Genomic DNA, 46,519 nt, shown 5'->3' on the forward strand with positions numbered 1-46,519 from the left:
GTCGACGAGGCGGCGGGGCTGGAATGGTTGCCCTGGTTGCGCGAGCTGCTGGTGCAGATGGTCGAACTGGCCTCGGGGCTGGCGCGCAGTGCGCCGCTGCTGTCATCCGACCCGCAGCCGGCGCTGCTGCTCGACGCCGAGGCGCGTCTGCTGGAGAGCAACGCGGCGTTGCAGGGGCTGCTTGGTGAACGCGCCCTGACGCAGGTGGGCGAGCTGCTGCCGGTGAACCATTTGCCGCTGGTGCGCGCCTGCCTGGAGCAGTCGCGGGCTGTGGAGTCGGTGGAAGCGCAGGATGGCGAGCGCATCCTGATCTGGAGTTTCATTCCCGATGGCGCCGAGCGCCGCGTGCTGGCGCGCTGCCGCGAGGCCACCCGCGAGGTTCGTGAGCAGCGTGAGGCCGCGCGGGCGCGGCGCTTGTATCGGCTGATCACCGAGAACACCACCGACCTGATTTCCCGGCACACGCCGGAGGGCGTGTTCCTCGACGCTACGCCTGCCAGCTGGACGTTGCTCGGCTACTGGCCGGAAGAACTGCGCGGCATGGCCGTCGACAGCCTGCTGCATCCGCAGGACCAACTGCAGCAGGCCAAGCAGGCGCGCGAGGCGCTGGAGCAGGATGGCTACCACACCATGACCTACCGCATCCGCCACCGCGACGGCCACTACCTGTGGTTCGAGACCGCCAGCCGCGCCATTCGCGAGACCTACACCGGTGCGGTGGTCGAGGTGGTCAGCGTGTCGCGCGACATCACCGCGCGCATCCAGGCCGAGGAGAACAAGCGCCGCCTGGAGGACGAGCTGGCGCACACCACGCGGCTGATCACCCTGGGCGAACTGGCCTCGGGTATCGCCCACGAGATCAACCAGCCGCTGGCGGCGGTGGTCAACTACGCCAGCGCCAGCCAGCGCTATCTGCAGGGCATCGGCGGCGATCAGGCCGGTGTGGACAAGGTGGGCCAGGGCCTGGCGCGCATCACTGAGCACGCCAACCACGCCTCGGCAGTGATCAAGCGCCTGCGCGCCTTCCTGCGCAAGGGCCAGCGGCGCATGCAGGCGCTGGATCTGGCCGAGGTGGCGCGCGAAGCGGTGCGCCTGTGCAACTGGGAGGCCGGTACAGCGCAGGTGGCGGTGAGCGACGTCTTGCCGGACAATCTGCCACCGGTATTCGCCGACCGCGTCCTGCTCGAACAGGTACTGCTCAACCTGCTGCGCAATGCCATCGATGCCAACCGCGAACGTCACCCCGGCGCGCCTTCGCAGGTGCGTCTGGAGGCTGGAGAAGCTGACGGCTGCCTGGCCATCCGGGTAATCGATCAGGGGCCGGGCGTCAGCGACGAGCAGATGGCCAAGCTGTTCACCCCCTTCTACACCAGCAAGGCCGACGGACTGGGGCTCGGCCTGTCCATGAGCCGCAGCATCATCGAAGGCTTCGGCGGTGCGCTGGAGGCCTCCCCGGCCGAGGGTGGTGGGCTGTGTCTGGAATGTCGTTTGCCGTTGGGCAGGGACGACGTATAACAACAAGAGGAGCTGCACGCAGATGCAACAACGGGTTTATGTAGTCGATGACGACCAGGGCATGCTCGACTCGACGCTCTGGCTGCTGGAGTCGGTTGGCCTGACAGGCGTGCCCTTCACCAGCGGTCGGGCCTTTCTCGACGCTTGCGATCCGACTGCCAATGCCTGCGTGCTGCTCGATGTGCGCATGCCCGGCATGGGTGGGCTGAACGTGCAGGAGGAGATGCGCGCGCGTGGTATCGACCTGCCGGTGATCTTCGTCAGCGGTCATGCCGACGTGCCCATCGTGGTGCGCGCGTTCAAGGCCGGCGCGGTGGATTTCATCGAGAAGCCCTACAACGAGCAACTGTTGCTCGACAGCGTGCAGCAGGCGCTGGATCGCCGCCCGGCCCGGCCAAAGCGCGACGCGCGTCTGGCCGAGGTGCAGACGCGGCTCGATCAGCTCACCCCGCGTGAGCGTGACGTGCTGCTGCCCTTGGTGCGCGGCTACACCAACCGCGAAGTGGCCGAGCAGCTCGATATCAGCGTGAAGACCGTCGACCTGTATCGCTCGCGGGTGATGAAGCGCATGCAGGCCGAGACGCTGCCGGAGCTGGTGGGCATGGCCATCGCCGCCGGGCTGGTGGATGCGCTGGCGATTCGTTCAGAGATTTGAGCGCACAGGGGGCGTAGGGTGCGCCGTGCGCACCAAGGTGCTTGATGCGCGCAGGGAGCTTATGTCAGCGGCCGCTTCGGTGCGCACGGCGCACCCTACGCTTTCGTACGCCGCGCGTATCAACGTCAATCGGCCCAGCCGCGGTAGACGTGGGTCATCGGCCGCGGGCCCTTGAGATAGCCGGTGCTCATCTCGCGGATATGAAAGCCGCCGGCTTCGATCAGGGCGGGGATATCGCGGTCCAGGTGGCAGCCGCCGGCCAGCGGTTTCCACAGCGGCGTCAGGCGCTTTTGCCAGCGCACCACCGGCAGGTCCGGCGCCAGGCCGTGTTCGCAGAACAGCAGGCGGCCGCCGGGTTTCAGCACGCGGCGCATTTCGCCCAGGACGGCGATGGCATCGGGGATGGTGCACAGGGTGAAGGTGCAGACGATATCGTCGAAGCTGGCGTCCGCCGCCTGAATCTGCCCCAGTTCCAGGGCGATCATCTCCACCGGTACCTGGCAGCGTGCGGCGCGTTCGCGGGCCAGGGCCTGCATCTCCGCGGAGGGGTCGACGCCGACCACCACCTCGACCCGCTGCGCATCGTAGAAGCCCAGGTTCAGACCGCTGCCGATGCCGATTTCCAGCACGCGTCCGCGCGCCAGCGGCACGATCTGCGAGCGCGCCTTCATCACCGCCCCCATGCCGCAGGCGAAATCGATCAGATGCGGCAGGATATGGCGGTCGTAAAGGCCCATGGCTCAGGCTTCGTCTTGCCCGTCGTCGTCATCGTTGTCGCCACGATAGGCGGCGAAACACTTGAGGGAATGGCTGACCTCGTTGCCTTCGATCAGCCAGCTGTCGTCCTCCTCGAGGTGGCGCGCGGCCTTGACCGCAGCGAGGGAGAACTTCCACAGGCGGCGCTCGCGGCCGTCGATGCAGTGCACCTGCAGCAGCGGCTTGGCCGCGCTGTCGGCGCTGTCGGTTCCGGCGCTGACCTGGGCCAGCAGCTCGGTGTCCAGATCGAACTGCCAGGCATGCAGGCCATCGATCTCCAGCATGTCGGCGTCTTGCAGGGCTTCGATCAGGCTTGTCGGTTTCATCGGCTTGTCCACGGCATCAGCGCCCCAGGCGGCGCAGGTCGGAGGACTCTATCACGCGCACGCCGTCTTCTTCCTCCAGCGCCAGGCGCCACAGCGCGCGGGCCAGGGCGCAGGCGTCGATGCCGCGGTATTTGCCCGGCAGCCAGCGCAGCAGCGGCGCCGCCAGGCGCTCGCCAAGACGAAACTCCTGGCGCGCACCGAGCAGCAGCGAGGGGCGGGCGATGGTCAGTTGCGGCCAGTCCATGGCCTTCAGCGCTTGCTCGGTCTCGCCCTTGACGCGGTTGTAGAACACCGAGGAGTTGGGATTGGCGCCCAGGGCGCTGATCACCACCAGATGCCGTGCGCCCAGCTCGCGAGCGCGACGGGCGAAGGCCAGCACCAGGTCGTGGTCGACGGCGCGGAAGGCCTCCTGCGAGCCGGCCTGCTTGATGGTGCTGCCCAGGCAGCAGAAGGCGGTGTCGACCTGGCCGGAAAGCTGCGGCAGCAGGGCCTGCAGATCACCGACCGGGTTTTCCAGATGGGCATGGGCGGCCAGCGGGCGTCGCGTCGGCGCCAGCACGCGGGCGACCGTCGGCTCGCTGAGCAGACGATCGAGCAGATGTTCGCCGGTAAGGCCGGTGGCGCCAGCGAGCAGGATATGTTGCGGGGTCAGGTGCATGCAGTTGTCTCTAGTCCGTTACAGCTGAGCTTAGTCGTTGCCGCTACTGCTGGCCACGGCCCCCAGGGCTCGCTCAGCCTGATTCTGGCGCAGGCTGCGCCAATGCTGGAGTACGCCGCGTGGCGCCCAGATCTGCGGTTCGGAAGGTTCGAAACCGTCGCTCTGCTCGCGCTCGGCGACGCGTTCCCTGGCCAGTTCGAAGGCCCGTTCCAGGTTGTCGGTTTCGCCCAGCGCCTCGGCGAACAGGGCGCGGCCGAAATAGGTGAAGTCGTTCTCTTCGCTGCAGCCGAAGGACACCCGGTCGGCGCGTGCGGCGGTCATCACCAGGGTCTTGTCGTCTTTCAGCGGCGGGATGAAACCGCCGGAGTAGCAGGCCGATATCACCACCACCTTGTTGCGCTGCTTGAGCGGGGCGAGCAGGGCAGCCAGTTCGCTGGCCGGCAGGTCGGCCAGCTGCAGGCGCGGCTGGTCGAGATTGAGTTCGTGGCGGCGCGAGCCATGGCTGGTCAGATAGATAAAGATCAGGTCTTCCTCGCCGCTGCGTTCGGCCAGGGCCTGGACCACACGGGTGAGATTCTCGCGGGTGGCCAGCGGGCGGTCGGCGAGATGGTCGCGATGGTTGATCAGGCTGATGCTGCCATGGGCGCCGAAGCGTTCACGCATCAGGCGGCTGACGTAGTCCGCCTCGCGCATGAACACGCTCTGCTTGCCATCGCCGGCCAGGGTCAGGGCATAGAGTTCGCGCGCCTCTGTCGAGGCCGGAATCGCGGCGATGGCTTCGTCGAGCAGCTGGCCTTGTTGCAGCAGGCCCAGTTCGAGGCTGTCGGGCAGCACCTGGCCCTGATCGTCACGCACCAGTCTGCCGTCTTGCCAGGTGCCGGATTGGCGGCTGCCGTCGGCCAGGGTCAGGGTGCCCTGACCGCTGTATTCGCCGCCGGAGAAACGCCCCCGGTAAGCGCTGCCATCGGGCAGGGTGAGCAGGCCTTCGCCTTCGTACTGCCAGTCGGCAAACTCGCCGAGGTAGCGGGTGCCGTCGCCATCGTTGTATTCACCAGGGCCCTGCATCATGCCCTCGACGAACTCGCCGGCCCAGACTTCACCGTTGGCGCTCTGGTAACGGCCCTTGCCGTGAAACTCGTCGTTCTGGAATCCGCCGCTGTAGTTGTCGCCATCGGCGTTGCGATAGCTGCCCTGGCCGCTGAGCAGGCCCTGGGCGAACAGACCGCTGAACTGATTGCCGTAGGCATCGCTGCGCACGCCCTGGCCCTCGGGCTGGCCATTGACGAACTGGCCCTGGAAGCTGCTGCCGTCAGCCATTTCCAGTTTGCCCAGGCCATGGAAGCGGTCGTTGAGAAACTCGCCCTGATAACGCTGGCCACCCTGCTCCAGCAGGCCCTCGCCATTGAAACGGTTGCGCTCGAAACCGCCCTGATAGCGGCTGCCATCGGCGTAGGTCAGGGTGCCATGGCCATGGAACATGCCCTGGTGAAAGTCGCCCAGGTAATGCTCGCCGCCGGGGCCCTGCCATTCGCCGGGCCCCTCGAACATGCCGTCCTTGAACTGGCCGACGAACCAGCTGCCGTTGCGGTAGTCCAGGCGTCCGGGGCCTTGCAGCAGACCGTCGACGATCTCGCCGCGATACTCGGCGCCGTCGGGCAGGATGGCGTTGGCCGGCAGCAGCGGGCGCGCCTCGTCGCAACCGGCGAGCAGCAGGGACAGGCAAAGGGGGAGCAGGCGCAGGGCAAGGGGGTTCATGACGGACATCCAGGTCGGTGCTGTGGCCCGCAGTATGCCGCAAGCCTGGACGCTTGCGCTGCCGAGTCTCACGCTTTGCAGACGCGAGTGCGTTCCCGCTCCGGCGCGGAGCGCCGAAAACGGGAACGACCGGATGGCCGGGTCAGACGAAGCAGAGGGTCAGCGGTTCGGCGATATAGGCCGGCTTCTCCTGGCCTTCGATCTCCAGCACGGCGCGGGCCTTGAGCAGCCACTGGCCGGGGTTCTTTTCGTTGGCGTCGGTCAGGGTCACCGTCAGGCGCACCTTGGAGTCGACCTTCACCGGCTGGATGAAGCGCACGCTGTCGAGGCCATAGTTCACCGCCATCTTCAGGCCCTGCGGCATGATCATGATGCCTTCCATCAGCATCGGTACCAGCGACAGCGACAGAAAACCGTGCGCGATGGTGGTGCCGAAGGGGGTCAGCTTGGCCTTTTCCGGGTCGACGTGGATGAACTGATGGTCGCCGGTGCATTCGGCGAACTGGTTGATGCGCTGCTGGTCGATGGTCAGCCACTCGGACTTGCCGAGTTCCTTGCCAACATAGTCCTTGAGCTCTGCTACGGGTACGAACGGCATAGTTCCTCCTTGAGGACGCGGGTGTTTTTCTTGTGTGCGTGGAACCGTTGCGGCCTAGATCATCACGGGGCCGGCAACGGGTCAAGCCTGCCTTGATCCACTGAATGGCGGGGCATAGGCCATACGGACGAGGCAATACAGAGGCCAGCGCCGGGTCATCGCGCCTATAATGGCCGGCATGCCCTCAAGATTGCCCGGATACCCCTGCTAGCGCGGTGGTACTGGGCATCGCTCGTTTCGGAGATTGCCCATGCTGCTTCGCGGCCTTTCCTGGCTGGTGCTCTGCCAGTTGCTCGGTACCGTCCTCAACGTTTTGCTGCTGCCCATGTTGCCGGGGCCGATCATCGGCATGCTGCTGCTGTTCGTGTTCCTCATGCTGCGCGGCGAGGTGGGCGAGCCGCTCAGCCTCGCCTCCAGCAGCCTGCTCAAGTACCTGCCGCTGATCCTGGTGCCGCCGGCCGTCGGGGTGATGGCCTATGCCGGCGCCATCGCCGCCGACTTCTGGGCGGTGGTCGGTGCATTGCTGCTGTCGCTGTTGCTGTCGGTGGCGTTCGCCGGCTGGCTGATGCAGAAGCTGATCGAGCGCCAGCAGCGTCGGGAGGAAGCATGAGTCCGGACTGGCAGGGCGCCTGGCAGGCGCTGATTCATCACCCGCTGTTCGGTGTCGGCATCACCCTGGGCGCCTATCAGCTGGCCGTTGCCGCCTATGAGCGTACCCGCTGGGTATTCCTGCAGCCGGTGCTGGTATCGATGCTCACGGTGATCGGCATTCTGCTGCTGTGCGGTTTGAGCTTCGCCGAATACCGCAGCAGCGTTTCGCTGCTGACCCTGCTGCTCGGCCCGGCCACGGTGGCGCTGGCGGTGCCGCTGTATCTCAACCTGCGGCGAATCCGCCAGTTGTTCTGGCCGATCATCCTCACCCTGTCGATCGCCGGCACCTTGGCTACGCTGTTGGGAGCCGGGCTGGCCTGGCTGTTCGGCGCCGAGCGGCTGATGCTGATGAGCATGGCGCCGAAGTCCGTGACCTCGCCGATCGCCATGCTGGTGGCCGAGCAGATCGGCGGCATCGCCGCGCTGGCGGCGGTGTTCGTGATGATCACCGGGGTCATCGGCGCCATGGTCGGGCCTTCGCTGCTGCGTCTGTGCGGCGTGCGTCATCCGGCGGCGCTGGGCATGGCGCTGGGCATCACCGCCCATGCCGTAGGCACGGCGCGGGCGCTGCAGGAGAGCGACGAGTGCGGCGCCTTCGCCGCCCTGGCCATGAGCCTGATGGGCGTGATCACCGCGGTGCTGTTGCCGCTGGCGATTGTCCTGTTCTTATGAGGTGACGATGAACCTGCCGCTGTTCCCCCTCAATACCGTGCTGTTCCCCGGCTGCATGCTCGATCTGCAGATATTCGAGGCGCGCTATCTGGACATGATCAGCCGCTGCATGAAACAGGGCAGCGGCTTCGGCGTGGTGTGCATCGTCGACGGCGCGGAGGTGGGCGAGGCCGCCAGCAGCTTCGCCGCCATCGGCTGCGAGGCGCTGGTGCGCGACTTCCAGCAGCGCCCCAACGGCCTGCTGGGCATCCGGGTCGAGGGCGGACGGCGTTTCAGGGTACGCGAGGCTCGCGTACTGCCGGATCAACTGACGCTGGCGGAGGTGGACTGGCTGCCGGAGCAGGAGGATCGACCGCTGCTCGGCGAGCATGCCGACCTGGCCGCCTTGCTAGCCGCCCTGGCCGAGCATCCGCTGGTTTCGGGGCTGGGCATGGCCGGAGTGGTCGGCGCTCAGCAGCAGCTGGCGAATCAGCTGGCCTATCTGCTGCCGCTGGAGCCGACGCAGAAACTGCAGCTGTTGCAGCAGGACGATCCCGCGCAGCGCCTGGAACAGCTGCAGGTCATGGTGGATCAGCTGCAGGGCGATGCCTGAAGCCTGGGCTCAGTAGGCGTAGCGCAGCAGCGCGGCCGACAGTTGCCAGGCCGCCATGCCGCCGAGTACCGCCAGGCAGGCTGGCAGCACGATCCACCACAGGCGTGCCGGCAATGCCGGCAGCACCTCGCGGCGCTGGCACAGGGTCAGGCTCAGGCCGCATACGGCCGATGCCAGCAGTGCCCCGGCGATCACGTCGCTGGGCCAGTGCACGCCCAGATAGACGCGCGACAGGGCAATGGCCAGCGCCGGCAGACAGGCCACCACCAGCCAGGCCAGGCGCAGACGCACGCCCTGACCTCGACCGGCAAGTACCCCGAGCACCAGGAAGAAGGCGAACGAGGCCGAACTGTGACCGCTGGGGAAGCTGAAGCTGGTCAGCGGCTCGCTCAGAATATCGGGACGCACGCGGGCGAAACCGTGCTTGAGCGTGGTGTTGCCCAGCGCGGTGAGCAGCAGCGTGGAACCGGCGAACAGCAGATGACGCCATTGCCGGGCGAGCAGCAGCAGGCTGCACAGCACCACGGCCGCCACCAGTTGCGTGCGCAGATCGCCGAGCCGCGTCAGGGTGACGATCCAGCGATCCAGGTGCGCCCGGCGCTGCTCCTGGACCAGGGTCAGCAGGCCCTGGTCCAGCGCATCCAGGTGTGGCCAGCCGATCATGATCGCCAGCAACAGCAGCAGGCTGAGCCCGCCGGCGAGCAGGCTGGCGCGTTGTTTTCCCGCCAGGCTGGCCTGCACCGTCAGCAGCAGGATCAGGCCGATGCCGGCCAGCAGAACGGCCGCCTCCGTCCAGAACCCCTCGGCCATCGGCAGGCGCAGCGCGGCGCCGGTGGCCCAGCCGGGCAGCAGGTAGGCCACCGACCAACCGGCTGCCGCCACCAGACTCACCAGAATGAAGCGCAGTAGCGGCATGTTCAGCATGCCGGCGACTAGCGGCAGCAGAGGGCGCAGGGGGCCGATGAAGCGCCCCACCAGCAGGCTGGCCACGCCGTAATGGCGGAAGTACAGCTCGGCGCGCATCACCCACTGCGGATGACGGCGCAGGATCGGCAGGCGCGGAATGTTGTGCTTGAAGCGTCGCCCCAGGGTGTAGGACAGCAGGTCGCCGCAGAAGCCACCGGCATAGGCCAGCGCCAGCGTTTCCCACAGGCTGAGTACGCCGCTGCCGGCCAGCAGGGCGACGCTGAACAGCAGCACCACGCCTGGCAGGAGGATGCCCACCAGGGCCAGGCATTCGAACAGGGCGATAAGGAAGATCGCCAGCCCCAGCCATTGCGGGTTGGCGCTCAGCCAGGTGGTCAGGTTGTCCAGCCAGACGCTCAAAGGTCACCTCCTGCGACGCTCAGCAACTGGTAATCATGTCCTTCGACCTGACCACGGCGCAGTGGGTTGCGTGTGCAGTAGCGCGCGTAGCCGGCGTCGACGAAACGGTAAGGCAGATGCTCGTCGCGCCCCTTGGGAATACCCAGGCGCGCGCACTGGATGATGGTCTGCGGGCGCTCGCCGACGTCCTCGACGAACAGCCGCTGCAGGTCGAAACGGCGCGCGTCCCAGTCCGGCACTTTCAGGGCGAGGGCCTTGCACAGCAGCGTCTGGCCGGCGCACAGGCGCTCGGGCGCGCGCGGCATGCCGAGGCTGTCCGGATTGTTGCGCTGCATGGCGGCTAGCGAGTCGGCGCCGCTGATGGCGTCGACCCAGGGATGCGCGGACTTGATCAGCACCGCATTGCCCGGGCCATGGACGCTGAAGTTCAGCGAATCGCCGCCGCGCGCGTAGTACATGTAGATGTGCCCGCCGTCGGCGAACAGCGCCTTGCGTTTCTCGGTGTAGCCGAGCGAGGCATGGCTGCCCTTTTCCGCCAGGTAATAGGCTTCGGTCTCGATGATCCGCGCGCTCAGCCAGAGCGCGCCGACGCGGTGGCGAATCACCTTGCCGAGCAGCTCGCGCGCCAGCAGTTGCGCGTCACGGTCGAAGAAGGCATCGGCCAGGGGGCGGGCCTGCGGCCAGGGCAAACTAAGGGTGGGTTCGGCTGGCATCATCTGTTGCATGAAGTCGCATGGGCATAGTCTGGGGCGGCGAGCATAACAACAAGAACCTTAAAGATGCCTGAACGTTCCCGCAGCAGCAGTGCCCATATCAGCCCTTCGGCGCATTACACCGGTTACGTCTGGTATCGCCACCAGCTCGCCGAGTCGGCGTTCGTCACCGCCTTCGGCCGCTTCGTGCACAAGCTGCTGTGGCCGCTGACCTGGGGCGCACGCGCAGGCTTCGGCCTGGATATCGAGGCCCTGCTGCTGCAGCGTCATCTGCAGATCGATGCGCTGCTGACCGAAGCCATCGAGCAGGGCGGGGTGCGGCAGGTGGTGGAGATCGCCTGCGGCCTGTCGCCTCGCGGCCGGCGCTTCTGCGCGCGTTATCCACAGCTTCGGTATCTGGAAGCGGACCTGCCCGCCATGGCCGCACGCAAGCGCCTGCTGCTGCATGGTGAAGGCTGGCTGGACGGGCGGCACCAGGTGCGCGCGGTCGATATCCTCGCCGAGCGCGGCAATCAGCGGCTGGGTGCACTGTTCGCGGATCTGGAGCGCAGTGAGCCGGTGGTGGTGATCACCGAGGGGCTGGTCAACTACTTTCCGTTGACGCTGATCGAGGGCTTCTGGAGCCGGCTCGCCAACGAACTTGGCGAGTTCCCCGCTGCTACCTACCTGACCGAGCTTTATCCGGACCTGCGTGAACATCCGCGCTACCGCCAGCTGCGCTGGGGCGTCGATCTGATCGGCCGCTTGACTCGCGGCAGTTACCCGCTGCATTACCGTAATCATGACGAGATCGTCGCGGGCTTCCGGCGTTGCGGCTTCGCTCAGGTGCAGGTGCTTGATCCCAGTGCCGATGCGTCCCGTCTGGGGCTCGCGCCTTCACGCTTGCCCGGACTGGTGCGGGTGATTCAGGCGCGGACCTAGGAAGCGCTGCGCTCCGCGGCTGTGCCGGCTTGCTACCGATCTAGGCGCAGGCCGCTGCCGGCAGCGGCGCCGGATGGATGCGCGCGGCCAGCGCCAGGCTGGCATTGGCATCGGTATGCGGGAAGACGAAGGCCAGGCCCCTGTCTTCGTGGCGCAGCGGTAGCAGCGGCTGGCTGGGCAGATCCGCATAACTCAGCTGCCAGCCCCGCCCAGGCAGATCCCGCGGCAGGTCGCCTTGCAGCAGCCCGCCGAAGAAGCCCAGCTCGCTCAGCTCCACCGTCCATTGCCGGCCTTCGGCATGCTGCAGCAGTGCCTGACGCTGGCGGGGCGCCAGGCGCGGCTCGCAGCGTTTCTCCAGCTTCAGGAGCTGCTCGGCTTGCAGGCGCGTGCTGCCCGGGCTGCGTGCCGGCAGCGGTCGCCCATCGAGGAAGGGGCGGTACAGCGCGGCGCAGGCTTCACGTCGTTCGAACTGGGCAAGATGATCGGCCTGGTGGATCAGGGCGCAATCGGCCTGGGCGCAGGCCGCGGCGAACTGGGCGTGTTCCCAGGGCTGGGTGAAATGATCGTGCTCGCCGGCCAGCACCAGGGTCGGGCATAGCGGGTGGCGCTCGAAGCCGGCGAAGGCCAGCAGGCGCCGGCTGTTCTGCCGGTAACGCTCCACCTCGGTCGGCGACAGGCGCTGGATCTGCCGCAGCAGCGCCTTGCGAAACACCGGTGAAACGCCCGTGTCCTGCAGATGCAGCGGGTTGAGCAGGCCGGTCAGGGCACCCTGGGCGAACTCGCCGATGCGCCCCTCATCGAGCAGGGCAAGGCCCTCCTCCAGCAGCCGCCGCGCGCCGGGGCGGCCGAAGGCGGTGACCCCGGCCAGCAGCAAGCGCGCGCAGCGTTGCGGGTGACGGGCGGCGAACAGGGCCGCCAGCGCCGAGCCATAGGACAGGCCGATGGGCATCAGTGCCGGCAGCTGCAGCTGTTCGGCGAAGGCGGCGATCAGGTCGGCCAGTTGCTCCAGGCCGAGCTCCGGCGCCAGTTGCATATTGCCGCCCTGGCTGGGCAGGTCGAGCAGAATCACCGGATGGCTCGGCAGCAGCTCCTCCACCTCGGCGGCGAAGGAGCGAAAGCTCTGGAACGCACCGCCAAGCAGCAGCACCGGCGGGCGCGGGTCGTGCTGGCGGGTGGAGTAAGCCTGGTAATGCAGACGCCAGCCGGCGATCTCCAGGACCTCGGGCGGGCTGACGAGCAGGGCGGCGCTGTAGTCGGTGCGGTAATGCATGATGGAGGCACTCCGGCTTTTTCTTGTCGTTATCCACGGGGCGGCACACGGCGCCGGGGCGGTCTTGTCTGACAAAGCTTGATCGCAAGGTAAACATCGCGCTGTCTTTTGTTTACCCAACCTTCGGGCGGCCCCATGGCCTGGGTGTCACCGTTGCGCTGGCGGCGGCTCTGCCGTGGGGCGGGCGGCGTTACCGCGGGCCCCTGGCGAACGCCTTGTCTACCTGGCGCGGGCTCTTGTCAGAGAGGCTCTGGGGGCTTCTGCGATGATGGGTCGGCAGGCATGGCGCCGCGGCTAGAACCCCGCCCGCCAGCATCACCCCGACCGCTTGCCAGACGCCGCTGGGCGTGGCCTTGCGAGCTCGCTATAATCAGCCCCTTTTTCCAACTGCCAGACCTCCGCCGCCATGACCGAGTCCGTGCACGCTTACATGACCCGCCTGGGCCAGGCCGCCCGCCAGGCTTCGCGGGTGCTTGCCCGCGCCAGCACCGCGCAGAAGAATCGCGCGCTGCAGGCCGCGGCCAATGCCCTCGACGCCGCTCGCGCCGAACTGACTGCCGCCAATGAACTGGACCTGGCCGCGGCTCGCGCCAGTGGTCTGGAACCGGCCATGGTCGACCGTCTGGCCCTGACGCCAGCGGTGGTCGACGGCATGATCGAAGGGCTGCGCCAGGTGGCGACCCTGCCGGACCCGATCGGCGAGATCCAGGGCATGCGCTATCTGCCCTCCGGCATCCAGGTCGGCAAGATGCGCGTGCCGCTGGGTGTGATCGGCATCATCTACGAGTCGCGGCCGAACGTGACCATCGATGCCGCCAGCCTGTGCCTGAAGTCCGGCAATGCCACCATCCTGCGCGGCGGCTCCGAGGCCATCCACTCCAACCAGGCGATTGCCCGCTGCATCCAGCTGGGCCTGGCCGAGGCCGGTTTGCCGGCGGCCTGCGTGCAGGTGGTGGAAACCACCGACCGCGCCGCGGTGGGTGAGCTGATCACCATGCCGGAGTTCGTCGACGTGATCGTGCCGCGCGGCGGCAAGGGCCTGATCGAACGCATCAGCCGCGATGCCAAGGTGCCGGTGATCAAGCACCTGGACGGCGTGTGCCACGTCTATGTCGACATCGCCGCCGATCTCGACAAGGCCATTCGCGTCTGTGACAACGCCAAGACCCAGCGCTACTCGCCGTGCAACACCATGGAAACCCTGCTGGTGCACCAGGCCATCGCCGAACGCGTGCTGCCGCCGCTGGCTGCCATCTACCGCGACAAGGGCGTGGAGCTGCGCGGCGATGCCGCCACCCGCGCACTGCTCGGCAGCGATGTGCTGGAAGCGAGCGAGGACGACTGGTTCGCCGAGTACAACGCGCCGATCCTGGCGATCCGCATCGTCGACTCGCTGGATGCGGCCATCGAGCACATCAACCATTACGGTTCGCACCATACCGATTCGATCATCACCGAGCACTTCAGTGATGCGCGACGTTTCCTTACCGAAGTGGATTCCGCCTCGGTCATGGTCAACGCCTCGACCCGTTTCGCCGATGGTTTCGAGTATGGCCTGGGCGCCGAGATCGGTATTTCCACCGACAAGCTGCACGCCCGTGGCCCGGTCGGCCTGGAAGGCCTGACCAGCGAGAAGTACGTGGTCTTCGGCGACGGACACATTCGCACATAAATGAACGGTATTGGCGCCCGACGTATCGGCCTGCTCGGCGGTACCTTCAACCCGGTGCACAACGGGCATCTGCGTGCGGCGCTGGAAGTGGCCGAGTTCATGGCGCTGGACGAGCTACGGCTGATCCCCAGCGCGCGGCCGCCGCACCGCGACGCGCCACAGGCGAGCGCCGAGCAGCGCTTGGCCATGGTTCGCCTGGCGGTGGCCGGCGAACCGCGGCTGACGGTCGATGACCGTGAGCTCCAGCGCGACAAGCCGTCGTACACGGTGGACACTCTGGAGTCGGTGCGCGCCGAGCTGGCGGCGGACGATCAGCTGTTTCTGCTGCTTGGCTGGGATGCCTTCTGCGGGTTGCCGAGCTGGCACCGCTGGCAGGAGTTGCTCGATCACTGTCACCTGCTGGTGCTGCAGCGGCCGGATGCCGACAGCGAGGCGCCGGAGGCGCTGCGCGATCTGCTGGCGGCGCGCAGTGTCAGCGACCCGCTGAGCCTGGCCGGGCCGGGCGGGCAAATCAGTTTCATCTGGCAGACTCCGCTGGCGATATCCGCCACGCAGATTCGCCACTTACTGGCAACCGGCCGCTCGGCGCGCTTTCTGCTGCCCGATGCGGTACTGGCCTATATCCAGGCGCACGATCTTTACCGTGCGCCCAATGCTTGAGGCGTCGCGCCTGCGCTGACGTCCATTACACGAGGCAAACGAGTCATTTATGAGCAAGCAGAACATGCCCAGCGAAGAGCTGGTCAAGATCGCCGTGGCGGCGCTGGAAGAGATCAAGGCGACCGACATCACCGTGATCGACGTCAAGGACAAGACCAGCATCACCGATTTCATGGTGATCGCCAGCGGTAGCTCCAGCCGCCAGGTCAAGTCGCTGGTGGAAAACGTGCTGGAAAAGGTCAAGGAGCAGGGCGTGCGCCCGATCGGCAGCGAAGGTCTGGACAGCGGCGAATGGGCCCTGCTCGACCTGGGCGACATCGTCGTGCACGTGATGCTGCCGACCGCGCGCCAGTTCTATGATCTGGAGCGCCTGTGGCAGGGCGCCGAGCAGAGCCGCGCCCAGCATTCCGCTGAATAAGGCGGCGCGATGCGCATCAAGCTGATCGCCGTCGGTTCGCGCATGCCGCGCTGGGTCGAGGAGGGCTGGCAGGAGTACGTCAAGCGTCTGCCCGCCGAACTCCCGCTGGAGCTGGTGGAGATTCCTCTCAATACCCGCGGCAAGAACGCCGACGTCGCCCGCCTGATCCGTCAGGAGGGCGAGGCCATGCTGAGCAAGGTGCAGCCGGGCGAACGTATCGTTACCCTGGAGGTCCATGGCAAGCCCTGGAGCACCGAACAGCTGGCAGCGGAGCTGGAGCGCTGGCGCCTGGATGCGCGCAACGTCAACCTCATGGTCGGCGGCCCGGAAGGGCTGGCGCCGGAGGTCTGCGCGCGTAGCGAACAGCGCTGGTCGCTGTCGCCGCTGACGCTGCCACACCCGCTGGTCAGGATTCTGCTCGGCGAACAGATCTACCGTGCCTGGACCGTGCTGTCCGGCCACCCGTACCACAAGTAGTCATCGATGCCGCAGCCGATTCGTCTCAAGGATCATGAAAAGGACGCCCGCCTGGTCAAGCGCCGGGTGGTGTTCTGTGCTGTGGCAATCATCGTGCTCACCTGCCTGCTGATCATGCGCATGTACTACCTGCAGGTGGTTCAGTACGAGTATCACTCCACGCTGGCCGAGAACAACCGCATCCACGTGCAGCCGATTCCGCCGACGCGCGGGCTGATCTTCGACCGCAACGGGGTGATCATCGCCGACAACCGACCGAGCTTCAGCCTGACCGTTACCCGCGAGCGTGCCGGCGACTGGCTGAGCGTGCTCGATACCGTGGTCGAGGTACTGGAGCTTTCCGCGGACGAGCGCGCGCTGTTCGAGCGCCGCGTGCGCCAGGGGCGGCGGCCCTTCGAGCCGGTGCCGATCCTGTTCGAGCTGTCCGAGGAGCAGATCGCCCGCATCGCGGTCAACCAGTTCCGCCTGCCCGGCGTCGAGGTGGCGGCGCAGCTGGTGCGGCATTATCCGCAGCAGGAGCACTTCGCTCATTCGGTCGGCTATGTCGGTCGCATCAACGAGCAGGAACTCAAGCGTCTCGATCCGACCGACTACGCCGGCACCCACCATATCGGCAAGACCGGCATCGAGCGCTTCTACGAAGACGAGCTGCACGGCGAAGTGGGTTACGAAGAAGTCGAGACCAACGCCCGTGGCCGCGTACTGCGGGTGCTCAATCGCATCGACCCGAAGCCGGGCAAGGACATCGTCCTGAGCCTCGACGTGCACCTGCAGGAGGCCGCCGAGAACGCCCTGGGCGGCCGCCGCGGTGCGGTGGTGGCGATCGACCCGAACAACGGCGAGGTGCTGGCGATGGTCAGTCAGCCCAGCTTCGATCCCAACCCCTTCGTCACCGGCATCAGCTTCAAGGCCTATGGCGAGCTGCGCGACTCAATCGACCAGCCGCTGTACAACCGCGTGCTGCGCGGCCTCTATCCGCCGGGCTCGACCATCAAGCCGATGGTCGCCGTGGCCGGCCTCGATGCCGGCGTGGTCACGCCCACCTCGCGGGTGTTCGACCCAGGCTTCTATCAGTTGCCCAATCACAGCCACAAGTACCGTAACTGGAACCGTACCGGTGACGGCTGGGTCGATCTCAACCTGGCCATCGCCCGTTCCAATGACACCTACTTCTACGATCTGGCGCACAAGATGGGCGTCGATCGCATGCACGACTACATGAGCCGCTTCGGCCTCGGGCAGCGCGTGGCGCTGGACATGTTCGAGGAAACCGCGGGCCTGATGCCCTCGCGCGACTGGAAGCGGGCGCGTTATCGCCAGCCCTGGTACCCCGGCGAAACCCTGATTCTCGGTATTGGCCAGGGCTACATGCAGACCACGCCGCTGCAGCTGGCGCAGGCTACCGCGCTGATGGCCACCCGCGGCAAGTGGATACGTCCGCACCTGGCCAAGAGTGTCGATGGCCGCCTGCCCGTGGACCCGAATCCTATGCCGGATATCGTGCTGCGCGATCCGAAGTTCTGGGAATACGGCATCCGCGGCATGGAGGACGTGCTGCACGGTGCCCGCGGCACCGCGCGCAAGGTCGGCGAGAGTTCGGTCTATCGCATCGCCGGCAAGAGCGGTACCGCGCAGGTGGTGGCGATCAAGCAGGGCGAGAAGTACGACCGCAACAAGGTCCAGGAGCGCCACCGCGACCACGCGCTGTTCGTCGCCTTCGCCCCGGTGGAGAACCCGCAGATCGCCGTGGCGGTGATGGTGGAGAACGGTGAATCCGGCTCTGGCGTCGCCGCGCCGGTGGTCAAGCAGGTGATGGACGCCTGGTTGCTGGATCAGCAGACGGGCCAGCTCAAGGCCGAGTTCGCGCAGCCGAAGAACGCCGAGGTCAGTCAGCGATGAAGAGCAATTTCGACCGCACCCTGTCCGATGAGGACGTGCTGCGCCGCCGCGCCACGCTGCTGCAGCGCATGCACCTGGACGGCTGGCTGTTGCTGCTGCTGCTGGTACTGGGCGCCGGCAGCCTGTTCATCCTCTATTCGGCCAGTGGCAAGAACGTCGACCTGTTGATCCGGCAGGCCACCTCGTTCGGCATCGGCATGCTGGGCGTGGTGCTGATCGCCCAGTTCGACCCGCGCTTCATGGCGCGTTGGGTGCCGCTGGCCTATGTGGCGGGCGTCGGCCTGCTGCTGGTGGTCGAGCTGATGGGACATACCGCGATGGGGGCCACCCGCTGGATCAACATCCCCGGGGTGATTCGCTTCCAGCCGTCGGAGCTGATGAAGATCATCATGCCGATGACCATCGCCTGGTACCTGGCGCGGCACAACCTGCCGCCGCGTTTCAAGCATCTGGTCGTCAGCCTGGCGATGATCGGTGTACCCGTGGTGCTGATCGCCAAGCAGCCGGACCTCGGCACCTCGCTGCTGATCCTGGCCTCGGGGGCCTTCGTGGTGTTCATGGCCGGCCTGCAGTGGCGATGGATCCTCGGCGCTGCCGCTGCCGTGGTGCCGATTGCGGTGGGCATGTGGTATTTCGTCATGCACGACTACCAGAAGCGCCGCGTGCTGACTTTCCTCAACCCGGAGAGCGATCCGCTGGGGGCGGGCTGGAACATCATCCAGTCCAAGGCGGCCATCGGTTCGGGCGGCGTTCTGGGCAAGGGCTGGCTGCTGGGCACTCAGTCGCACCTGGATTTTTTGCCGGAAAGCCATACGGACTTTATCATTGCCGTGCTTGCCGAAGAGTTCGGCCTGGTTGGCGTCTGCCTCCTGTTGCTGCTGTATCTGCTGCTGCTGGCGCGCGGCCTGGTGATCACCGCCCAGGCACAGACGCTGTTCGGCAAGCTGCTGGCCGGGGCGCTGACCATGACCTTCTTCGTTTATGTTTTCGTCAACATTGGTATGGTCAGCGGGCTGTTGCCGGTGGTTGGGGTGCCGCTGCCCTTCATTAGCTACGGCGGAACCCATCTGGTGACGCTGTTGTCAGGCTTCGGGATATTGATGGCGATCCACACCCACAGAAAGTGGATCGCTCAGGTTTGATTGGGGGTTGGGACTTAATGCATTCACTGCGCAGTTGGGCTGCTCGGACGGTCATCGGGGTCGGCATGGCCGGCCTGCTCGGCACAGGTGCCCAGGCGCTGGCGGCTGATTACGACGGCTCGCCGCAGGTGGCCGAGTTCGTCGAGGAAATGACCCGCGACTACGGTTTCGCCAGCGAGCAGCTGGTTGCCCTGTTCGCCGAGGTGGAGCGCAAGCAGGCCATTCTCGACGCCATTTCGCGTCCGGCGGAGAAGGTCAAGCCATGGAAGGAGTACCGCCCGATCTTCATCACCGACGCCCGCATCGCGCGTGGTGTGGACTTCTGGCGTCAGCACCAGGCGGCGCTGGAGAAGGCCGAAGCCGAGTACGGCGTGCCGCCGCAATTCATCGTCGCGATCATCGGCGTGGAGACCTTCTACGGCGGCAACACCGGCAGCTGGCGGGTGATGGACGCGCTGTCCACCCTGGCCTTCGACTACCCGCCGCGCGCGCCGTTCTTCCGCAAGGAACTGCGCGAGTTCCTCATGCTGACTCGCGAGGAGCAGGTCGATCCGCTTTCGCTGAAGGGCTCCTACGCCGGTGCCATGGGCCTGCCGCAGTTCATGCCGAGCAGCTTCCGCGCTTACGCCGTGGACTTCGACGGTGACGGCCACATCAACATCTGGAGCAACCCGACCGATGCCATCGGCAGTGTTGCCAGCTATTTCAAGCGTCACGGCTGGCAGACCGGCGGCCAGGTCGCCAGTCGCGTCCAGGTCAGCGGTGCGCGGGTCGACGAAGGCCTGACCCAGGGCCTGGACCCGGTGAAGAACGTCGCCGAGCTGCGTGCGCTGGGCTGGAAGAGCAAGGACAAGCTGGCCGAGGATCTGCCGGTCACCGCCTTCCGCCTGGAGGGCGCGCAGGGCGACGAATACTGGTTCGGCCTGCCCAACTTCTACACCATCACCCGCTACAATCGCAGCGTGATGTACGCCATGGCGGTCAACCAACTGTCTGAACTGCTGGTCGAAGCACGGGGTAATCGATGAGTGCGTCCAAACTGCTGCCGCTGGCGGCCTGCGTCACCGCGGCGCTGCTGCTGACCAGCTGCTCTTCCAATCGTGCACCGCAGCCGGTGGTGACGCCTGGTCAATCCAGCGGCATTTCCGGGCCGGGCGATTTCAACCGTCCGCACAAGGATGGCGCGCCCTGGTGGGACGTGGACGTGTCGAAGATCCCCGATGCCATCCCCATGCCGCACTACGGGCCGGTCAAGGCCAGCCCCTACGTAGTGTTCGGCAAGCAGTACTACCCGATTCAGGACGCCCGTCGCTATCAGGCGGTGGGGCCGGCTTCCTGGTACGGCACCAAGTTCCATGGTCAGGCCACCGCCAACGGCGAGACCTACGACCTGTACGGCATGACCGCGGCGCACAAGACGCTGCCGCTGCCCAGCTACGTGCGGGTGACCAACCTGGAGAACGGCAAGAGCGTGATCCTGCGCGTCAACGACCGCGGACCGTTCTATTCCGATCGCATCATCGACCTGTCCTTCGCCGCGGCGAAGAAGCTCGACTATGCCGAGAAGGGCACCGCGCGGGTCAAGGTCGAGGGTATCGACCCCCACGAGTGGTGGGCGCAGCAGGGCCGACCGGTACCGCTGGTGCTGGCCAACAATCAGCCGGCCAAGGCCGCTGTGGCCAAGCCTGCCGCGCAGCCGGTGGCACAGGTCGTCGAGCAGTACTCGCCACCGCCGACGCAGCACGCGGCGGCCGTGGTGCCCGTGCAGATCGACTCAAAAAAAAACGATTCACTCGCAGCCTCTGGCCTGTATCTCCAGGTGGGAGCCTTCGCCAATCCGGACGCTGCGGAGCTGCTCAAGGCCAAGCTGACTCAGACCACCAGTGTCCCGGTGTTCATCAGCTCAGTGGTACGCGACCAGCAGATCCTGCACCGGGTCAGGTTGGGGCCGATCAGCAACCAGGGCGAGGCTGAGCAGCTGCAGAGCAGCGTACGCCTGGCCAACCTGGGGCAGCCCACGCTGGTGCGTGCCGACTGAGGGCACTTCCCCGGCAATTGCCGGACTAACACCCGTGGCTCGCTCGTGGCGAGCCGCCAGATGATCCTTCGGGGTCGCGTTTACAACCCAAGCAACACATTTTCGAGAGACGGATGAACATCACCAGCTTCGCGCAACGTGCCTTCCTCTTCCTGGGCCTGCTGACCGCACCGCTCGCCTGGTCCAGCCAGCAAGTGGTTCCCGCTCCCCCGCAACTGGCCGCGACTTCCTACGTGCTGATGGATGCCGCCAGCGGCCAGGTCCTGGTGGAGAGCAACGGTGACCAGCGCCTGCCGCCGGCCAGCCTGACCAAGCTGATGACCGCCTATATCGCCACCCTGGAGATCAACCGCGGCCAGATCAAGGAAAGCGACATGGTCCGCGTCAGCGAGAAGGCCTGGCGCAAGGGCGGCTCGAAGATGTTCATCGAGGTGGGCAAGGAAGTCTCGGTGGACGATCTGCTGCACGGCATCATCATCCAGTCGGGCAACGACGCCAGCATCGCCATCGCCGAGCACATCGCCGGTAGCGAGGACGCCTTCGCCGACATGATGAACACCCATGCCCAGCGTCTCGGCATGAGCAACACCCACTTCATGAACTCCACCGGCTGGCCGGACCCGGAGCATTACTCCTCGGCGCACGACATGGCCAAGCTGGCCCGCGCGATCATCTACGAGGACCCGGCTCACTACGATATCTACAAGCAGAAGGAATTCCTCTGGAACGGCATCAAGCAGCCGAACCGCAACCTGCTGCTGTGGCGTGACAGTACGGTCGATGGCCTCAAGACCGGCCACACCGAAGAAGCCGGTTACTGCCTGGTGGCCTCTGCCGTGCGTGACGGCCAGCGCCTGATCGCCGCCGTGTTCGGCACCGTCAGCGAGCAGGCCCGCGCCGCCGAGGTACAGAAGCTCCTGACCTACGGCTTCCGCTTCTTCGAAAGCCGCACCTTCTACAAGAAGGGCACCGAGCTGGCGCAGGCTACTGTCTGGAAGGGCACCACGCATCAGGTCAAGGCCGGCCTGGCCGAGGACCTGACCATGACCCTGCCCAAGGGCCAGCTGGAGAAGCTGCAGGCGAGCATGAGCCTCAATCCGCGTCTGATCGCGCCGATCCAGCAGGGCGACGTGATCGGCAAGGTCGAGGTCAAGCTGGGCGAGGAGGTGGTGCGCAGCACCGACCTGGTGGCCCTCGAGGCGGTCGAAGAGGGCGGTCTGCTGCGCCGTCTGTGGGACAGCATCCGACTGTTCTTCTTCGGCCTGTTCAACTGATCAAACCTGGCCGCTCCAACCCGGGGCGGCCCTCTTCTGGACGGGCTTTGAGCCCGCTGATGCCATGACCGATAGCGACGTCCAACCGCCCAAAATCGAATTTCCCTGCGAGCGTTACCCGATCAAGGTGATCGGCACCGCTGGCGAAGGTTTCTCCGACCTGGTGATCGAAGTGATCCAGCGTCACGCGCCGGACCTGGATGCCTCGACCCTGGTGATGCGTGACAGCCGCAACGGCAACTTCCTCTCGGTGCAGGTGCTGATCACCGCCACCAGCGTCGAGCAGTTGCAGGCCATTCACGTCGATCTGCGTGCCACCGGCCGCGTGCACATGGTGCTGTGATAGCCGTGCCCGAGCTCGTTGTCCGCCATCTGGGGCTGGTCGAGTATCAGCCCACCCTGGAAAGCATGCGCCAGTTGACGCGCGAGCGTGACGAGCGGACGGCGGACGAGATCTGGCTGCTGCAGCATCCCAAGGTGTTCACCCAGGGCCAGGCCGGCAAGGCCGAACACCTGCTGGCGCCGGGCGACATTCCGGTGGTGCAGGTCGAGCGCGGCGGCCAGGTGACCTATCACGGTCCCGGCCAGCTGGTGGCCTACCTGATGCTCGATCTGCGCCGCCTCGATCTCGGCGTGCGCGAACTGGTCACCGCCATGGAGCAGAGTCTGGTCGACCTGCTTGCCAGCTATGGCATCGAGGCGGCGCCCAAGGCCGACGCGCCAGGGGTGTACGTGGCAGGCGACAAGATCGCCTCGCTGGGCCTGCGTGTCAGCCGTGGCTGCTCCTTCCATGGCCTGGCGCTGAACGTCGATATGGACATGTCGCCTTTCCAGCGCATCAATCCCTGCGGCTACGCGGGGCTGAAGATGGTGCAGATGCGCGATCTGCTGCCATCGCCGCCAGCGTTCGACGAGGTGTCGCAACGGCTGGAGCAGGCGCTGCGCGCCCGTCTGGGCTACGCATAGGGGCGGGCCGCCCAGGGATATCAGCGATTTCGCGGTGCGCACGGCGCACCCTACGGACGGTGATCCGCCATGCGTAGGGTGCGCTGCGCGCACCAATGAGGCTACCGAGTTTAGTGTTGTCAGAAACGAAAAAGGGACGCCTCGGCGTCCCTTTTTCGTTTGTCGTGAAGAGCAGGCTCAGTTCAGGTTCAGCGCCGGAATCAGGCTGGCGTCGACCTCCTGGCCGGGCACTGGAACCGGGGCGGCCAGGCCCAGGTTGTTCTTCTCGAACACGCGGTCGGCGCGGTAGCTGGAACGGACCAGCGGGCCGGCGGCGACTTCCATGAAGCCCTTCTCCAGGCCGATGTCACGCAGGCGGTTAAACTCTTCGGGGCTGACCCAGCGCTGTACCTTCAGGTGGTTGCGCGTGGGTTGCAGGTACTGGCCGAGGGTGAGGATGTCCACGCCGATGGCACGCAGGTCATCCATGGTTTCCAGGATTTCCTCATCGGTTTCGCCCAGGCCGAGCATCAGGCTGGTCTTGGTCAGCACCTGCGGACGGTGCTTCTTGGCGTGCTCGAGCACCTTGAGGGTCTTCTCGTAGCCGGCGCGCGGGTCGCGTACCACATGGGTCAGACGCTTGACCGTCTCGACGTTCTGCGCGAACACCTCCAAGCCCGAGTCCACCACGCGTTCGATGGCCTGATGGTCGCCATCGAAATCCGGGGTCAGGGCTTCGACCACCACCTGCGGGGTGTTCTCCTTGATCGCCCGCACGCAGGCTGCGTAGTGGCTGGCGCCGCCGTCTTCCAGGTCGTCGCGGTCCACCGAGGTCAGCACGATATAACGCAGGGCCATCAGTTCCACCGACTTGGCGGTGTTCTGCGGCTCTTCCAGATCCAGCCAGCCATTGGGGTTGCCGGTGTCCACCGCGCAGAAGCGGCAGGCGCGGGTGCACACCGAGCCCATCAGCATGATGGTCGCGGTGCCGTTGGACCAGCACTCGCCCATGTTCGGGCAATGCGATTCCTGGCACACGGTGCTCAGGCGGTGCTCGCCGACGTTGCGCTTGACCGCCTCGAAACGGCTGCCGCCCGGTGCCTTGACCCGCAGCCATTTGGGCTTGGGCTCGAAGACCTGGGGCTCGGCCGAGGCACGGCGCTTCTGACCATCCTTGATCGCGGTGATGCCTTGGGCGGTGCGGAATTTTTCGCCGCTGGCGACGGGTTTGGGCGAGGAGGTATCGGACATCGGAAATCTGGGCTCCGGTAGAGGCTCCGTGGGCAGGTGGCTTTTGGCCGCCCGCCAGTCTACCACAGAAGGTGTATGCAGACGCCGGGGCCGCTTGTCGACAAGTAGCTTGGCGAGAGGCTGGTGGCCGCCTGCCGGGGCGGCCACGCCAGCGGCGTTGGCGTCAGCGGCCGCGCAGCTGTTGCAGCAGTTGCGTGTTGGGATAGCCGTCGGCCGGCCAGTTCAGCTGCAGCTGCAGGGCGCGGATGGCCTTGCGTGTATTGGCGCCGATGATGCCGTCGGCCGGGCCGGGGTCGAAACCCTTCTGTGCCAGCAGCTCCTGCAGTTCGATGCGTTCGCTGCGGCCCAGCTGACGTTCGTCACGCGGCCATTGGCCCTGCACCTCGCTGGGGCGCAGCAGGTTGTCGGCGAGCAGACCGATGGCCAGCGCATAGGAGGTGGAGTTGTTGTACTTGAGGATGCTGCGGAAGTTGTCCAGCAGCAGGAAGGCCGGACCGCGATGGCCGGCAGGCAACTGCAGGCTGGCTCGGGAGCTTGCCGCCGCCCCTGTCGGTGCCAGTGGCCGTACGCCGAGCTCGGCCCATTCGGCCAATGTGCGGCGCTGCTCGGGGTCGGCCAGGGCGTAGTCGAAACCGTTCGGCAGACGAACCTCGAAGCCCCAGGGCTGGCCGCGCTGCCAGCCGGACGCCTGCAGATAATGGGCGGCCGAGGCCAGGGCATCGCTCGAGGAGTTCCACAGGTCGCGCTTGCCGTCGCCATCGAAATCCACGGCGTGCTGGTTGTAGGTGGTGGGCATGAACTGGGTCTGGCCCATGGCTCCGGCCCAGGAGCCGATCATGCGCTCGCTGCTGATGTCGCCGTTCTGCAGTATCTGCAGGGCGGCCAGCAACTGGGTGCGCCAGAAGGCCTGGCGGCGGCCTTCGAAGGCCAGGGTGGACAGCGAGCGAATCACGCTGTGGCCGCCGATGTTGTTGCCGAAGTTGCTCTCCAGACCCCAGATCGCCACCAGTACCGGCGCCTCGACGCCGTAGCGCTGCTCAATGCGCTGCAGCACTGCATTGTGCTGGGCCAGCAGCACGCGTCCACGGCCTATTCGGCTGGCCGAGACGGCGCCATCGAGGTACTCCCATACCGGGCGAGTAAATTCCGGTTGGCTGCTGTCGGCCTTGATGACGCTCGGGTCAGGCGTGATGCCGGCGAAGACGCGGTCGAACAGGGCGGCATCGATTCCGGCAGCCACTGCCTCGCTGCGCAGCGCCTGGCGCCAATCGGCAAAGCTGGGGGCAGGTTTCTCGGCGGTGACCTGCGGTGCGGCAACCGGTGCGGCTGGCGGAAGACTTTCTGCTGGGGCTTGGGCGCAGGCTGCCAACAGCAATAGAGGAAGCAGGGCCAGGGTGCGACGTGGAAACTGGGGTGGCATGTCTATCTCAGGGCGTTTAAGCAGGCTGCTACCTTAGCATGACCGGGCTGCAGGCAGGGCCATCAGTGCGCCGACATACCCCATAAAGCAAGAAGCCTCCCAGTTGTGGGAGGCTTCGCGGCGGTAGCTGCCTTTGCCTTTCTGCGGTCGTTCCTGGCGGGAACGAAACAGTGGCTGGGCGATGATGGATTTGGCCTTGTTCGGCCGCTTTGCGGCTTTCTTGCTCATGCGGGGTTCCTCGGTAGGGCCTGTTTCCAGCGCAGGCGCGCGGACTATGCGCCGCTGTACGGAAAATGTCCAGATTGTGGAGGCTGCGGTGCGTACCGGGATTACCGCCATTGGCTGCGCACGACCTGGGCGGCCCCGCGGCGCCCTACGCGAGGCGCAGGCGTTGACCGGCCAGTTGCAGGGTCAGCAGTGCCAGATCGCTCCAGGGATCACCGGGCGCCTGGCCCTTGATCTGCGCGTCAATCAGCTGCGCCTGCTGCAGCAACTGGCCCCAGCGTTTGCTGCTGTGGCGTTGCAGGGCTTTGGAAACCAGCGGGCGGCGTTTGTCCCAGACGGGAGGGCGGGCGCTGGCGAAGGCCTTGTCCAGCGGGATGCCCTGGCTCTGCTGGTGGGCGATGCCAGCCAGCAGACGAATCTCGCGCGCCAGAGCCCAGAGGATCACCGGCGTTTCCACGCCCTCGCCGCGCAGCCCTTCGAGGACGCGCAGGGCATGCGCCGCGTCGCCGGCCAGGGCGCAGTCGATCAGGCCGAACACGTCGAAGCGGGCGCTGTCGGCCACGGCGGCTTGCACGGTCTCCGCATCCACCTGGTTGCCTTCGGCGAGCAGCTTGAGCTTTTCCACTTCCTGGGCGGCGGCCAGCAGGTTGCCTTCGACGCGTGCGGCGATCATTTCCACCGCATCGGCGCTGGCGCTCAGGCCGGCCTGGGCCAGGCGCTGGCGAATCCATTGCGGCAGCTGGTTGGCGTCCACCGGCCAGATCTGGATGAACTGGCTCACCTGGCCGTCGATCAGGGCCTTGGCCCATTTGGATTTCTGCGTGCTGCCGTCGAGCTTGGGCAGGCTGAGCAGCAGAACGGTGTCCTCGGGCGGCCGGCCCAGGTATTCGAGCAGGGCAGCCGTGCCCTTGTCGCCCGGCTTGCCGGAGGGCAGGCGCAGTTCCAGCAGGCGTTTTTCGGCGAACAGCGAAAGGCTGGCGCCGGCCTGCAGCAGGTTGCCCCAGTCGAAGTTGGCTTCGGCGTTAAACACCTGACGTTCGCTGAAGCCCTGCTGGCGGCAGGCGTTGCGAACGGCGTCGGCGGCTTCCTGGCAGAGCAGTGGCTCGTCCCCGCTGATGGCGTAGACAGGGGCAAGCGCGCCTTGCAGGTGTTTGCCGAGTTGCGCGGGGGCAAGCTTCATCGAGGTGAGGTCATCTGGACGGAGGCGTCGGGCCGCGGCTGCGGCCCTTGGACTTTTAGCGGGACGGCAGTTCGATCGGCGACTGCTGCGGAGCGACCTGAGCTTCGCGGGCGCTGCGGGCAGCCTCCAGCGCTTCGGCTTCTGCCCTGGCGCGGGCTTCGGCGGTCTGCTGCAACTGGTCCAGCTGTGCAGGCGTGATCTGCTGCAGGCGCAGTGCCAGTTGCTGGATCAGCTCGCGGCGTAGCTCGTTGCGCAGCTGAGCGGCTTCCTGATCCGAGCCGGTCAGGTTGTTGTCATCCTGCTGGTAGTAGTTCTGGACCTCGACGCGGTCGTTGGTCAGCAGCAGGTCGCGTGCACCACGGAGTTCGTAGTCCAGAGCCATGTTCAGCTCGTACTCGGCGGTACGGGCGCCGCTGTTGTAACTCGCGCTGCGACGATTCTCCGACTCGTTGCTCAGCACCAGCTTGTAGGGGGCGCCGGCGTGAACGCGAACGCCGTTGTTTTCCAGCACGTCACGCAGTTCCTTCACGGTTTCGCCATAGGCGTTACGCGCGCTGACATCGAGCTCCTTGAGGGCGAACTGTACGTCGCCGGTGCCACGCAGCTGGAAACCACAGGCGCTGAGCAGGGCGGCCAGGCCGATGACCAGCAGATTCCGTTTCATCATTCTCATATCCCCTTGGCGGATCGCGGCGCCACGTCGCGGTGGCGCCGAGCTTAATCAGTTGGCGACTATGTTGACCAGCTTGCCTGGCACCACAATGACCTTGCGAATGCTCAGGCCCTCGGTGAAGCGCAGCACGTTCTCGTTGGCGCGGGCGGCGGCTTCGACATCCTCGCGGGAGGCGCTGGCCGGAACTTCGATCTGCCCGCGCAGCTTGCCGTTGACCTGTACCACCAGGGTCAGGCTGTCCTGCACCAGGGCGGATTCATCGACCTGCGGCCACTGCGCATCGATCACCGCATCGGCGTGACCCAGGCGCTGCCACAGCTCGTGACTGATGTGCGGGGTGATCGGTGCCAGCAGCAGGGTGACGATCTCCAGACCTTCGTGCACCAGTGCGCGGTCCTGTTCGGTTGCGGTGGCGGCCTTTTCCAGCACGTTCATCAGCGTCATCACCTGGGCGACGGCGGTGTTGAATTTGTGATGCTGGCCGATATCGTTGCTGGCCTGCTTGATCGCCAGGTGAATGGCGCGGCGCACGGCCTTCTGCTCGTCGCTGAGGCTGGTGATGTCCAGCTTGCCAGGCAGACCGGCGCTGACATGGCCGTGGGCCAGGCGCCAGACGCGACGCAGGAAGCGGTTGGCGCCCTCGACGCCGGCATCCGACCATTCGCAGCTCTGATCGGGCGGCGAGGCGAACATCATGAACAGGCGGCAGGTGTCGGCGCCGTACGCATCGATCATGTCCTGCGGGTCGACGCCGTTGTTCTTCGACTTGGACATCTTCTCGGTGCCGCCGATTTCCACCGGCAGGCCGTCGCTCTTGAGCTTGGCGCCGATGACCTTGGCCTTGGCGTCACGCTCGACTTCCACGTCGGCTGGGTTGAACCAGTCCTTGCCGCCGTTTTCCAGGGTGCGGTAGTAGGTCTCGGCGACCACCATGCCCTGGGTCAGCAGGTTCTTGAACGGCTCATTCGAAGACACCAGGCCCTCGTCGCGCATCAGCTTGTGGAAGAAGCGCGCGTAGAGCAGGTGGAGGATGGCGTGCTCGATGCCGCCGATGTACTGATCCACCGGCAGCCAGTGGTTGGCCGCTTGCGGGTCGACCATGCCGCCTTCGTAGTTCGGGCTGGCGTAGCGGGCGAAGTACCAGGACGACTCCACGAAGGTGTCCATGGTGTCGGTTTCGCGCTTGGCCGGGGCGCCGCATTTCGGGCAGCTGCACTCGTAGAACTCGGGCATCTTCGCCAGCGGGCTGCCTGCGCCATCCGGCACCACGTCTTCGGGCAGCACCACCGGCAGCTGGTCTTCCGGCACCGGTACATCGCCGCAGCTGTCGCAGTGGATGATGGGGATCGGGCAGCCCCAGTAACGCTGGCGGCTGATGCCCCAGTCGCGCAGACGGAACTGGGTCTTGCGCGCGCCGTGCGCACTGGCTTCCAGATCACCGACGATGGCGTCGAAGGCGGCGCTGAAATCCAGACCGTCGTACTTGCCGGAGTTGATGGTGGTCAGGCCGGCCTTGTCTCCGTACCAGTCCTGCCAGGTGCTGGCGTCATAGTCCTTGCCTTCGCCGGTGTAGACCTGCTTGATCGGCAGGTCGTACTTGCCCGCGAACTCGAAGTCGCGCTCGTCATGCGCTGGCACGGCCATCACCGCGCCTTCACCGTAGCCCCACAGCACGTAGTTGGCGACGAATACCGGCAGCTTGTCCCCGGTCAGCGGATGAATGACGAACTGGCCGGTGGCCAGGCCCTTCTTCTCCATGGTGGCCATGTCGGCCTCGGCCACGGAGCCGGCCTTGCACTCGGCGATAAAGGCGGCGATGGCCGGATTGGATTCGGCAGCGCGCTGGGCCAGCGGGTGTTCGGCGGCCACGGCGACGTAGGTGGCGCCCATCAGAGTGTCGGGGCGAGTGGAGTAGACCTTCAGCTGACCATCGATGCCGATGCTGGCGACGTCGTAGTCGAACACGATGTCGGCACCGAAGCTCTTGCCGATCCAGTTGCGCTGCATGGTCTTGACCTGCTCGGGCCAGCCATCCAGCTCGTCCAGGCTGCTCAGCAGCTCATCGGCGTAAGCGGTGATCTTGAAGTAGTACATCGGGATTTCGCGCTTCTCGATCAGCGCACCCGAACGCCAGCCGCGGCCGTCGATGACCTGCTCGTTGGCCAGTACGGTCTGGTCCACCGGATCCCAGTTGACGGTGCCGTTCTTGCGGTAGATCACGCCCTTCTCGAACAGGCGGGTGAACAGCCACTGTTCCCAGCGGTAGTAGTCCGGCTTGCAGGTGGTGACTTCGCGCGTCCAGTCGATGGCCAGGCCCAGCGATTTGAGCTGGGACTTCATGTAGGCGATGTTCTCGTAGGTCCACTTGGCCGGCGCCACCTGGTTCTTCATCGCGGCGTTTTCCGCCGGCATGCCGAAAGCGTCCCAGCCCATCGGCTGCAGCACGTTCTTGCCCTGCATGCGCTGGTAGCGCGCGATCACGTCACCGATGGTGTAGTTGCGCACGTGCCCCATGTGTAGCTTGCCGCTGGGGTAGGGGAACATCGACAGGCAGTAGAAGGTGTCCTTGCCGGGCTGTTCGCTGACGACGAAGGATTTCTGCGCGTCCCAGTGGGACTGCGCGGCGGCTTCTATTTCACGGGGCGAGTACTGTTCGTGCATGGCTCTGGCGCTGAAGGAATGGGGCTTGCGGAAAACGTCGTAGCATACATGAGCGCCGTCTGCCGAGGGAAACCCAGATTGCGGCGCGCACGCCGTTTGTCGCGGCATCCGGCTGCTTGCGGGGCCTTCGCTAAGCTTTACTCAAGGGCCGCGAATCTCGGGCCTTGCGAGGTGTTGGATGGCTGATGCGCGGCAATTGGAACGAGGCGGGGGGCTGTACGAGCGGCTGCTGCAGCGGCTCGCCCTGGCGCTCGAGGAAGCCGACACGGCCAGCCGGCTGCATGCCGAGCCCTTGCGCGAGCTGGAGCTGGACGGCCTGAGTCCGGCCGAGCTGGAGCTGATCCGCGCTTACCTCAACCGTGACCTGCACTGGCTGCGTGGCTGGCATGCGGCGGCCGAGGAGCTGGCGCTGATCCAGCGTCAGCCCGTGCGCGTGGGCAAGGGCGCCGCTGCCCGCCCCGTGGCCAAGGCCAAGCCCTTGCTCAAGCGGCGCCAGGCATTGTGCTGCGCCCTGTGCGGCACGCCGGTGACCTGGCAACGGGGCCAGAATGCCCAGGCCTGTCAGGCCTGTGGTTCCAAGTTGTTCCGTAGCGGCAATCCTCGTTAGGCTTGGGCGCCCTGGAGGTGCCCATGCCGATTCGCTTCATCCTCAAACAGCTGCTGATGCCGCCCGGCTTGTTTCTGCTGCTCATCCTGTTCGCCTGGTGGCTGCGCCGGCGCTTTCCCTGTCTGGCGACCGCCTGCTTCGTGGCGGGGGTGGGCGGCCTGTGGCTGATGAGCCTTCCGGCCGTGGTGGAGTGGAGCGCGCGGCAGCTGGAGCGCGAGCCGGCGCTGGCCGAAGCGCAGTGGCCGAGTCTGGCGCAGCGCGCCGATGCCATCGTGATTCTGGGCGCGGGGCGCGAGCAGGGTGATCCGGGCTGGGGCCTTGTCGATCAGCCGGGCCTGATGGCGCTGGAGCGTCTGCGTTACGCCGCGCGACTGGCGCGAGCTTCCGGTTTGCCGCTGGCTGCCACGGGCGGCCTGCACTACGGTCAGCCGCCCAGCGAGGCGGCGCTGATGGCCGATGTGATGCAGCGCGACTACGGCCTGGAGATCCGCTGGCGGGAGGAGCAGAGCCGCACCACCTGGGAAAATGCCCAACTGAGCGCCGAGCTGCTGCAGGCGCAGGGGGTGCGGCGCGTGGTACTGGTGACCCAGGCCTGGCATATGCCGCGGGCTCGCTGGTGTTTCGAACAGGCCGGCTTCGAGGTGATCACGGCGCCCATGGGCTTTCTCAGCAAGGGCTACGAGCGTCCGCTGGGAGGCTGGCTACCGGAGTCTCGGGCCATCTGGCAGAACAGCCAGCTGCTCAACGAGGCGCTGGGCCTGTGGTTTTATCCTCTGGTCTATGGGCAGCGTTAAGCGATAAGCCACAAGCTGTAAGAAGGAGCCGCGGCGATCCGTGCGGCAGGAAGTAGGGCGCGCCGTGCGCACCAGCGCTCCAGGCCAATCCACACCCTGAAACGAAAGTGCGTTCCTCCGGTGCGCACGGCGCGCCCTACGAACTGCAGGCGGCGTAGCGGCTAAAGCGTCTTGGCCATGCGGCTGGCCAGCAGCGCCCAGCCCAGCAGCAGGGCGCAGAGAATCGCCAGCGGCCAGATGCGCCATTGCAGGTAGGGCGTGAGCCCCTGCATCGGCAGCACTTCGCCATAGAGCACGCCTTGCTCGAACTGCGGCAGCGCAGCCTGGATCCTGCCCTGCGGATCGATCACCACGGTCATGCCGTTGTTGGTGGCGCGGATCATCCAGCGACCCGCCTCCAGCGCACGCATCTGCGCCATCTGCAGATGCTGCAGTGGGCCGATGGAGGTGCCGAACCAGGCGTCGTTGCTCACCGTCAGGAGGATGTCGCTGTCTGCCGCCAGCGCCGCGGCAAACTCCGGATAGACCACCTCGTAGCAGATGAACGGCGCCACCCGGTAACCCTTGGCCAGCAGCGGCGGCTGATCGGCCGGACCGCGGGCGAAGTCGGACATCGGCAGGTCGAAGAAGGCGATCAGCCCGCGCAGCACCTCCTGCAGCGGCACGTATTCGCCGAAGGGCACCAGCTTCTGCTTGAGGTAGGTGCCCTGGCCTTCGCCGAAGCTGGTGATGGCGTTGTAGTAACGCAGTTCGCCACGCTCGTTGGACTGCCGCACCGGCACGCCGGTGATCAGCGCGCTGTTGCGGTCACGGGCGAAGCGGTCCATCACGCCGATATAGCCTTGGGCCAGATCCTTGAGCACCGGAATGGCGGTCTCCGGCCAGACCAGCAGGTCGACCCGCTCGGCACTGAAGCTGAGGTCGCGATACAGCGCCAGCTGGGCATTGAGCTGGGCCGGGTCCCATTTCAGGTTCTGCTCGACGTTGCCCTGCACCAGGGCCACCTTCAGGCTGTCGCCTGCCGGGCGCGTCCAGCTCTGGCCCTGCAGCGCCAGGCCGGCGAGCCAGGGCGCCAGCAGCAGAAGCAGGGCGCACAGGTAGCGCGGCTTGTGCGGGCGCAGGCGCTCGAGATTGACGATCAGCGCGGCCGACAGGGCGATCAGGAAGGACGCCAGCCATACGCCACCGATGGGTACCAGGCCGCTCAGCGGGCCTTGCAGCTGGCTGTAGCCGGTGTAGAGCCAGGGAAAACCGGTGAGGAACCAACCGCGAAACACTTCCTGGGCGACCCACAGCGCGGCGAACGCCAGGGCGTCGGCCAGCGGCGCTTCGCTGCGGCGTATCCAGCGCGCCCACAGCGCTGCGGTCAGGGCGAAGAACAGGCCAAGGCCGGCGACGAAGCCCAGGGTGAGCAAGCCGGCCAGCGCCGGCGAGGCCGCGCCATAGTCGTGAATGCTCACATAGACCCAGCTGGTGCCCGCGGCGAACAGGCCGAAGCCGTAGCTCCAGCCACGCAGCGCCGCATGGCCCGGGCGCAGTTCGCGCAGGCCGAGATAGAACAGGGCGATGGACAGCACTGCCAGCGGCCACAGGTCGAAGGGGGCGAGCGCCAGGGTAGTCAGGGCGCCGGCGGCGCAGGCGAGCAGATGGCCGGGCCAGCCCGGGCGGGTCATCCATTGCAGCATGGGCAAATCCTTGGGATCGGGGTGGCGCAAGGGTAGGGGCAGGCAGTGGCAGGCGGCAAGTCGTAGCCCGGATGCAATCCGGGGAGGCACTTCAGCCCTCCCCGGATGCCGGCCGTCAGCGGCTGACCGGGGTCAGGCGCAGCAGGTGGATGCGGCGGCTGTCGGCGTTGAGCACGCGGAAGCGGAACTCGCCGATCTCGGTGACCTCGTTGCGCTTGGGCAGATGGCCGAAGGCGTTCATCACCAGGCCGCCGACGGTGTCGTACTCGTCGTCGGAGAATTCGCTGTCGAAGGTCTCGTTGAAACTGTCGATGGGCGTCAGTGCCTTGATCAGGTAGTCGCCGGACGGCAGCGGCTTGATATAGCCGTCTTCCTCGACGTCGTGCTCGTCCTCGATGTCGCCGACGATCTGTTCGAGCACGTCCTCAATGGTCACCAGTCCGGCGACGCCGCCGTACTCGTCGATCACCACGGCCATGTGATTGTGGTTGGCGCGGAACTCGCGCAGCAGCACGTTGAGACGCTTGGACTCGGGCACAAAGGTGGCCGGGCGCAGCAGGTCCTTGATGTTGAAGCTGGCCTGCTCGCCCTGCAGGATCAGCGGCAGCAGATCCTTGGCCAGGAGGATGCCGATCACGTCGTCGAGGCTTTCGCCGATCACCGGATAGCGCGAGTGGGCGGCGTCGATGATGGCGGGCAGGAACTCGCGCGGGCTCTGGCTGGCCTTGATGCTGATCATCTGCGAGCGCGGCACCATGATGTCGCGTACCTGCAGGTCGGCGACCTGGATGGCACCCTCGACGATGGCCAGCGCCTCGCTGTCGAGCAGCTTGTTCTGGTGGGCTTCGCGCAGGACTTCCAGCAGTTCCTGGCGGTTTCTCGGCTCATGAGCAAAAGCCTGGGTCAGTTTGTTGAACCAGGACTTCTGCTCGTTGCTCGATCGGTCTTCGCTCATGGCGTTTTACTCGGGGTCCTTATCAGGAGAATCATTCGTCGCCCGCATACGGGTCGGGGTGACCCAGTTCGGCGAGCAATTGTCGTTCCAGTTCTTCCATCTCGAGGGCTTCGTCTTCCTCGATATGGTCATAGCCAAGCAGGTGCAGGCAGCCGTGAATCACCAGGTGCGCCCAGTGCGCCTCCAGGGTCTTGCCCTGCTCGGCCGCTTCGCGCTCGAGCACCGGCACGCAGATCACCAGATCGCCCAGTAATGGGATATCGAGAATTCCATCGGGAATTTCGGCAGGGAAGGACAGGACGTTGGTGGCGTAGTCCTTGTGCCGCCAGGTGCGGTTCAGCTCGCGGCCTTCTTCCTCGTCGACCAGGCGGATGGTCAGCTCGGAATCGGCCGTGCGCTGGCGCAGGGCCAGTTCGCACCAGCGGCGCAGTTGTGCCTCGTCCGGGTGCTGGCCATCGCTGGCCAGCTGCAGGTCCAGCTCAAGCATTGCCGTCCTCGACCTTGCCGTGCAGGCGTGCATCGTGGCGCTCGTAGGCTTCGACGATGCGCTGCACCAGCGGGTGGCGCACCACGTCCTTGGGCTTGAAGTGGGTGAAGCTGATGCCCGGCACCTCGCGCAGCACGTCGATCACGTGGGTCAGGCCGCTCTTGGTGCCGCGCGGCAGGTCGACCTGGGTAATGTCGCCGGTGATCACCGCGGTGGAGCCGAAACCGATACGGGTGAGGAACATCTTCATCTGCTCGACGGTGGTGTTCTGACTCTCGTCGAGAATGATGAAGCTGTTGTTAAGGGTGCGGCCACGCATATAGGCCAGCGGCGCAACCTCGATCACCTGCTTCTCGATCAGCTTGGCCACGTAATCGAAGCCGAGCATTTCGTAGAGCGCGTCGTACAGCGGGCGCAGGTAGGGGTCGATCTTCTGCGCCAGATCGCCGGGCAGGAAGCCCAGCTTTTCGCCGGCTTCCACCGCCGGGCGTACCAGCAGGATGCGTCTTACCTGCTCGCGCTCCAGCGCGTCCACCGCGCAGGCCACCGCCAGGTAGGTCTTGCCGGTGCCGGCCGGGCCGATGCCGAAGTTGATGTCGTTGTCGAGGATGGCCTTGACGTAGCGCTGCTGATTGGGACCGCGCGGCTTGATCACCCCCTTCTTGGTGCGCAGCGTCACCTGCGGCGCATTGCTGGGGTTGGCCAGCTCTTCGACGCCGGATTCCTGCAGGTACAGGTGCACTAGGTCGGGTGACAGCTCGGTGGCTTTGGTTTCGCGGTACAGCTTGCGCAGCAGGGACTCGGCGGCGATGGCCTTGTCGCTGGCGCCGACCAGTTCGAACTGGTTGCCACGGTTGCGGATTTCCAGACCGAGACGTTCTTCGATCAGGCGCAGGTGCTCGTCGAACTGGCCGCAGAGGTTGGCGAAACGGCGGGCCTCGAAAGGTTCGAGGGTGAAGCGATGGGGTTCTAGGGGAGCGTTCAAGGTTGTGTTGTGGCCGTCACTTGGCTGAGGGATAACTGGAGCATAACGCCGGCCGCCCACAACGCAAAGCGTGAGCGGCCGTGGCTTTAGTTGAGGGTGCTGGCATCGAGCAGGGTGCCGCGCAGCGAATGGGGCAGGGCGTCGTCGATGTGCACATCGACGAACTGGCCGATCAGGCGCGGATTGTCGCAGCGGAAATTGACGATGCGGTTCTGCTCGGTGCGGCCCTGGAGCATGCCCGGGTCCTTCTTCGAGTAGTCGCTGACCAGGATGCGCTGCACCGTGCCGACCATGCGTCGGCTGTTCTCGAAACCGTACTGGTTGATGCGGTGCTGGAGGATGGCCAGGCGCTGCTTCTTCACTTCATCCGGGGTGTCGTCGACCAGGTCGGCGGCCGGCGTGCCGGGGCGCGAGCTGTAGATGAAGGAGAAGGAAAAGTCGAAGCCGACGTCCTCGATCAGCTTCATGGTCTGCTCGAAGTCCTTCTCGGTCTCGCCGGGGAAGCCGACGATGAAGTCCGAGCTGATCAGAATGTCCGGCACGGCGGCGCGCAGCTTGCGGATGCGCGACTTGTATTCCAGGGCGGTGTGGTTGCGCTTCATCGCCGCGAGGATGCGATCCGAGCCGGATTGCACCGGCAGGTGCAGGTACTTCACCAGCTGCGGGATCTCGGCGTGGGCGGCGATGATGGCGTCGGAGAACTCCAGCGGGTGGCTGGTGGTGTAGCGGATGCGCTCGATGCCGTCGAGGGCCGCCACCGCATGCAGCAGCTCGGCGAAGTCGGCGATGCGACCGTCCGGCGTCGCACCGCGATAGCCGTTGACGTTCTGTCCGAGCAGGGTGACTTCCTTGACGCCCTTGTCGGTGAGTTGGGTGATTTCCAGCAGTACGTCGGCCAGCGGGCGGCTGACTTCCTCGCCACGGGTGTAGGGCACCACGCAGAAGGTGCAGTACTTGCTGCAGCCTTCCATTACCGAGACGAAGGCGCTGGGACCATCGACGCGCGGCTCGGGCAGGCGGTCGAATTTCTCGATCTCGGGGAAGCTGATGTCCACCTGGGCGGTCTTGGTGGTGCGTGCGGCGTCGATCATCTCCGGCAGGCGGTGCAGGGTCTGCGGGCCGAATACCACGTCGACATAGGGCGCGCGGTCGCGAATCGCCGCGCCTTCCTGGCTGGCCACGCAGCCACCGACGCCGATCACCAGATCCGGGTTGGCCTGCTTCAGCTCGCGCCAGCGGCCGAGCTGGGAGAACACCTTATCCTGGGCCTTTTCGCGGATCGAGCAGGTATTGAGCAGGATCACGTCGGCTTCTTCGGGTTTTTCCGTGACCTCCAGAGCCTGATGCTCGCCCAGCAGGTCGACCATGCGCGAGCTGTCGTACTCGTTCATCTGGCAACCGTGGGTTTCGATATAGAGCTTCTTGGTCATGGCACTGTCTGAGGTGGTTAAAAAATGACCGCGCATTATAGGGGAGCGTCGAGCATCAAGCTACCGGCACAGGTGCGAGCCTGGCGCGATATCTGCGGGTGTCACGGGCTTTCGCCACGCGCGCAGGGCATTCCGATCCGCCTGCTGTGCTATCCTGCGCGCCCCGTTTTTCCTGACTTCGAGTCTTCATGAGCAAGCGTGACCCCATCTACAAGGTGATTTTCCAGAACCAGGGCCAGGTGTACGAGATGTATGCCAAGCAGATCTACCAGAGCGATCTGTGGGGCTTTCTGGAGGTGGAGGAGTTCGTCTTCGGCGAGCGCAACCAGCTGGTGGTCGACCCCAGCGAGGAGAAGCTCAAGGCGCAGTTCGAGGGCGTGGTACGCAGCTTCGTGCCGATGCACGCGATCATCCGCATCGACGAGGTGGAGCGCCTGGGCACGGCGAAGATCAGCGAGGCCAAGGGCGGCGGCAACGTCATGCCGTTCCCCATGCCGATGCCGGACAAGTGAGCGCAGAATCGTAGGGTGCGCCGCGCGCACCAGCTTTTCCACGTCAGTGGTGCGCACGGCGCACCCTACGGGTCAGGGCAAGGGCGAGAAGGGTGAACGACCTTCGACGGTCTGCAGCTCCAGCAGGTAGCTGCGGAAGATCTGCCCCAGCACCTGGCTGGCGATTTCCAGTTCATCGCGACGCATCTGCGCCGACACCAGGTCGGCGCTGTCCATGGCTTCGTCCGAGCCATTGACCGATGCCATCTTCAAGACGATATAGGCCTGCACGTTGTTGGCCGGTACGCCTTCGCCCCGAAAGAACATGGTGCCCAGGCGCAGTTGCGCTTCGGCGTGCCCCTGCAGCGAGGCGCGCTCGAACCAGGTCAGCGCCTGCTTGAGGTCGCGCGGGGTGCGTTTGCCGTCGTAGTAGTACTCGCCGAGTTCGAAGGCCGCCTGGACGTTGCCGCCGCGGGCCATTTCCTGGCAGGTGGCCAAGGCGTCGGGCATGTCTTCGGGGGTGCCCGTCAGGGCGCAGCTGCCGGTTGCGGGAATCAGCAGGGAATTGCCGCCTGCCAGTGCAAACAGCGGGAGGAAAAGCAACAGGCAGCCCAGGGAGAGGGTGCGGCCGGTGCGGTTCATCTGGATAACGGGACCTCGGCGGTTCGGAGCGGGTGGCATGCCCGGCCGGCGCAAAATCGTGCCGGCCGTCGCATTATGGAGTAAACCGCCCGCTTCTTACAAAACCTTTACCCGGCCTGCTCGCCTGGACTCCCCGGCAGATGCAGCAGCAGCCAGGCCAGCAGCGGATAGGCCGGCGTCAGCAGGCCGTGAAACAGGTCGATGCGCCTGAGCGGGCCGATGAACCCCTGGGTGCCGACCGCCATCCCGGCTGCCAGAAACAGGCCGACCACTGCGCCGGCCACCAGCAGCGGTGCGCGCCGTGGCCACTGCACGGCACCGGCGTAGAGAATCAGCGCCAGGCTGGCCAGGTTCAGCGCCAGGCGGTAATCCTCCAGATAGCCCATCTGCCGGAACAGCTCGAAGAAGGCGCACAGGCCGAGGACGATGCGCCCCCAGTTCGGCCGGCTCCAGACCCAGCCGCGACCCAGCGCCAACGCCGCGGCGCCGAGCAGCGGCAGGCCGAGAAAGCTGCTGGCCTGGGAGAGCCACAGGTGCGCGGCCTGCCAGCTCGGGTCGAAGCCGTAACGAATCACGCCGACGCCGGCCGCCGCAGCCGGCAGCAGGAAGCCGAGCAGGGCGCAGAACAGCGCCGGCTGATCGCCCTCGCCGTAGCGCCCGCGCGCCCGGCCGATCCATACGACGCAGACGGCGCAGGCCAGGGCCAGCAATGCATCACTGAAGGCGGTGCTGTATTGCATCAGGCTTTTTTCAGCTCGGCGAAGGCGCGCTCGGCTGCGGCGAAGGTGATCTCCAGCTCCTTGTCGCCATGGGCGATGGAGGTGAAGCCCGCTTCGAAGGCGCTCGGCGCCAGGTACACGCCACCTTCCAGCATCAGGTGGAAGAAGCGGTTGAAGCGCGCGCTGTCGCTGGCCATCACGTCGGCGAAGGTGACGATGTCGTCGGCGCCGCTGAAATACAGGCCGAACATGGCGCCCGCCTGGGTGGTGACGAAGGGGATGCCGGCGGCATCGGCGCGCTGCTGCAGACCGTCGAGCATGCGCGTGGTGTAGTCGCTCAGCTCGGTGTGGAAGCCCGGACGGCTGATCAGCTTCAGCGTGGTCAGGCCGGCGGCCATGGCCAGCGGGTTACCCGACAGGGTACCGGCCTGGTACACCGGGCCGAGCGGGGCGATGCACTCCATGATCGCGCGCTTGCCGCCGAAGCAGCCCACCGGCATGCCGCCGCCGATGATCTTGCCAAAGGTGGTCAGGTCCGGAGTGACGCCGTAGTGCGCTTGGGCGCCGCCAAGGGCGACGCGAAAACCGGTCATCACTTCGTCGAAGATAAGCACCACGCCGTGCTTGTCGCACTGCTCGCGCAGGCCTTCGAGGAAGCCCGGCGCCGGCGGCACGCAGTTCATGTTGCCGGCTACCGGCTCGACGATGATGCAGGCGACTTCCTTACCCACCTGCGCCAGGCATTCTGCCACGGCGTCGATGTCGTTGAACGGCAGGGTCAGGGTGTGCTTGGCGAAGGCTGCCGGCACGCCCGCGGAGTTCGGCACGCCCTGGGTCAGGGCACCGGAGCCGGCCTTGACCAGCAGGCTGTCGGAGTGGCCGTGGTAGCAGCCCTCGAACTTGATGATGCTGTCGCGGCCGGTGTAGCCGCGGGCCAGGCGGATGGCGCTCATGGTCGCCTCGGTGCCGGAGCTGACCATGCGCACCATCTCCATCGACGGCACCAGGCTGCATACCAATTCGGCCATCTCGGTTTCCAGCGCGGTCGGCGCGCCGTAGGACAGGCCGTGCTGCAGCTGGCGCCGCACCGAGTCGAGCACGTCCGGGTGGCTATGGCCAAGGATCATCGGGCCCCAGGAACCGACGTAGTCGACGTAGCGCTTGTCGTCTTCATCCACCACGTAGGCGCCTTCGGCGTGCTTGAAGAACAGCGGCGTGCCGCCGACGCTGCGGAAGGCGCGCACCGGCGAGTTGACGCCGCCGGGGATGTGCTTCTGGGCATTGGCGAAGAGGATTTCGGAGCGGGACATGGCAGGTTCTCTCTGAAAAGGGTCAATCGAACAGCGCGGCGAAGGCGCGGGCGCGGTCTTGCACCTCGAGGGCGGAGTCCGCGGCAAACAGGGCGTGGATCACGGCCACCATGCTGGCGCCGCGGGCGATCAGGCCGGGGGCGTTGTCCAGGGTCACGCCGCCGATGGCGACGATGGGCTGGGCAAAGCGCGCGCGCGCCTGATCCAGCAGCTCCACGGTGGCGGCCGGGGCGCCGGGCTTGGTGTTGGAGTTGAAGAAGCGGCCGAAGGCGATATAGCTGGCGCCTTCGGCGACGGCGCACTCGGCCAGCTCCAGCTGGGCGTGGCAGGTACCGCCGATCACGACTTCTGCGCCGAGGCGAGCGCGAGCGGCGGCCAGCGAGCCGTCGGTCTGGCCCAGGTGCAGGCCGACGCCCAAGTGCGCGGCCAGCTCCAGATCATCGTTGATGATCAGCGTGGCGCCATGGCGCTGGCACAGTTCGGCCAGTGCCTGGGCTTCATCGAGGCGACGCACGGCATCGCCCGACTTGTCGCGGTACTGCAGCAGGCGCGCGCCACCGATCAGCGCCGCTTCGGCATAGGGCAGCAGCTTGCCGTCGGCCAGCAGGGGAGTGTCGGTGATGGCGTAAAGGCCGCGCAGCGCCGCAGTCATTGGGCGAAGTCCAGCGGCAGACGGCGCGGCACGTACTGGCCGTGGCCGGGTTGCTCGGCGTCGCGCAGGGTGCGCCAGGTGTAGTCCAAGGCACTTTTCACGGCGCTGACCAGTTCCTCGCCCAGGGCCAGGCGACCGGCCAGGGTGCTGGCCAAGGTGCAGCCGGAGCCGTGGTAGCTGCCGGGCAGGCGCGCGCAGGTGAAGGTGTGGCGGCTGCCGTCACGGCAGTACAGGCGGTTGTGCACTTCGGCTTCGTCACCGTGGCCGCCGGTGATCAGCAGGTGTTCTATAAAAGGCAGCAGCTTCTCGGCGCACTCGTCGGCGCTGCCTTGCGGCAGTTCGGCGAGGATGCGCGCTTCCGGCAGGTTCGGCGTGGCGATGGTGGACACGGCGAACAGGCGCTCGCGCATGGCATAGCCGACGTCGTCCTTGCCCAGCGAGCCGCCGCCACCGGCGCGCAGTACCGGGTCGCAGACCAGCGGTACGCCCGGCAGCTGGCTCATCACCTCGAGCACGGTCTCGACCATCTCCACCGAGCCGAGCATGCCCAGCTTGACGGCGGCCACCGGCATGTCGGCGATCACGGCGCGGGCCTGGGCCAGCACCCAGTCGCGGTCGAGCACGCGGAAGTCGGAGACGTTGACGGTGTCCTGCACGGTCAGCGCGGTTACCGTCGGGGCGGCGTGACAGCCCTGCGCCAGCAGGGCTTCGATATCGGCCTGCAGGCCGGCACCACCGCTGGGGTCGTGACCGGACATGCACAGCACTACGGGGCGGGAGTTTGGCGTTTTCATGGTGCGCGAGCTTATCACTAACCGCCTGTCGGCCGCTGCATGTCATGCAGGCTGCTAGCCGTTCTGATTCTCGTCCGTATTGGCATTTGCGGGCTTGTCGATGGCATCATGCGCGGCCCTGCCGCCTTGCCCGACTGCCTCCGATGACGCTGCGTACCTGCCTGATCATGATGACCGCTCTGGCGGTGATCACCGACAACCTGATCATTCCCTTCTATCCGCAGTACTTCGCCGAGCGCTTCGACAATCCGCCGGAGCAGCACGTCGGCCTGTATCTGGCGGTGGTCAGCTTCGTGGTGATGGCGGTGTTCCCGCTCTGGGCGCGTCTGGCCAAGCGCGTGCACCCGGTGCGCATCCTGATCAGCGCGCAGCTGATGGCCGGTAGCCTCACCGCTGCCTGCTATTTCATCGATTCGCTGCCGCTGTTCTGGGTGGTGTCGCTGCTGATGGTGGTGTTCAAGGGCAGCTACCTGCTGATGTATCCCTACGTGATGAGCCTGCAGCAGCAGGACAACCACACCCAGACCATCGGCACGCTGTCGGTGGTGGTGCACTTCGGCGCCATTCTCGGCGCCGCGCTGGGCGGGCTGATCCTGCAGGTGATGAACATCGGCGACGTGTTCCTGGTGATGGCCGCCGGCGACTTCATCCAGATGGCCATCTGCATGCATCTGGTGCGCGGCTACCTGCCGGCGCCGGGTGAGCAGCCGGCCAGCGACGAGGCGCCGGTGAAGAACGAGGCGCGCAGCCTGCCGGCCATCTACCGCCTGTGCCTGGTAATGCTGCTGTTCTACTTCGTCGGTTACGTGACGCGGCCGTTCTTCGCGGTGTACTGGCAGCAGGTGGCGCACTGGAACAGCGAGATGGCCGCCGGCTTCGTCTATGCGCTGCCCGGCGCGGTGGCCGTGGTGGCGCTGTGGTGGGGGCGCCGCGCGACCAGGCAGGGCAACACCCGTGACGGCATTCTCGCCGGATTGCTGCTGGGCGCGGCGGCCACCTTCATCCAGGGCTTCGGCGATCAGTGGCTGATCCTGCTTGGCCGCGTGCTGTTCGGCTGGGCGCTGTATCAGGTCACCGTGCGTCTCGACGCGCTGCTGTTCGAGCTCAGTTCGCCTGAGCACTACGCAGTGGACTTCAGCAAGATCAATATCTTCCAGTGCCTGGGCAACATGGGCTCGGCCTACGGCGCGGGCCTGCTGGTCAGTCATTACGGCCAGGCCATGCCGTTCTGGGTCGGCGCTGCCGGCCTGCTGGCGACGGCCGCGCTGTTCCCGCTACTGGTGCGCAAACCGCGCACGGCCTGAGTCTTGAATGGCGAATGATAATTTGATGCAGATGCGTTTCGGTGATTAAATTCGCCCTCCGCACTGCCGCCGTCGTCCGGGTTCGCCGCGATGCAAGACCTCCACCATCTGCTCGATGTCATTTCCCGCAGCCTGCCCGGGCTGCAGGGACGGATCGGTGCAGCCGGCGCTGACCTGCTGGTGTGCGGCAGCGAGGGCAATGCCCAGCGTATCGCCACGCTCTATCAGCACTGGCGTCAGGCGCATCCCGAGGCCGGGCCGCATTACTGGACGGTGCGCAGCTGGACCTATCTGGTCTGGCAACCCATCTACCTGACACTGCTCGGCGTGCACCTGGCGCAGCGTGCGCCCTGCCTGTCGAGCCTCGGGCAGTGCGTTGAGGGCGGTGTGGTATCGGGTTTCTGCCTGGCCGAGCACTCCGTGCAACAGGCGGCGCAAGACCAGCTGATCGGCCTGGCCGCGCGCCAGCTGGACGATTGGCTGCGGCGCCAGCACGCCGAGTTCTGCCAGGTGCAGAACATTCACGGCAAGCTGGCCCAGCGCCTGGCGGCCGACTACGTGCTGGCAGCCCTGCTGCTGGTGCAGCGTCAACAGAACCTGGGCAACCAGCAGCTGCGCACCCTGGCCGCGCACTGGCTGGACGCGTTGGGCCTGCGCGGCGCCAGTGAGCTGCTCGAAGTGCGGCTGGACGATGGTCGCGACTGCCTGACCCTGGAGCGCAAGGCCTGCTGTCAGCACTTTCGCCGCGGCGACGGCGAGCTGTGCAGCACCTGCCCGAAGCTGCGGCGTGACGAGCGCCTGCTGCGCCTGCGCGAGGAGCTGGCCCTGGCATGCTGACGCTGCGCGATATCGAAGTGCGCCGCGGCGAGCGGGTGACGCTGGCGCTGGACGAGCTGCAGCTGCAGGGCGATCGCTTCACCGTGATCCTCGGCCACAACGGCTCGGGCAAGTCGACCCTGATGAACCTGCTGGCGCGGCAGCTGCAGCCGACGCGCGGCACGCTGGCGCTGGACGAGCAGCCGCTGGCGCGCTTCTCCGCGCGTGACTTCGCCCGCCGCGTGGCCTTTCTGCCGCAGCATCTGCCCGACGTGGCCGGCCTGACCGTGCGTGAGCTGGTGCGTCTGGGGCGTTTTCCCTGGCGCGGGCTGCTTGGTCGCTGGCGTGCCGACGACCACGCCGCCGTCGATCAGGCGCTGGCGCAGACCGATGTAGCCCATTACGCCGATCATCTGGCCGACAGCCTGTCCGGCGGCGAGCGTCAGCGCGCCTGGATCGCCATGCTGCTGGCCCAGCAATCGCCGCTGCTGCTGCTCGACGAGCCGACCTCGGCGCTGGATCTGGCGCACCAGTACGAGCTGATGGGCCTGCTGCGCCAGCTCAACCGCGACAGCGGGCGCGGTATCGTTGCCATCCTGCATGACATCAACCTCACCGCGCGACATGCCGACCGGGTGATTGCCCTCAAGCAGGGGCGCATCTTCTTCGATGGCAGCCCGGACGAACTGCTCAGCGGGCCGCTGCTCAGCCAGCTTTACGACATCGACATCCAGCTGATCGAGCAGCCCGGCAGCGCGCGCAAGATCGCCGTGGTGGCCTGAGCATGGCGGCAGTTTCGGCGCCGTCACGCCATGTCCTGACGCTGCTTGCGTTGCTGCCCCTGGCGCTGCTGCACCTGTGGCTGGCGGCCGACCTCGACCCGTTCGAACTCGGGACCATGCTCGGCGCTGCGGAGCAGAGTTTCGAGCGCCTGCAACTGCAGCTGTCGGCGTTGCCGCGACTGAGCATGGCCTTGCTGGTGGGCGCTGCACTGGGGCTGTCCGGCAGCCTGTTGCAGCAGATCACGCAGAATCGCCTGGTTTCCCCCATGACCATTGGCGCCTCGTCCGGGGCCTGGCTCGGCCTGGTCCTGGCCACCTTGCTGATGCCGGCCTTCGCCGCCAGCCATGGTCAGTGGGCGGCGCTCGGCGGAGCGCTGCTGGCGGTCGGCCTGGTACTGCTGATCGCCGGGCGCAGCGGCATCGGCGGCCTGCCGCTGGTGCTCGGCGGCATGGCCATGAACCTGCTGCTCGGCGCGCTGGCTGCCGGGTTGGTGCTGATCAACAACCAGTACACCCAGGGCTTGTTCGTCTGGGGCGCGGGGGACCTGGCGCAGATCGACTGGCACTGGGTGCAGTGGCTGTGGCCCAAGCTGCTGCTGGCCGTGCCGCTGCTGATCCTCGCGCCGCGGCCGTTGAGCCTGCTGCAGCTGGGTAGCGACGCCGCTCAGGGCCGCGGCCTGGCGCTGTGGCCGGTGATGCTGGTGCTGTTTCTGGCGGCGCTGTGGCTGTGCGCGGTGTCGATCACCGCGGTTGGCCTGATCGGCTTCATCGGCCTGCTCACGCCCAATCTGGCGAAGATGCTGGGCGCCCGCACGGCACGCGACGAGCTGAGTTACAGCGTGCTGCTCGGCGCCTTGCTGCTGCTGGCCACCGATGCCCTGGCGCTGCTGGCCAACCAGCTCAGCGGCCAGCTGGTGCCCAGCGGCGCGGCGGCTGCGCTGATCGGCGCACCGGTGCTGTTGTGGCTGGCGCGTCGGCACCTGGCGGCAGAGGATCCGCACGGCCTGCGCTTGCCGGCCGGCGCCGAACGTTTTGGCTGGCGCGGCGCCTTGTGGCTCGGGCTGCTGGCTGTGCTGGCCCCGGTGCTCGCCCTGTGCCTGGCGCGCGGCCTCGATGGCTGGCGTCTGCAATGGCCTTCGGCGCTGGTCTGGTCGCTGCGCTGGCCGCGCGTGCTCACCGCCGCTTCGGCGGGCGCCGGGTTGGCGATTTCCGGTCTGCTGCTGCAGCGCCTGCTGCGCAACCCCCTGGCTAGCCCGGACATCCTCGGCCTGTCGGCCGGCGCCACGCTGGCGGTGATGCTGGCGCTGACCTGGTTCGGTGGCGCCTTGCTCGGTGCCGTCGCGCCGCTGGCGGCCTTCGTCGGCTGTCTCGCCGTTCTGGCGCTGTTGATGCTGCTGGGCCGCCGTCACCATTATTCGCCGGCGCTGATGGCGCTGCTGGGCATTTCCCTCGGCGCGCTGCTCAACGCCGCCTTGCAGTTCGTGCTGGCCAAGGGCACGGGCGATTCGTTCGCGCTGCTGGGCTGGCTGGCCGGCTCCACCTACCGCGCCACGCCGGCGCAGGCGCTATGGCTGACGCTGGGCGTGCTGCTGCTCGGCGCGCTGGCGCTGCTGTTCCAGCGCGCGCTGACCTTGATCGGCATCGGCGATGGCGTGGCCGCCAGCCGCGGCCTCGACGTGCCGCGACTGCGCCTGGCGCTGCTGGTGCTGGTGGCGCTGCTCTG

General features: G+C 66.5%; 47 protein-coding genes and 1 pseudogene. 24 read left to right on the top strand and 24 right to left on the bottom strand.

Translation table 11 applies throughout. The annotated features are described in order from the left end of the window. Positions 1-1,515: ATP-binding protein (locus N7333_RS14730; protein ID WP_279859041.1), on the top strand; the 1,515-nt coding region annotated here is incomplete at its 5' end. 22 nt (positions 1,516-1,537) lie between these two features. Then, the gene (locus N7333_RS14735) at positions 1,538-2,170 is read left to right on the top strand and encodes a response regulator transcription factor (RefSeq protein WP_129483002.1); all 633 of its coding nucleotides are present in this window, start codon (positions 1,538-1,540) and stop codon (positions 2,168-2,170) included. A 125-nt stretch (positions 2,171-2,295) separates the two neighbouring features. Here N7333_RS14735 and N7333_RS14740 read toward each other — a convergent pair whose 3' ends face one another. The 5 genes from N7333_RS14740 to N7333_RS14760 form a co-directional block, all read right to left on the bottom strand. Next, on the bottom strand, positions 2,296-2,907 hold the full coding sequence (locus N7333_RS14740) for a class I SAM-dependent methyltransferase (RefSeq protein WP_129483001.1): 612 nt from the start codon (positions 2,905-2,907) through the stop codon (positions 2,296-2,298). Between the two features lie 3 nt (positions 2,908-2,910). Next, positions 2,911-3,252 carry a DUF5629 family protein gene (locus tag N7333_RS14745; RefSeq protein WP_012019729.1) on the bottom strand — a complete coding sequence of 114 codons (342 nt, stop codon included), beginning with the start codon at positions 3,250-3,252 and terminating at the stop codon, positions 2,911-2,913. A gap of 16 nt (positions 3,253-3,268) precedes the next feature. Continuing rightward, the gene (locus tag N7333_RS14750; RefSeq protein ID WP_096825543.1) at positions 3,269-3,910 is read right to left on the bottom strand and encodes an oxidoreductase; all 642 of its coding nucleotides are present in this window, start codon (positions 3,908-3,910) and stop codon (positions 3,269-3,271) included. Positions 3,911-3,940: 30 nt separating this feature from the next. Continuing rightward, positions 3,941-5,665 carry a C13 family peptidase gene (locus tag N7333_RS14755; RefSeq protein WP_129482999.1) on the bottom strand — a complete coding sequence of 575 codons (1,725 nt, stop codon included), beginning with the start codon at positions 5,663-5,665 and terminating at the stop codon, positions 3,941-3,943. A gap of 142 nt (positions 5,666-5,807) precedes the next feature. Further along, a complete protein-coding gene (locus N7333_RS14760) occupies positions 5,808-6,263 on the bottom strand; it encodes a MaoC family dehydratase (protein WP_003240173.1) in 456 nt (151 codons plus the stop codon). A gap of 250 nt (positions 6,264-6,513) precedes the next feature. Between N7333_RS14760 and N7333_RS14765 the strand changes: the two genes are divergently transcribed. Genes N7333_RS14765 through N7333_RS14775 form a run of 3 tightly spaced genes read left to right on the top strand, consistent with a single transcriptional unit; the run spans position 6,514 to position 8,178 of the window. Further along, positions 6,514-6,873, top strand: coding sequence for a CidA/LrgA family protein (locus N7333_RS14765; protein ID WP_003240176.1), 360 nt, complete (start codon positions 6,514-6,516; stop codon positions 6,871-6,873). Further along, the gene (locus tag N7333_RS14770) at positions 6,870-7,586 is read left to right on the top strand and encodes an LrgB family protein (RefSeq protein WP_012019726.1); all 717 of its coding nucleotides are present in this window, start codon (positions 6,870-6,872) and stop codon (positions 7,584-7,586) included. The genes N7333_RS14765 and N7333_RS14770 overlap by 4 nt, the downstream gene beginning before the upstream one ends. Positions 7,587-7,593: 7 nt before the next feature. Continuing rightward, positions 7,594-8,178: an LON peptidase substrate-binding domain-containing protein gene (locus N7333_RS14775; RefSeq protein WP_003240179.1), complete on the top strand. Its 585-nt coding sequence runs from the start codon at positions 7,594-7,596 to the stop codon at positions 8,176-8,178. A 9-nt stretch (positions 8,179-8,187) separates the two neighbouring features. Here the strand turns inward: N7333_RS14775 and N7333_RS14780 are convergent, their stop codons facing one another. Both N7333_RS14780 and N7333_RS14785 read right to left on the bottom strand, forming a co-directional pair. After that, positions 8,188-9,504 carry a bifunctional DedA family/phosphatase PAP2 family protein gene (locus tag N7333_RS14780; protein WP_096825546.1) on the bottom strand — a complete coding sequence of 439 codons (1,317 nt, stop codon included), beginning with the start codon at positions 9,502-9,504 and terminating at the stop codon, positions 8,188-8,190. Beyond that, the gene (locus N7333_RS14785) at positions 9,501-10,217 is read right to left on the bottom strand and encodes a DNA-3-methyladenine glycosylase (RefSeq protein WP_129483041.1); all 717 of its coding nucleotides are present in this window, start codon (positions 10,215-10,217) and stop codon (positions 9,501-9,503) included. Before N7333_RS14785 ends, N7333_RS14780 begins: the two co-directional genes overlap by 4 nt. Positions 10,218-10,283: 66 nt before the next feature. Here N7333_RS14785 and N7333_RS14790 point away from each other — a divergent pair, with 66 nt between their 5' ends. Next, a complete protein-coding gene (locus tag N7333_RS14790; RefSeq protein ID WP_129482998.1) occupies positions 10,284-11,138 on the top strand; it encodes a class I SAM-dependent methyltransferase in 855 nt (284 codons plus the stop codon). A gap of 40 nt (positions 11,139-11,178) precedes the next feature. On the opposite strand, the gene N7333_RS14795 is transcribed toward N7333_RS14790, so the two are convergent. Continuing rightward, positions 11,179-12,408: an alpha/beta hydrolase gene (locus N7333_RS14795; protein ID WP_129482997.1), complete on the bottom strand. Its 1,230-nt coding sequence runs from the start codon at positions 12,406-12,408 to the stop codon at positions 11,179-11,181. Positions 12,409-12,814: 406 nt separating this feature from the next. Here N7333_RS14795 and N7333_RS14800 point away from each other — a divergent pair, with 406 nt between their 5' ends. The 11 genes from N7333_RS14800 (at position 12,815) to lipB (ending at position 22,954) form a co-directional block, all read left to right on the top strand. Continuing rightward, positions 12,815-14,080 (top strand): glutamate-5-semialdehyde dehydrogenase, encoded by a 1,266-nt coding sequence (locus tag N7333_RS14800; protein ID WP_003240189.1) that lies wholly within the window; start codon positions 12,815-12,817, stop codon positions 14,078-14,080. Beyond that, positions 14,081-14,740: a nicotinate-nucleotide adenylyltransferase gene (gene nadD, locus N7333_RS14805; protein WP_003240190.1), complete on the top strand. Its 660-nt coding sequence runs from the start codon at positions 14,081-14,083 to the stop codon at positions 14,738-14,740. A 64-nt stretch (positions 14,741-14,804) separates the two neighbouring features. Next, a complete protein-coding gene (gene rsfS, locus N7333_RS14810) occupies positions 14,805-15,158 on the top strand; it encodes a ribosome silencing factor (protein ID WP_003240193.1) in 354 nt (117 codons plus the stop codon). 9 nt (positions 15,159-15,167) lie between these two features. Then, positions 15,168-15,635, top strand: a complete 468-nt coding sequence (gene rlmH, locus N7333_RS14815; RefSeq protein ID WP_003240195.1) for a 23S rRNA (pseudouridine(1915)-N(3))-methyltransferase RlmH — start codon at positions 15,168-15,170, stop codon at positions 15,633-15,635. Positions 15,636-15,641: 6 nt separating this feature from the next. Beyond that, positions 15,642-17,534, top strand: coding sequence for a penicillin-binding protein 2 (gene mrdA / locus N7333_RS14820; protein ID WP_003240197.1), 1,893 nt, complete (start codon positions 15,642-15,644; stop codon positions 17,532-17,534). 38 nt (positions 17,535-17,572) lie between these two features. Then, complete coding sequence (rodA, locus tag N7333_RS14825) at positions 17,573-18,676, top strand: rod shape-determining protein RodA (protein ID WP_177491173.1); 1,104 nt, start codon at positions 17,573-17,575, stop codon at positions 18,674-18,676. A gap of 17 nt (positions 18,677-18,693) precedes the next feature. Then, a complete protein-coding gene (mltB, locus tag N7333_RS14830) occupies positions 18,694-19,704 on the top strand; it encodes a lytic murein transglycosylase B (RefSeq protein ID WP_129482996.1) in 1,011 nt (336 codons plus the stop codon). Beyond that, positions 19,701-20,714, top strand: coding sequence for a septal ring lytic transglycosylase RlpA family protein (locus N7333_RS14835; protein WP_012019716.1), 1,014 nt, complete (start codon positions 19,701-19,703; stop codon positions 20,712-20,714). The genes mltB and N7333_RS14835 overlap by 4 nt, the downstream gene beginning before the upstream one ends. 113 nt (positions 20,715-20,827) lie before the next feature. Further along, the gene (locus N7333_RS14840) at positions 20,828-21,988 is read left to right on the top strand and encodes a D-alanyl-D-alanine carboxypeptidase family protein (RefSeq protein ID WP_003240203.1); all 1,161 of its coding nucleotides are present in this window, start codon (positions 20,828-20,830) and stop codon (positions 21,986-21,988) included. A 64-nt stretch (positions 21,989-22,052) separates the two neighbouring features. Next, entirely contained in the window at positions 22,053-22,331 is a 279-nt protein-coding gene (locus N7333_RS14845; RefSeq protein ID WP_003240204.1) for a DUF493 domain-containing protein, read from the top strand. Between the two features lie 5 nt (positions 22,332-22,336). Then, positions 22,337-22,954 (top strand): lipoyl(octanoyl) transferase LipB, encoded by a 618-nt coding sequence (lipB, locus tag N7333_RS14850; protein WP_129482995.1) that lies wholly within the window; start codon positions 22,337-22,339, stop codon positions 22,952-22,954. 177 nt (positions 22,955-23,131) lie between these two features. On the opposite strand, the gene lipA is transcribed toward lipB, so the two are convergent. The 6 genes and pseudogenes from lipA to leuS all read right to left on the bottom strand — a co-directional run bounded on the left by lipA (position 23,132) and on the right by leuS (position 30,343). Next, complete coding sequence (lipA, locus tag N7333_RS14855) at positions 23,132-24,184, bottom strand: lipoyl synthase (RefSeq protein WP_003240209.1); 1,053 nt, start codon at positions 24,182-24,184, stop codon at positions 23,132-23,134. Between the two features lie 163 nt (positions 24,185-24,347). Then, entirely contained in the window at positions 24,348-25,604 is a 1,257-nt protein-coding gene (locus N7333_RS14860) for a lytic murein transglycosylase (RefSeq protein WP_096825553.1), read from the bottom strand. Positions 25,605-25,694: 90 nt separating this feature from the next. Continuing rightward, positions 25,695-25,832 (bottom strand): annotated as a pseudogene (gene arfA, locus N7333_RS14865) (alternative ribosome rescue factor ArfA); the annotation flags it as partial. A gap of 145 nt (positions 25,833-25,977) precedes the next feature. Continuing rightward, positions 25,978-27,009: a DNA polymerase III subunit delta gene (gene holA / locus N7333_RS14870; protein ID WP_096825554.1), complete on the bottom strand. Its 1,032-nt coding sequence runs from the start codon at positions 27,007-27,009 to the stop codon at positions 25,978-25,980. 55 nt (positions 27,010-27,064) lie between these two features. Further along, complete coding sequence (lptE, locus tag N7333_RS14875; RefSeq protein WP_129482994.1) at positions 27,065-27,676, bottom strand: LPS assembly lipoprotein LptE; 612 nt, start codon at positions 27,674-27,676, stop codon at positions 27,065-27,067. A 54-nt stretch (positions 27,677-27,730) separates the two neighbouring features. After that, entirely contained in the window at positions 27,731-30,343 is a 2,613-nt protein-coding gene (leuS, locus tag N7333_RS14880) for a leucine--tRNA ligase (protein WP_129482993.1), read from the bottom strand. Between the two features lie 178 nt (positions 30,344-30,521). Here leuS and N7333_RS14885 point away from each other — a divergent pair, with 178 nt between their 5' ends. Both N7333_RS14885 and N7333_RS14890 read left to right on the top strand, forming a co-directional pair. Then, positions 30,522-30,950 (top strand): hypothetical protein, encoded by a 429-nt coding sequence (locus N7333_RS14885; RefSeq protein WP_003240222.1) that lies wholly within the window; start codon positions 30,522-30,524, stop codon positions 30,948-30,950. Between the two features lie 23 nt (positions 30,951-30,973). Beyond that, positions 30,974-31,744 carry an ElyC/SanA/YdcF family protein gene (locus N7333_RS14890; RefSeq protein WP_129482992.1) on the top strand — a complete coding sequence of 257 codons (771 nt, stop codon included), beginning with the start codon at positions 30,974-30,976 and terminating at the stop codon, positions 31,742-31,744. Between the two features lie 161 nt (positions 31,745-31,905). On the opposite strand, the gene lnt is transcribed toward N7333_RS14890, so the two are convergent. The 5 genes from lnt to miaB form a co-directional block, all read right to left on the bottom strand. Further along, positions 31,906-33,429, bottom strand: a complete 1,524-nt coding sequence (lnt, locus tag N7333_RS14895; RefSeq protein WP_129482991.1) for an apolipoprotein N-acyltransferase — start codon at positions 33,427-33,429, stop codon at positions 31,906-31,908. A gap of 115 nt (positions 33,430-33,544) precedes the next feature. After that, positions 33,545-34,384 (bottom strand): HlyC/CorC family transporter, encoded by an 840-nt coding sequence (locus N7333_RS14900; RefSeq protein ID WP_012019708.1) that lies wholly within the window; start codon positions 34,382-34,384, stop codon positions 33,545-33,547. A gap of 31 nt (positions 34,385-34,415) precedes the next feature. Further along, positions 34,416-34,871: an rRNA maturation RNase YbeY gene (gene ybeY / locus N7333_RS14905; RefSeq protein ID WP_003240231.1), complete on the bottom strand. Its 456-nt coding sequence runs from the start codon at positions 34,869-34,871 to the stop codon at positions 34,416-34,418. Then, positions 34,864-35,856 (bottom strand): PhoH family protein, encoded by a 993-nt coding sequence (locus tag N7333_RS14910; RefSeq protein WP_003240233.1) that lies wholly within the window; start codon positions 35,854-35,856, stop codon positions 34,864-34,866. The genes ybeY and N7333_RS14910 overlap by 8 nt, the downstream gene beginning before the upstream one ends. Before the next feature lie 86 nt (positions 35,857-35,942). Continuing rightward, a complete protein-coding gene (gene miaB / locus N7333_RS14915; protein WP_003240235.1) occupies positions 35,943-37,286 on the bottom strand; it encodes a tRNA (N6-isopentenyl adenosine(37)-C2)-methylthiotransferase MiaB in 1,344 nt (447 codons plus the stop codon). A gap of 188 nt (positions 37,287-37,474) precedes the next feature. On the opposite strand from miaB, the gene N7333_RS14920 reads away from it, so the two are divergent. Further along, the gene (locus tag N7333_RS14920) at positions 37,475-37,798 is read left to right on the top strand and encodes a DUF1820 family protein (RefSeq protein WP_003240237.1); all 324 of its coding nucleotides are present in this window, start codon (positions 37,475-37,477) and stop codon (positions 37,796-37,798) included. 72 nt (positions 37,799-37,870) lie between these two features. Here the strand turns inward: N7333_RS14920 and N7333_RS14925 are convergent, their stop codons facing one another. From N7333_RS14925 to N7333_RS14945, 5 genes are all read right to left on the bottom strand, one after another. After that, positions 37,871-38,419, bottom strand: coding sequence for a tetratricopeptide repeat protein (locus N7333_RS14925; RefSeq protein ID WP_003240239.1), 549 nt, complete (start codon positions 38,417-38,419; stop codon positions 37,871-37,873). Positions 38,420-38,526: 107 nt separating this feature from the next. Next, positions 38,527-39,159, bottom strand: coding sequence for a hypothetical protein (locus tag N7333_RS14930; protein ID WP_003240241.1), 633 nt, complete (start codon positions 39,157-39,159; stop codon positions 38,527-38,529). Further along, entirely contained in the window at positions 39,159-40,448 is a 1,290-nt protein-coding gene (hemL, locus tag N7333_RS14935) for a glutamate-1-semialdehyde 2,1-aminomutase (protein WP_012019703.1), read from the bottom strand. The genes N7333_RS14930 and hemL overlap by 1 nt, the downstream gene beginning before the upstream one ends. 22 nt (positions 40,449-40,470) lie before the next feature. Continuing rightward, complete coding sequence (gene thiE, locus N7333_RS14940; protein ID WP_129482990.1) at positions 40,471-41,100, bottom strand: thiamine phosphate synthase; 630 nt, start codon at positions 41,098-41,100, stop codon at positions 40,471-40,473. Continuing rightward, positions 41,097-41,894, bottom strand: coding sequence for a hydroxymethylpyrimidine/phosphomethylpyrimidine kinase (locus N7333_RS14945; RefSeq protein WP_012019701.1), 798 nt, complete (start codon positions 41,892-41,894; stop codon positions 41,097-41,099). Before N7333_RS14945 ends, thiE begins: the two co-directional genes overlap by 4 nt. 143 nt (positions 41,895-42,037) lie before the next feature. Here N7333_RS14945 and N7333_RS14950 point away from each other — a divergent pair, with 143 nt between their 5' ends. The 4 genes from N7333_RS14950 to fhuB all read left to right on the top strand — a co-directional run. Beyond that, positions 42,038-43,198, top strand: coding sequence for an MFS transporter (locus tag N7333_RS14950; RefSeq protein WP_129482989.1), 1,161 nt, complete (start codon positions 42,038-42,040; stop codon positions 43,196-43,198). A 90-nt stretch (positions 43,199-43,288) separates the two neighbouring features. Then, the gene (locus N7333_RS14955; protein ID WP_129482988.1) at positions 43,289-44,035 is read left to right on the top strand and encodes a siderophore ferric iron reductase; all 747 of its coding nucleotides are present in this window, start codon (positions 43,289-43,291) and stop codon (positions 44,033-44,035) included. Beyond that, a complete protein-coding gene (locus tag N7333_RS14960; RefSeq protein WP_129482987.1) occupies positions 44,029-44,796 on the top strand; it encodes an ABC transporter ATP-binding protein in 768 nt (255 codons plus the stop codon). The genes N7333_RS14955 and N7333_RS14960 overlap by 7 nt, the downstream gene beginning before the upstream one ends. A 2-nt stretch (positions 44,797-44,798) precedes the next feature. Beyond that, positions 44,799-46,519 (top strand): Fe(3+)-hydroxamate ABC transporter permease FhuB (gene fhuB, locus N7333_RS14965; RefSeq protein WP_279859042.1); only part of this gene is annotated, 1,721 nt, incomplete at its 3' end.

The sequence above is a fragment of the Pseudomonas sp. GD04158 genome, assembly GCF_029834875.1.
Taxonomy (GTDB): Bacteria; Pseudomonadota; Gammaproteobacteria; order Pseudomonadales; family Pseudomonadaceae; genus Aquipseudomonas; species Aquipseudomonas hydrolytica.

Excerpts from the sequence above, each read along its gene's own strand:
- ybeY (WP_003240231.1), bottom strand. The coding sequence starts at position 34,871 with ATGCTTGAGCTGGACCTGCAGCTGGCCAGCGATGGCCAGCACCCGGAC.
- N7333_RS14840 (WP_003240203.1), top strand. The coding sequence starts at position 20,828 with ATGAACATCACCAGCTTCGCGCAACGTGCCTTCCTCTTCCTGGGCCTG.
- N7333_RS14945 (WP_012019701.1), bottom strand. The coding sequence starts at position 41,894 with ATGAAAACGCCAAACTCCCGCCCCGTAGTGCTGTGCATGTCCGGTCAC.
- thiE (WP_129482990.1), bottom strand. The coding sequence starts at position 41,100 with ATGACTGCGGCGCTGCGCGGCCTTTACGCCATCACCGACACTCCCCTG.
- N7333_RS14845 (WP_003240204.1), top strand. The coding sequence starts at position 22,053 with ATGACCGATAGCGACGTCCAACCGCCCAAAATCGAATTTCCCTGCGAG.
- mrdA (WP_003240197.1), top strand. The coding sequence starts at position 15,642 with ATGCCGCAGCCGATTCGTCTCAAGGATCATGAAAAGGACGCCCGCCTG.
- mltB (WP_129482996.1), top strand. The coding sequence starts at position 18,694 with ATGCATTCACTGCGCAGTTGGGCTGCTCGGACGGTCATCGGGGTCGGC.
- rsfS (WP_003240193.1), top strand. The coding sequence starts at position 14,805 with ATGCCCAGCGAAGAGCTGGTCAAGATCGCCGTGGCGGCGCTGGAAGAG.
- N7333_RS14765 (WP_003240176.1), top strand. The coding sequence starts at position 6,514 with ATGCTGCTTCGCGGCCTTTCCTGGCTGGTGCTCTGCCAGTTGCTCGGT.
- hemL (WP_012019703.1), bottom strand. The coding sequence starts at position 40,448 with ATGTCCCGCTCCGAAATCCTCTTCGCCAATGCCCAGAAGCACATCCCC.
- miaB (WP_003240235.1), bottom strand. The coding sequence starts at position 37,286 with ATGACCAAGAAGCTCTATATCGAAACCCACGGTTGCCAGATGAACGAG.
- N7333_RS14770 (WP_012019726.1), top strand. The coding sequence starts at position 6,870 with ATGAGTCCGGACTGGCAGGGCGCCTGGCAGGCGCTGATTCATCACCCG.
- N7333_RS14775 (WP_003240179.1), top strand. The coding sequence starts at position 7,594 with ATGAACCTGCCGCTGTTCCCCCTCAATACCGTGCTGTTCCCCGGCTGC.
- N7333_RS14755 (WP_129482999.1), bottom strand. The coding sequence starts at position 5,665 with ATGAACCCCCTTGCCCTGCGCCTGCTCCCCCTTTGCCTGTCCCTGCTG.
- N7333_RS14885 (WP_003240222.1), top strand. The coding sequence starts at position 30,522 with ATGGCTGATGCGCGGCAATTGGAACGAGGCGGGGGGCTGTACGAGCGG.
- leuS (WP_129482993.1), bottom strand. The coding sequence starts at position 30,343 with ATGCACGAACAGTACTCGCCCCGTGAAATAGAAGCCGCCGCGCAGTCC.
- lnt (WP_129482991.1), bottom strand. The coding sequence starts at position 33,429 with ATGCTGCAATGGATGACCCGCCCGGGCTGGCCCGGCCATCTGCTCGCC.
- N7333_RS14745 (WP_012019729.1), bottom strand. The coding sequence starts at position 3,252 with ATGAAACCGACAAGCCTGATCGAAGCCCTGCAAGACGCCGACATGCTG.
- nadD (WP_003240190.1), top strand. The coding sequence starts at position 14,081 with ATGAACGGTATTGGCGCCCGACGTATCGGCCTGCTCGGCGGTACCTTC.
- N7333_RS14860 (WP_096825553.1), bottom strand. The coding sequence starts at position 25,604 with ATGCCACCCCAGTTTCCACGTCGCACCCTGGCCCTGCTTCCTCTATTG.
- N7333_RS14750 (WP_096825543.1), bottom strand. The coding sequence starts at position 3,910 with ATGCACCTGACCCCGCAACATATCCTGCTCGCTGGCGCCACCGGCCTT.
- N7333_RS14950 (WP_129482989.1), top strand. The coding sequence starts at position 42,038 with ATGACGCTGCGTACCTGCCTGATCATGATGACCGCTCTGGCGGTGATC.
- N7333_RS14760 (WP_003240173.1), bottom strand. The coding sequence starts at position 6,263 with ATGCCGTTCGTACCCGTAGCAGAGCTCAAGGACTATGTTGGCAAGGAA.
- N7333_RS14930 (WP_003240241.1), bottom strand. The coding sequence starts at position 39,159 with ATGCAATACAGCACCGCCTTCAGTGATGCATTGCTGGCCCTGGCCTGC.
- lipA (WP_003240209.1), bottom strand. The coding sequence starts at position 24,184 with ATGTCCGATACCTCCTCGCCCAAACCCGTCGCCAGCGGCGAAAAATTC.
- N7333_RS14800 (WP_003240189.1), top strand. The coding sequence starts at position 12,815 with ATGACCGAGTCCGTGCACGCTTACATGACCCGCCTGGGCCAGGCCGCC.
- N7333_RS14955 (WP_129482988.1), top strand. The coding sequence starts at position 43,289 with ATGCAAGACCTCCACCATCTGCTCGATGTCATTTCCCGCAGCCTGCCC.
- N7333_RS14740 (WP_129483001.1), bottom strand. The coding sequence starts at position 2,907 with ATGGGCCTTTACGACCGCCATATCCTGCCGCATCTGATCGATTTCGCC.
- N7333_RS14925 (WP_003240239.1), bottom strand. The coding sequence starts at position 38,419 with ATGAACCGCACCGGCCGCACCCTCTCCCTGGGCTGCCTGTTGCTTTTC.
- rlmH (WP_003240195.1), top strand. The coding sequence starts at position 15,168 with ATGCGCATCAAGCTGATCGCCGTCGGTTCGCGCATGCCGCGCTGGGTC.
- N7333_RS14795 (WP_129482997.1), bottom strand. The coding sequence starts at position 12,408 with ATGCATTACCGCACCGACTACAGCGCCGCCCTGCTCGTCAGCCCGCCC.
- N7333_RS14835 (WP_012019716.1), top strand. The coding sequence starts at position 19,701 with ATGAGTGCGTCCAAACTGCTGCCGCTGGCGGCCTGCGTCACCGCGGCG.
- N7333_RS14735 (WP_129483002.1), top strand. The coding sequence starts at position 1,538 with ATGCAACAACGGGTTTATGTAGTCGATGACGACCAGGGCATGCTCGAC.
- N7333_RS14785 (WP_129483041.1), bottom strand. The coding sequence starts at position 10,217 with ATGCCAGCCGAACCCACCCTTAGTTTGCCCTGGCCGCAGGCCCGCCCC.
- N7333_RS14790 (WP_129482998.1), top strand. The coding sequence starts at position 10,284 with ATGCCTGAACGTTCCCGCAGCAGCAGTGCCCATATCAGCCCTTCGGCG.
- N7333_RS14900 (WP_012019708.1), bottom strand. The coding sequence starts at position 34,384 with ATGAGCGAAGACCGATCGAGCAACGAGCAGAAGTCCTGGTTCAACAAA.
- N7333_RS14960 (WP_129482987.1), top strand. The coding sequence starts at position 44,029 with ATGCTGACGCTGCGCGATATCGAAGTGCGCCGCGGCGAGCGGGTGACG.
- N7333_RS14890 (WP_129482992.1), top strand. The coding sequence starts at position 30,974 with ATGCCGATTCGCTTCATCCTCAAACAGCTGCTGATGCCGCCCGGCTTG.
- lptE (WP_129482994.1), bottom strand. The coding sequence starts at position 27,676 with ATGATGAAACGGAATCTGCTGGTCATCGGCCTGGCCGCCCTGCTCAGC.
- N7333_RS14920 (WP_003240237.1), top strand. The coding sequence starts at position 37,475 with ATGAGCAAGCGTGACCCCATCTACAAGGTGATTTTCCAGAACCAGGGC.
- holA (WP_096825554.1), bottom strand. The coding sequence starts at position 27,009 with ATGAAGCTTGCCCCCGCGCAACTCGGCAAACACCTGCAAGGCGCGCTT.